The organism is Colwellia sp. MB3u-4 (assembly GCF_014077065.1).
In the GTDB taxonomy this organism is placed as follows: domain Bacteria; phylum Pseudomonadota; class Gammaproteobacteria; order Enterobacterales; family Alteromonadaceae; genus Cognaticolwellia.
The window spans coordinates 1-57,671 of sequence record NZ_JACGVE010000090.1 but is presented as its reverse complement, the minus strand read 5'-3'; the positions used below and the strand labels follow the sequence as shown (position 1 = coordinate 57,671).

52 protein-coding genes (1 of these 52 running past the window's edge) are annotated in these 57,671 nt (G+C 38.9%); 34 read left to right on the top strand and 18 right to left on the bottom strand.

Going from position 1 to position 57,671, the window contains the following annotated elements; genetic code table 11:
* Nucleotides 1-354: the 5' end (the start) of a LysM peptidoglycan-binding domain-containing protein gene (locus H4J61_RS17695; protein ID WP_182186664.1), read on the bottom strand. It extends 735 nt beyond the left edge of the window; the window shows 354 of its 1,089 coding nt (coding positions 1-354); its start codon is at nucleotides 352-354; its stop codon lies beyond the left edge, outside the window.
* A gap of 116 nt (nucleotides 355-470) precedes the next feature.
* On the opposite strand from H4J61_RS17695, the gene def reads away from it, so the two are divergent.
* From def to trkA, 4 genes are all read left to right on the top strand, one after another.
* Complete coding sequence (gene def, locus H4J61_RS17690) at nucleotides 471-986, top strand: peptide deformylase (protein WP_182136195.1); 516 nt, start codon at nucleotides 471-473, stop codon at nucleotides 984-986.
* Between the two features lie 81 nt (nucleotides 987-1,067).
* Nucleotides 1,068-2,081, top strand: a complete 1,014-nt coding sequence (gene fmt, locus H4J61_RS17685) for a methionyl-tRNA formyltransferase (RefSeq protein WP_259363444.1) — start codon at nucleotides 1,068-1,070, stop codon at nucleotides 2,079-2,081.
* 2 nt (nucleotides 2,082-2,083) lie between these two features.
* Nucleotides 2,084-3,400 (top strand): 16S rRNA (cytosine(967)-C(5))-methyltransferase RsmB, encoded by a 1,317-nt coding sequence (gene rsmB, locus H4J61_RS17680; protein ID WP_182186662.1) that lies wholly within the window; start codon nucleotides 2,084-2,086, stop codon nucleotides 3,398-3,400.
* 24 nt (nucleotides 3,401-3,424) lie between these two features.
* Nucleotides 3,425-4,804 carry a Trk system potassium transporter TrkA gene (gene trkA, locus H4J61_RS17675; protein ID WP_182136197.1) on the top strand — a complete coding sequence of 460 codons (1,380 nt, stop codon included), beginning with the start codon at nucleotides 3,425-3,427 and terminating at the stop codon, nucleotides 4,802-4,804.
* Between the two features lie 48 nt (nucleotides 4,805-4,852).
* On the opposite strand, the gene H4J61_RS17670 is transcribed toward trkA, so the two are convergent.
* From H4J61_RS17670 to H4J61_RS17655, 4 genes are all read right to left on the bottom strand, one after another.
* On the bottom strand, nucleotides 4,853-6,319 hold the full coding sequence (locus H4J61_RS17670; protein ID WP_182186659.1) for a TrkH family potassium uptake protein: 1,467 nt from the start codon (nucleotides 6,317-6,319) through the stop codon (nucleotides 4,853-4,855).
* Between the two features lie 9 nt (nucleotides 6,320-6,328).
* A complete protein-coding gene (locus H4J61_RS17665) occupies nucleotides 6,329-6,952 on the bottom strand; it encodes a YigZ family protein (protein ID WP_310650075.1) in 624 nt (207 codons plus the stop codon).
* Between the two features lie 12 nt (nucleotides 6,953-6,964).
* Nucleotides 6,965-8,284 carry a Xaa-Pro dipeptidase gene (gene pepQ, locus H4J61_RS17660; protein ID WP_182186656.1) on the bottom strand — a complete coding sequence of 440 codons (1,320 nt, stop codon included), beginning with the start codon at nucleotides 8,282-8,284 and terminating at the stop codon, nucleotides 6,965-6,967.
* A 72-nt stretch (nucleotides 8,285-8,356) separates the two neighbouring features.
* Complete coding sequence (locus tag H4J61_RS17655; RefSeq protein ID WP_182186654.1) at nucleotides 8,357-10,276, bottom strand: transglycosylase SLT domain-containing protein; 1,920 nt, start codon at nucleotides 10,274-10,276, stop codon at nucleotides 8,357-8,359.
* Between the two features lie 225 nt (nucleotides 10,277-10,501).
* On the opposite strand from H4J61_RS17655, the gene tusA reads away from it, so the two are divergent.
* The gene (gene tusA, locus H4J61_RS17650; RefSeq protein WP_182136202.1) at nucleotides 10,502-10,750 is read left to right on the top strand and encodes a sulfurtransferase TusA; all 249 of its coding nucleotides are present in this window, start codon (nucleotides 10,502-10,504) and stop codon (nucleotides 10,748-10,750) included.
* 127 nt (nucleotides 10,751-10,877) lie between these two features.
* Here the strand turns inward: tusA and H4J61_RS17645 are convergent, their stop codons facing one another.
* The 7 genes from H4J61_RS17645 to dnaA form a co-directional block, all read right to left on the bottom strand.
* A complete protein-coding gene (locus tag H4J61_RS17645; protein WP_182186651.1) occupies nucleotides 10,878-12,314 on the bottom strand; it encodes a M28 family peptidase in 1,437 nt (478 codons plus the stop codon).
* Between the two features lie 636 nt (nucleotides 12,315-12,950).
* Nucleotides 12,951-15,017 (bottom strand): glycine--tRNA ligase subunit beta, encoded by a 2,067-nt coding sequence (glyS, locus tag H4J61_RS17640; protein WP_182186649.1) that lies wholly within the window; start codon nucleotides 15,015-15,017, stop codon nucleotides 12,951-12,953.
* The gene (gene glyQ, locus H4J61_RS17635) at nucleotides 15,017-15,967 is read right to left on the bottom strand and encodes a glycine--tRNA ligase subunit alpha (RefSeq protein ID WP_182186647.1); all 951 of its coding nucleotides are present in this window, start codon (nucleotides 15,965-15,967) and stop codon (nucleotides 15,017-15,019) included. Before glyQ ends, glyS begins: the two co-directional genes overlap by 1 nt.
* A gap of 327 nt (nucleotides 15,968-16,294) precedes the next feature.
* Nucleotides 16,295-18,739, bottom strand: coding sequence for a DNA topoisomerase (ATP-hydrolyzing) subunit B (gyrB, locus tag H4J61_RS17630; RefSeq protein ID WP_220460986.1), 2,445 nt, complete (start codon nucleotides 18,737-18,739; stop codon nucleotides 16,295-16,297).
* A gap of 10 nt (nucleotides 18,740-18,749) precedes the next feature.
* Nucleotides 18,750-19,847: a DNA replication/repair protein RecF gene (gene recF, locus H4J61_RS17625; protein WP_182136206.1), complete on the bottom strand. Its 1,098-nt coding sequence runs from the start codon at nucleotides 19,845-19,847 to the stop codon at nucleotides 18,750-18,752.
* Nucleotides 19,848-19,862: 15 nt separating this feature from the next.
* Nucleotides 19,863-20,966: a DNA polymerase III subunit beta gene (dnaN, locus tag H4J61_RS17620; RefSeq protein ID WP_182136207.1), complete on the bottom strand. Its 1,104-nt coding sequence runs from the start codon at nucleotides 20,964-20,966 to the stop codon at nucleotides 19,863-19,865.
* A gap of 28 nt (nucleotides 20,967-20,994) precedes the next feature.
* Entirely contained in the window at nucleotides 20,995-22,356 is a 1,362-nt protein-coding gene (dnaA, locus tag H4J61_RS17615; protein WP_182136208.1) for a chromosomal replication initiator protein DnaA, read from the bottom strand.
* 480 nt (nucleotides 22,357-22,836) lie between these two features.
* Between dnaA and rpmH the strand changes: the two genes are divergently transcribed.
* From rpmH to H4J61_RS17585, 6 genes are all read left to right on the top strand, one after another.
* A complete protein-coding gene (gene rpmH, locus H4J61_RS17610) occupies nucleotides 22,837-22,971 on the top strand; it encodes a 50S ribosomal protein L34 (RefSeq protein ID WP_070375296.1) in 135 nt (44 codons plus the stop codon).
* Between the two features lie 74 nt (nucleotides 22,972-23,045).
* Nucleotides 23,046-23,369, top strand: coding sequence for a ribonuclease P protein component (gene rnpA / locus H4J61_RS17605; RefSeq protein ID WP_404842458.1), 324 nt, complete (start codon nucleotides 23,046-23,048; stop codon nucleotides 23,367-23,369).
* The gene (gene yidD / locus H4J61_RS17600) at nucleotides 23,336-23,584 is read left to right on the top strand and encodes a membrane protein insertion efficiency factor YidD (protein WP_182186645.1); all 249 of its coding nucleotides are present in this window, start codon (nucleotides 23,336-23,338) and stop codon (nucleotides 23,582-23,584) included. Before rnpA ends, yidD begins: the two co-directional genes overlap by 34 nt.
* A 6-nt stretch (nucleotides 23,585-23,590) precedes the next feature.
* A complete protein-coding gene (gene yidC, locus H4J61_RS17595) occupies nucleotides 23,591-25,231 on the top strand; it encodes a membrane protein insertase YidC (RefSeq protein ID WP_182186643.1) in 1,641 nt (546 codons plus the stop codon).
* 546 nt (nucleotides 25,232-25,777) lie between these two features.
* Nucleotides 25,778-27,163 (top strand): tRNA uridine-5-carboxymethylaminomethyl(34) synthesis GTPase MnmE, encoded by a 1,386-nt coding sequence (mnmE, locus tag H4J61_RS17590; RefSeq protein ID WP_182186641.1) that lies wholly within the window; start codon nucleotides 25,778-25,780, stop codon nucleotides 27,161-27,163.
* Between the two features lie 121 nt (nucleotides 27,164-27,284).
* Complete coding sequence (locus tag H4J61_RS17585) at nucleotides 27,285-27,785, top strand: hypothetical protein (protein ID WP_182186639.1); 501 nt, start codon at nucleotides 27,285-27,287, stop codon at nucleotides 27,783-27,785.
* Between the two features lie 290 nt (nucleotides 27,786-28,075).
* Here H4J61_RS17585 and H4J61_RS17580 read toward each other — a convergent pair whose 3' ends face one another.
* Complete coding sequence (locus H4J61_RS17580; protein ID WP_182186637.1) at nucleotides 28,076-28,618, bottom strand: sel1 repeat family protein; 543 nt, start codon at nucleotides 28,616-28,618, stop codon at nucleotides 28,076-28,078.
* 160 nt (nucleotides 28,619-28,778) lie between these two features.
* Here H4J61_RS17580 and mioC point away from each other — a divergent pair, with 160 nt between their 5' ends.
* From mioC to H4J61_RS17500, 16 genes are all read left to right on the top strand, one after another.
* Nucleotides 28,779-29,222, top strand: a complete 444-nt coding sequence (gene mioC, locus H4J61_RS17575) for an FMN-binding protein MioC (RefSeq protein WP_182186635.1) — start codon at nucleotides 28,779-28,781, stop codon at nucleotides 29,220-29,222.
* A 410-nt stretch (nucleotides 29,223-29,632) separates the two neighbouring features.
* A complete protein-coding gene (gene mnmG / locus H4J61_RS17570) occupies nucleotides 29,633-31,522 on the top strand; it encodes a tRNA uridine-5-carboxymethylaminomethyl(34) synthesis enzyme MnmG (RefSeq protein WP_182136215.1) in 1,890 nt (629 codons plus the stop codon).
* A gap of 30 nt (nucleotides 31,523-31,552) precedes the next feature.
* Nucleotides 31,553-32,179 carry a 16S rRNA (guanine(527)-N(7))-methyltransferase RsmG gene (rsmG, locus tag H4J61_RS17565; RefSeq protein ID WP_182186633.1) on the top strand — a complete coding sequence of 209 codons (627 nt, stop codon included), beginning with the start codon at nucleotides 31,553-31,555 and terminating at the stop codon, nucleotides 32,177-32,179.
* Between the two features lie 38 nt (nucleotides 32,180-32,217).
* Nucleotides 32,218-33,021: a ParA family protein gene (locus H4J61_RS17560; protein WP_182136217.1), complete on the top strand. Its 804-nt coding sequence runs from the start codon at nucleotides 32,218-32,220 to the stop codon at nucleotides 33,019-33,021.
* A gap of 11 nt (nucleotides 33,022-33,032) precedes the next feature.
* On the top strand, nucleotides 33,033-33,923 hold the full coding sequence (locus H4J61_RS17555; protein WP_182186631.1) for a ParB/RepB/Spo0J family partition protein: 891 nt from the start codon (nucleotides 33,033-33,035) through the stop codon (nucleotides 33,921-33,923).
* Between the two features lie 361 nt (nucleotides 33,924-34,284).
* Nucleotides 34,285-34,677 (top strand): ATP synthase subunit I, encoded by a 393-nt coding sequence (locus H4J61_RS17550; RefSeq protein ID WP_310649896.1) that lies wholly within the window; start codon nucleotides 34,285-34,287, stop codon nucleotides 34,675-34,677.
* 17 nt (nucleotides 34,678-34,694) lie between these two features.
* Entirely contained in the window at nucleotides 34,695-35,465 is a 771-nt protein-coding gene (gene atpB / locus H4J61_RS17545) for a F0F1 ATP synthase subunit A (protein WP_182136219.1), read from the top strand.
* Between the two features lie 86 nt (nucleotides 35,466-35,551).
* Complete coding sequence (gene atpE / locus H4J61_RS17540; RefSeq protein WP_077284459.1) at nucleotides 35,552-35,779, top strand: F0F1 ATP synthase subunit C; 228 nt, start codon at nucleotides 35,552-35,554, stop codon at nucleotides 35,777-35,779.
* A 33-nt stretch (nucleotides 35,780-35,812) separates the two neighbouring features.
* Entirely contained in the window at nucleotides 35,813-36,283 is a 471-nt protein-coding gene (gene atpF / locus H4J61_RS17535; RefSeq protein ID WP_182136220.1) for a F0F1 ATP synthase subunit B, read from the top strand.
* 14 nt (nucleotides 36,284-36,297) lie between these two features.
* Complete coding sequence (gene atpH / locus H4J61_RS17530) at nucleotides 36,298-36,831, top strand: F0F1 ATP synthase subunit delta (protein ID WP_182136221.1); 534 nt, start codon at nucleotides 36,298-36,300, stop codon at nucleotides 36,829-36,831.
* A 13-nt stretch (nucleotides 36,832-36,844) separates the two neighbouring features.
* Nucleotides 36,845-38,386 (top strand): F0F1 ATP synthase subunit alpha, encoded by a 1,542-nt coding sequence (gene atpA / locus H4J61_RS17525; RefSeq protein WP_182136222.1) that lies wholly within the window; start codon nucleotides 36,845-36,847, stop codon nucleotides 38,384-38,386.
* 27 nt (nucleotides 38,387-38,413) lie between these two features.
* Nucleotides 38,414-39,274, top strand: coding sequence for a F0F1 ATP synthase subunit gamma (gene atpG, locus H4J61_RS17520; protein ID WP_182136223.1), 861 nt, complete (start codon nucleotides 38,414-38,416; stop codon nucleotides 39,272-39,274).
* Nucleotides 39,275-39,332: 58 nt separating this feature from the next.
* The gene (atpD, locus tag H4J61_RS17515) at nucleotides 39,333-40,718 is read left to right on the top strand and encodes a F0F1 ATP synthase subunit beta (protein ID WP_182136224.1); all 1,386 of its coding nucleotides are present in this window, start codon (nucleotides 39,333-39,335) and stop codon (nucleotides 40,716-40,718) included.
* Between the two features lie 46 nt (nucleotides 40,719-40,764).
* Entirely contained in the window at nucleotides 40,765-41,184 is a 420-nt protein-coding gene (locus H4J61_RS17510) for a F0F1 ATP synthase subunit epsilon (RefSeq protein ID WP_182136225.1), read from the top strand.
* Between the two features lie 432 nt (nucleotides 41,185-41,616).
* Complete coding sequence (locus tag H4J61_RS17505) at nucleotides 41,617-41,898, top strand: hypothetical protein (RefSeq protein WP_182186690.1); 282 nt, start codon at nucleotides 41,617-41,619, stop codon at nucleotides 41,896-41,898.
* A 52-nt stretch (nucleotides 41,899-41,950) separates the two neighbouring features.
* Entirely contained in the window at nucleotides 41,951-42,697 is a 747-nt protein-coding gene (locus H4J61_RS17500; RefSeq protein ID WP_182186628.1) for a complement resistance protein TraT, read from the top strand.
* Nucleotides 42,698-42,816: 119 nt separating this feature from the next.
* Here the strand turns inward: H4J61_RS17500 and H4J61_RS17495 are convergent, their stop codons facing one another.
* Together H4J61_RS17495 and H4J61_RS17490 are read right to left on the bottom strand one after the other, a co-directional pair.
* On the bottom strand, nucleotides 42,817-43,065 hold the full coding sequence (locus tag H4J61_RS17495; RefSeq protein ID WP_182136227.1) for a YdcH family protein: 249 nt from the start codon (nucleotides 43,063-43,065) through the stop codon (nucleotides 42,817-42,819).
* Nucleotides 43,066-43,076: 11 nt separating this feature from the next.
* Nucleotides 43,077-43,388: a TraR/DksA C4-type zinc finger protein gene (locus H4J61_RS17490; RefSeq protein ID WP_182186625.1), complete on the bottom strand. Its 312-nt coding sequence runs from the start codon at nucleotides 43,386-43,388 to the stop codon at nucleotides 43,077-43,079.
* Between the two features lie 211 nt (nucleotides 43,389-43,599).
* Between H4J61_RS17490 and H4J61_RS17485 the strand changes: the two genes are divergently transcribed.
* Together H4J61_RS17485 and H4J61_RS17480 are read left to right on the top strand one after the other, a co-directional pair.
* Complete coding sequence (locus H4J61_RS17485) at nucleotides 43,600-44,169, top strand: cytochrome b (RefSeq protein ID WP_220461311.1); 570 nt, start codon at nucleotides 43,600-43,602, stop codon at nucleotides 44,167-44,169.
* 14 nt (nucleotides 44,170-44,183) lie between these two features.
* Nucleotides 44,184-44,744, top strand: a complete 561-nt coding sequence (locus tag H4J61_RS17480; RefSeq protein ID WP_182136229.1) for a YceI family protein — start codon at nucleotides 44,184-44,186, stop codon at nucleotides 44,742-44,744.
* A gap of 180 nt (nucleotides 44,745-44,924) precedes the next feature.
* Here H4J61_RS17480 and H4J61_RS17475 read toward each other — a convergent pair whose 3' ends face one another.
* Entirely contained in the window at nucleotides 44,925-47,210 is a 2,286-nt protein-coding gene (locus H4J61_RS17475; RefSeq protein WP_182186623.1) for a DPP IV N-terminal domain-containing protein, read from the bottom strand.
* 287 nt (nucleotides 47,211-47,497) lie between these two features.
* Here H4J61_RS17475 and H4J61_RS17470 point away from each other — a divergent pair, with 287 nt between their 5' ends.
* Together H4J61_RS17470 and H4J61_RS17465 are read left to right on the top strand one after the other, a co-directional pair.
* Nucleotides 47,498-47,995, top strand: a complete 498-nt coding sequence (locus H4J61_RS17470; protein ID WP_182136231.1) for an acyl-CoA synthetase — start codon at nucleotides 47,498-47,500, stop codon at nucleotides 47,993-47,995.
* 140 nt (nucleotides 47,996-48,135) lie between these two features.
* Nucleotides 48,136-49,170: a DcaP family trimeric outer membrane transporter gene (locus tag H4J61_RS17465; protein WP_182186620.1), complete on the top strand. Its 1,035-nt coding sequence runs from the start codon at nucleotides 48,136-48,138 to the stop codon at nucleotides 49,168-49,170.
* 494 nt (nucleotides 49,171-49,664) lie between these two features.
* Here H4J61_RS17465 and H4J61_RS17460 read toward each other — a convergent pair whose 3' ends face one another.
* Entirely contained in the window at nucleotides 49,665-52,007 is a 2,343-nt protein-coding gene (locus tag H4J61_RS17460) for a Tex family protein (protein ID WP_182186618.1), read from the bottom strand.
* A 272-nt stretch (nucleotides 52,008-52,279) separates the two neighbouring features.
* Between H4J61_RS17460 and glmU the strand changes: the two genes are divergently transcribed.
* The 3 genes from glmU (at nucleotide 52,280) to glmS (ending at nucleotide 56,689) form a co-directional block, all read left to right on the top strand.
* A complete protein-coding gene (gene glmU / locus H4J61_RS17455) occupies nucleotides 52,280-53,641 on the top strand; it encodes a bifunctional UDP-N-acetylglucosamine diphosphorylase/glucosamine-1-phosphate N-acetyltransferase GlmU (protein ID WP_182186616.1) in 1,362 nt (453 codons plus the stop codon).
* 439 nt (nucleotides 53,642-54,080) lie between these two features.
* Nucleotides 54,081-54,842, top strand: coding sequence for a DeoR/GlpR family DNA-binding transcription regulator (locus H4J61_RS17450; RefSeq protein ID WP_182136235.1), 762 nt, complete (start codon nucleotides 54,081-54,083; stop codon nucleotides 54,840-54,842).
* Between the two features lie 14 nt (nucleotides 54,843-54,856).
* Entirely contained in the window at nucleotides 54,857-56,689 is a 1,833-nt protein-coding gene (glmS, locus tag H4J61_RS17445; protein ID WP_182186614.1) for a glutamine--fructose-6-phosphate transaminase (isomerizing), read from the top strand.
* Nucleotides 56,690-57,433: 744 nt separating this feature from the next.
* Here the strand turns inward: glmS and H4J61_RS17780 are convergent.
* Nucleotides 57,434-57,671: hypothetical protein (locus H4J61_RS17780; RefSeq protein ID WP_220461309.1), on the bottom strand; the 238-nt coding region annotated here is incomplete at its 5' end.

Sequence of the window (57,671 nt, the reverse complement as noted above, 5' to 3'; positions counted from 1 at the left end):
ATGCAAAGGTAGTGTACTAACGGGTTTTTGGTCTTTTAATTGTTTACGTACTTTAGGTGACCATTTAAGTTCAGGCTTGCCTTTAACCAGCATGGGTTGGCCTTGGGCATCAAATACTAGCCGCAACTCATCCCCGGGGTAAATTAAATGTGGGTTATTAATATCAGGATTAAGACGCCATAACTTAGGCCACAACCAAGGTTGATTGAGAAATATACCTGATATATCCCACAAGGTATCGCCTTTCTTAACGATATAAGATTTTGGAGCATCTGGCTTTAATGCTAGCTCATTGGCCATTAAAGAAACTGACAGAGCAATGCCAAATAGTAAGGATAAAACTCTTATTAGCATGTTAATTTCCCTATTATTAGAGGTTTTATCCTAAACCACTATGATTAACTATAATTAATGGCTAAAATTGAAACATAACACTCTATGCGACATTTCGCGAACTCTTTTGATAAATTATGGCTATTTTACCTGTATTACGATTTCCTGATGAGAGATTAAGAACAAAAGCGCAACCTGTAACTGAAGTTAACGATGAAATTCGTACTATTATCAGTAACATGTTTGAAACCATGTATGATGAAAATGGTGTTGGTTTAGCGGCAACTCAAGTTGATATTCACCAACGAATTGTCGTTATTGATGTTTCAGAAAATAAAGAACACCCTTACGTGTTAATAAATCCTGAAATCACTCGCAAAAGTGATGACACCATTATTAATGAAGAAGGTTGTTTATCGGTACCTGGCTGTTATGCCAAAGTTGACCGTAGTATTGATGTCACAGTTACCGCCCTTGATGAAAATGGCAAAGCCTTTACTTTAGATGGTGAAGAGCTATTAGCTATTTGTATTCAGCATGAACTGGATCATCTTAATGGCATCTTATTTGTTGACTATTTGTCACCACTTAAGCGCCAGCGATTCAAAAAGAAATTAGAAAAAGAAGCGCGTTTGGATAATGCCAACGCTTAAGTGTCATCGCTCTTTTATAACTCATACCAATTAAATTAAGTAAATGAGCGATTATTTATTTCAATTGGTATCAATTGCATTTTGGAAACTCCTTTGCCCAATGCCGTAACTACACCATTAAATATCATTTTTGCTGGTACCCCTGACTTTGCCGCGCAACATTTAGCGGCGCTAATTCACTCAGAGCATAACATTGTTGCGGTTTATTGCCCGCCCGATAAACCGGCTGGCCGCGGTAAAAAGCTTACGGCTTGTGCAACTAAACTATTAGCCCTAGCGCACGACATTCCAGTTCAACAGCCGGTGAACTTTAAAGCGGAACAAACACAGTTAACGCTGGCAAATTACCAAGCAGATGTCATGGTCGTGGTGGCTTATGGTTTATTATTGCCGACGGTGATTTTACAAACACCCAGATTAGGCTGTATTAATGTTCATGGTTCTATTTTGCCTAAATGGCGTGGTGCTGCACCGATTCAACGTGCTTTAGAAGCGGGTGACTCACAAACTGGCGTGACCATAATGCAAATGGATAAAGGCCTAGACACAGGTGATATGATATTAACCGCAACGTGTGACATTACCCTAAAAGACACGAGCGCAAGTTTATACGACAAGTTAGCTGAACTAGGTCCAAAAGCATTATTAAACACCTTAGCCTTGATGGCTTTAGGCAAACATCAACGCCAAGCACAAAATAATCTACAAGCCACTCATGCGGCCAAACTTGATAAAGCAGATGCTGAGTTAGACTGGCAACAACCCGCAAGCATACTTGATCGAAAAATCAGAGCCTACATTCCATGGCCAGTGGCGCAATTTACCTTTGATGACAACAGTCAACAACACCGTATTCGGGTTTGGCAAGCTAGCGTTATTGAACTTGAGCATCAGCACCTGCCTGGCACTATTATAAGCTGCGATAAACAAGGTATTGTGGTCGCCACAACAGCCAATGCTTTACGACTTGAGATATTACAACTGCCAGGCAAAAAAGCCTTAGCTGTGGCTGACATACTCAATGGCAAAGCAGATTGGTTTACCCAAGGCCAATCAATCAATCGGCTAATACAGCCTCAACAAGAGTTAACTTAATTATGGCCGCTAATCTTAGAGCACTGGCTGCTCGTTGTACCTTTGCCGTTGTTGATAAAGGCCGTAGTTTGTCAGACGAGCTACCACAACAAATCGCAAAAATAGATATTAAAGATAAAGGGCTATTACAAGAGCTTTGCTATGGTGTATTAAGACATTTACCTGAACTTGAACATGATGTTCGTGACTTCATTAAAAAACCCTTTAGCGGTAAACAACGCGTTGGTCACTTTTTATTACTGGTTGGGATTTATCAAATAAAGTATACCCGCATACCAGATCACGCCGCATTTAATGAAACCGTTTCCGCCTGTAAAGCCTTAAAATGCGACCATTTAAAAGGTGTGATTAATGGCGTATTAAGAAATTTCCAACGCCAGCAAACACAATTAGCAGATAAAAGCCTAGCCGCTGAACCTAGCAAGCTACCGGAAGCGATCGCCTTTAACCACCCCTCTTGGTTTATTAAAAAACTACAAAGTGGTTACCCTGATAGTTGGCAAGATATTCTCAAAGCGAATATGCAAAGACCGCCGATGTGGTTGCGAGTTAATGTCCTACACCATAGTATTGATGAATATCTAGCTTTATTAGTGGCTGAAAACATTGATTATGCCTATGTCGATGAAAAGTCATCTGCGATACGTTTAACTGACGCCATCGATGTCAATAAGTTGCCTGGATTTCAGCTAGGTTGGGTATCAATTCAAGACGGCGCCGCACAACAAGCTGCACTTTTACTTGATTGCCAGCCAGATGACAATGTACTTGATTGTTGTGCCGCGCCAGGTGGCAAAACCTGTCATATACTTGAATATAGTCCAAAAATAAAAGCGCTAACCGCCATTGATATTGAAGAGTCGCGCTTGCTGAGAGTGCATGAAAACCTACAACGTCTGAACCTACAAGCAAAGGTGATTACCGCTGATGCCGCGACACCAGACAAGTGGTGGAATGGAGAACTATTTGACCGCATTTTACTTGACGCTCCGTGTTCGGGTACTGGTGTCATCCGCAGACACCCTGATATTAAATGGTTACGTAAAAGCCAAGACATTGCGGTATTAACTGATTTACAACAAGATATATTAAAAAATGTATGGTCTTTATTAAAACCCGGTGGTACTTTGCTGTATGCAACATGCAGTGTATTACCAGAAGAAAATAGTCAGCAAGTTCAACGTTTTGTTGCTGAAAATTCAGATGTGGAGCATATCGCGATAACCAATAATGCACATGATATTGGTTGGCAGATACTGTCTAACGACAATTCGATGGACGGTTTTTACTACGCCAAACTCATTAAAAAATCACAGTAAAAACAACAATAAAAGCAATCTTAAATGAAAATTATAATTATTGGTGCTGGGCAAGTTGGTGGAACATTAGCAGAAAATCTTGTTGGCGAAAAAAACGAAATTACGCTAATAGACACCAACAGTGAAACCTTGCGTGAGTTACAAGACAAAATGGATTTACGCGTTGTTGTGGGTCACGGCTCTCATCCTGATGTGCTAAAACAAGCTGGCGCAGAAGATGCTGAACTCGTTGTTGCAGTAACCAACGACGATGCTACCAACATGATTGCTTGCCAAATTTGTTATTCGCTCTTTAATACCGCCAATAAAATTGCCCGAATTCGCTCTAGTCAAATTCTCAAATATCAAAAAGAACTCTTTCAAAATAAAAATATTCCAGTAGATCATATTATTGCACCAGAGCAATTGGTGACCCGAGATATTGCCCGACTTATTGATTACCCAGGTGCACTACAAGTATTAGAATTTGCTGAAGGTAAGGTCAGTTTAGTTGCCGTTAAAGCTTATTATGGGGGCTTATTGGTGGGTCATGCCCTATCTACTTTGCGCGAACATATTCCGAATATTGATACCCGGGTGGCGGCTATTTATCGTAATGGTAAACCTATTCGACCTTTGGGCACTACCGTTATTGAAGCTGATGACGAAGTATTCTTTATTGCCGCTTCAATTCATATTCGCGCGGTGATGAACGAACTGCAAAAATTGGAAGCGCCTTATAAAAAAATCATGATCGCCGGTGGTGGTAATATCGGCTCAGGGTTAGCGCGCTTGTTAGAGAAAAATCACCAAGTAAAATTAATCGAGCATTCGGCTAAACGCGCAGCCTATTTAGCGTCTGAGCTAAACGACACCTTAGTGTTTACCGGTGATTCTTCTGATCAAGAGTTACTGTTAGAAGAACACATTGATCAGTTTGACGTTTTTATTGCTGTCACCAACGATGACGAAGCCAACATTATGTCATCGTTATTAGCAAAACGCTTAGGGGTACGCAAAGCTATGGTATTAATCCAGCGCAGTGCTTACATTGATTTAGTCCATGGTAGTGATATAGATATTGCCGTTTCACCGCAACACGCCACTATTTCCGCCTTATTAACCCACGTGCGCCGTGGTAATATTAATAATGTTTATAGCTTGCGTGGTGGCGCAGCAGAAGCAATAGAAATTGTCGCTAAGGGTGATGAAAAATCATCTAAAGTGGTGGGTAAAACTATACAACAGATCAGGTTACCACCCGGCACAACTATTGGTGCAATCGTGCGTGGCGAAGAAGTCTTAATTGCCCATTCAGATACTCGAATTCAAGCAGAAGACCATGTGGTGTTATTTTTAGTTAACAAACGCTATATCAGTGATGTTGAAGCTTTATTCCAACTGGATGCCATAGCGTTTTTCTAAGCGACTTGTTCTAAGCAATAATGTGTTAAGTACTATCAGAAAAATATATTAGGTTCGCCAAAATGCTGGTGTCATTAGTACCAGCAAGGTAAATATCTCTAAACGGCCAAACAGCATGGCAACAACCAAAACCCATTTACTAAAATCATTTATTTCTGCGTAGTTGGACGCAACCTGTCCCAAACCTGGGCCCAAATTATTCAAACAGGCAGCCACGGCAGTAAAGGCTGAAATATCATCCATTCCGCCCGCTAATAACAACAACATACAAACAACAAACACAGCCGCATAAGCAGAGAAAAAACCCCATATGGCTTCTACCACACGATTTGGTAGCGCTTTTTTACCTAACTTAATCGTAAAAACGGCTTTAGGATGTACTAATCTATTTAATTCTCGCACGCCTTGTAAATAAAGCAGTAATACCCGAATGACTTTCATGCCACCACCGGTACTGCCCGCGCAACCACCAATAAAACTAGCAAGTATTAATAAAATGGGCAGCAGCGTTGGCCAGTTAGCAAAAGCGATTTCGCCGGAAGATGTTGTTGAAAATCCGGCCGTCGTACTAATTGAAACGGCATGAAACATCGCTTGTTCAAAGTTTTCAAAACCTGACTGGTAAACATTAAAACTCGTTAGCACAATAAAACACACTAAGATCAAAACGGCTTGAATACCCAAAAATACTTTAAATTCTGAATCATAAAAATAACTACGTAATGATCGGCTGTTCACTACCGCGAAATGCAAAGCAAAGTTCACCCCGGCAACCAGTAAGAAAAATACACAGATAAAATTGATTAGCGGACTATTAAAATAGCCCATACTTAAGTCGTGAGTCGAGAAGCCACCAATCGCAATAGTAGAGAAAGAGTGGCAAATAGCGTCAAATAAATTCATCCCCGCTGCCCAATAACTCATGGCACAGGCAAGGGTTAAGGTGACATAGATTAACCACAAATGCTTAGCCGTATCGGCAATGCGCGGGGTCATTTTTGAATCTTTCACCGGCCCTGGAGTTTCAGCGCGATATAACTGCATACCACCTATGCCTAGCATAGGTAAAATAGCCACGGCTAACACAATGATCCCCATACCACCCAACCACTGTAGTTGTTGTCGATACCAAAGCACCGCGTGTGGTAGTCCGTCAATCTTCGTTAATATGGTTGCGCCTGTCGTAGTAAGACCCGAAAAAGACTCAAAAAATGCATCGGCAACGCTAAGGTTAGGTTGATCTAATAATAATAAAGGCACCGCTGAGAAACTCGCCAAAACGGTCCAAAACAACACCACAATTAAAAAGCCTTCTCGTGCCCTTAAATCGCTTTTTTCGTCTCGATAAGGATACCAAGATAAAAGCCCCGCGATTAAACAAAAAAGAAATGACATTAAGAAAGAAACACCACCGCCATCTCGATAAACCAGAGAAATAAAAGCAGGCGGCAGCATAGTTACGCTCAGTAAGGCGACTAATAACCCTAATATTCGGATGATATTTTTAAATTGCACGGTAGTTTATTATTGCTTTTTAGTTATAGGTTGAAGTGTTAACTGTCCCGCAGACATGGTTTGCAATTGCTGTTGGAAAAGCTCAAGTTTTTCATCAGGTAATGCGAGTATCAGAACAACATTCTCATGGTAGTCTTGCTGGATAATTTCGCCACCCATTTGCTCAACAAAATGCAAAACATCATTTACTTGTGCATATTGACACGCTAGTGTTTTGCGTACCATAGGAATTTTCAATTTTGTCGGTAAATTCGCCAGTGCTTGCTTAACGCTGCCGCCATATGCGCGTTGTAAACCACCAGGTCCAAGCTTAGTACCACCAAAATATCGTACAACAACAGCACAAAGCTCACCAAGATTACTGCCCATTAACATATTAAGCATAGGTTTACCGGCAGTGCCTGACGGCTCCCCGTCGTCAGAAAAGCCATATAATTGGCTATTTTCAGGCCGACCAGCAATAAAAGCATAACAGTGATGATTAGCTTGTGGATGTAATACTTGTAAGCTTTTAATAAACGCTTTGGCATCAGCAGCACTGGTGCAAGGTTTAAGGTAACAAATAAAGCGGCTGCGCGTGACTATGGTTTCATCAATAATCGCTTTGGCCGCTATTTCATATGGTGTAGACACAAATAGTTTCGCTTAGTTTAAGTCAGCATCTCGTGTCATATTTTCATTATGCGACTGGTGAACAATGACATTATCTTCTATTCTGATACCACCAAATGGCCGCATAGCATCAACCTCTGACCAATTAACCATTTTACCATGGGCAGATTTTTTTAAATCCGCTAGCAGAGAATTGATAAAATATAAGCCAGGTTCAATGGTAAAAACTTGATTGCTTTCTATCACGCGCGACGTTCGTAAAAAAGCATGTTGCTCTGGAGTATTAACGTGAGTTCCACGTTCGTCAGCCATAAAACCGCCAACATCGTGCACTTGTAAACCTAAGTGATGACCTAAGCCATGGGGGAAAAAGGTAGAAATAATACCACTTTCAACCGCCGTATCGACATCAACATTAATAAAGTTAAACTCTCGTAATACCTTACCTATTTCGCGATAAGTGGCAATATGTAGATCAACATAACTCAGCCCTGGTTTTAAAGCGTCAACCGCATTCAACATTAAAATATCCATGCGCGCAATTAGCTCAGCAAAACGATCGCGCTTAAAAGAGTAAGTGCGAGTAATATCAGCGGCATAACCATTAAAATTAGCGCCGGCATCCAGTAAAAAAGAACGATGGGCTTGTGGTACACCGCGATCTAAAGCGGTGTAATGCAAAATAGAGGTATTTTCATTTAACGCAACAATATTGCCATAAGGTGTTTCACTTTCAACATGTTGTGTGGCTTTAAGAAAAGCATGTTGGATATCATACTCTGAGGCACCATCGAAAAAAGCGGCTTTGGCTGCTTTATGGCCCTTAACCGCAATCTCATTTGAACGGCGCAAACACGTTTGTTCGTAAGAGGTTTTATAAGCACGGTGAAAATGAAAATAGTTAATCAATGGCTCGGGATTGATATGCTCAAAGCCTAACGCTTTCGCCACTTCAATATGAGCACCAATATAAGCAAAAGATTTTTTATCATAAGGCAGTAACTTGTCGACATCACTGGCTTTAGCTAAAATTTTTATATCAAAAAATTCATGCCAATAATCATCCGCTAAACCGATGACTTTATGCCAAAAATCAACTGGTTGGTAATAAATCAGTGTAGGTTTATCTGTACCGTTAACCAATAACCAACAGTTAGCAACATCAACTAAAGGTAACCAGGCTTTAAAGTGTGGGTTAACGCGAAATGGATAGCTGTTATCGTCTAAGAAGGCTTTAATTTCTTGACCAGAGTGAATGACTAAACCTTCAAGATTTTCTCTTGCTAATACGGTTTTAGTTCGTTTTTGTAACTCAGCTACATGAGCTGGGTATTGGCTAGCTAGTGTATTCATCTGGCAACTCTCTCAATTTCTTTGGTGTTAATTGTACCTTGTTTAGCCCGATATTATAATGCAAGCGTGCTGCTATTCGTTTATATTCATTGCAATGATCTGGTCAAACAAAGAGGCCGCTTGTCCTACTTTGTGTTGATATATTTGCTGATAAGCTAAAACACTTTTAACATATTCTCGGGTTTCTTTGAACGGAATGGTTTCAATCCAAACATCGGCAGGTAATGACTCAGCGTTTTTTAACCAGCTTCTTACGCGATAAGGGCCGGCATTATAAGCCGCGGTAGCCAGTACCTGATTGCCATCATGGCGGTCGAGTAAATCACGTAAATATTTTGTGCCTAATTTAATATTATTTTTAGCTTTGAATAAATATTGAGTAGAAACTTTTTTGCGCGCCAGCTGTTTTGCTGTACCCGGCATAATTTGCATTAAACCTTTAGCGCCGGCTGGAGAATTAGCATCAGACATAAATGAGCTTTCACGACGCGTTATAGCAAACGCCCAAGCTGGATTAATGTTTTGCTGGCCCGCATAGTGGTTAATTTCACTTTCAAAGCCCAGTGGAAAACGCAAACCTACATCGTTAAGATACCCCACTTTAGCTAAGGTAAATATCGCCCTGTCATACCATTGCATTTCATTGGCAACTTTAGAGGCAACTAACTTGTCGCGCTTACTGAGTTTAGACAACCAATAATTCCATTCCTTACGGGCGTGATAAAACCGACCAATGGCAAATAGCTCAATGGCTCTTTTTGCTTCAGGACTTTTAGTCACTAAGGCTCTTTCATCTGCGCTAACAACGAGCGGTATATTCTGAAAATTAGCCGGTTTATTTAAATAACTCGCGGCTAAAAAACCATAATAATGTCGGCTTAACGCCAGCTTATTTAAGCGTAAATTCCCTGCCACTAACTCATTAGTGGCCAACAAGCTTCTGCCATACCAGTACTGCCACTGCAGGCTGTTTTGTGCTATTTCAGGTAATTTTAACAGCTTAGTTTTGATATTTCGCCAATTTTGATCACGCAGCGCGTCGGTTATATACCACTGGGTTAAGTTACTCGTAAATAAGTTTTCATCGACTTTCGCTAACCATGTCGCCGCATCAAGATGATTTTTACTGGCTAACGCTAGGGCAAATTTTAACGTAATTTGTTGCTGTTGCTGCACAGAAAAAGGTAACAACAACTGGGCTAATTGATAGGTATCAAGTGCTTGCTTTGGATCGCGCCATATTAGGCGCTTTAAACCATAAGCGACTATTTCCGCCTCTCTCTGGGTTTTATTTTTAAATTTTGATAAGTGTGTAGTGTATGACGGGTCGCGACGTACTTGATGCCAAAGCTGAGCTAAATATTGCTCATTCTCTGGTAATAACCGAGTTAAATACGGTATTAAAGTATGTTTACCACCATCCGCTGATAATACGATACGTTGCCATATTAGCTCATTGGTTCGATACCCTGCTTGCTGCCACTGCTTAAACAAAGGGTCACAAACTTTAGGCTGCGACTTACCTACTAGCCAAAGCGAGCTTACTTTTGGCAATACTTTCGTGGGTGACACACCAGATTGCAGCTGAAATCGATAATGCTGACAGGTTAGCTCAACGTCACTAGTGGCTTCGAAAAAGTTTTGAAAAAGTACCCGCTGCTTACGTTTGGCTAAATAAGTTAGCCATTTATTTCTTAAAGGCCAATCCAGTGGTGTGCCTTTATACTTTGCTAAAAAGTCCCTTATCTCTGGCGCTGATGACAACTTCATGTTGGTCATTAAGCGTTTCTGATCCAAATAAGGTTGCAGCGGATAATAATGTAGTTGGTTATACAGATTTTGATAACTAGCAGAGTTGTGATTCCAAGTTTGCTTTTCGGCTTGCAAGAAATTTTTTCGCTGCTGGCTTTCATCATTAGCGAAAGTTGCTGCACTCACTAATAGCGCACTTAAGATGACGGTTTTAAAAAATCGGAAACTAGCTAGCGGCATAAGAAGACCTTGGAGAAATAAGCATGGATCAATTATTCACCTCTATCGTGACAAAGCAAGCTTATTACAGACAATTATTAGCTTAATTATCAATATTGGCTCTTAAAGTCAGTTTTAGATACTTAAAAATCCATTGAAAAAAACAATCAAGGTAAGTTTATTGTTGCGTCATGGTAAATAGGCTTTAAAATTAGCGCCAAACCCTATTCCCTAGCAAGGTAAAGCATGACCGATTGCCCTTTTTCAGCTCCAGACCACCAATTAGATGCCATTGGGCTTCGCTGCCCCGAGCCGGTAATGATGCTTCGGCTAAAAATACGAAAAATGGCCGAAGGTGAAACCCTACTCGTGAGCGCTGATGACCCGTCAACGGCAAGAGATATCCCAAGCTTTTGTCGATTTATGGATCATCAACTTATTAGTCAACAAGTAAAAAAAATACCTTTTCAATACGTTATTAAGAAAGGGTTATGACATTAAATTACTGATCAGTGCATAATAGTTGAAGCCAGATAATTTTTTTGAGCTATTTTTAACAAAAAAATTATACCGCTTGGTTACTCAGCCATAAAATCAACTTGATATCATAGTTTTTAAACTGTTATTGATAACCCCCGAAAGAACCCGCAGGACCCGGAAAGACCACTGGGCTTTCAAAACCATCTTTTGCAACACTGCTAACACCAAAAAAATAGTTATCGATTACAATATTTTTTAACTCAAATTCAGTGACATCACCTACATACTGACTATTTGTCCATGTTGGCTCTGTGGTCAATCGCCAATGAACACGGTAACCCGCTAAGTTATTTGCCATAGTCCCTGCTGGACGCTGCCACTTTAAACTTGTTGAGGCTTTAACTGCCCCTGAAATTTCAGTATTGGCTGGCGGTGGTGGTGCCCAAGCCATAGCGGCCATAGTAACGGCGTTTAACGAGGTTAATTTCGCAGTAAAATCAAAATCTACACCCGAAATAACATCACCGAACGCTCGACCATTTTCGCTTCTAAGGTCTTGATGCTGACGATCGTAGTGCTCATTAGTTTCCATAATACGTACGGCAGGATAACCAACGGCATTAAAGGGTCTATGATGTCCGCCTCGACCAAATCTGTCCAATCTATATATCATCATAACGTCTAAGTTAGGTATGTATTGGTCAGCAATTTGATCAATATAGCGAGCTACATTTCGTGAAGGCGAATCTACTTCACCACCGGTAAATCTGCGTTTTTTAGCTTCTGCCGGTGTTTCAACATAGCGAACGCCTTCGGAAAAAACCCTTGCGGTTGTATTGTTGATAATGCCATTGATACCTGAAATATTACCAATCATGTCGTTATTAATAACCGCTTCCACACGCCAAGCTTCTTTCTTGGCAATACCCGCCATTATTTTTCCACCAAACAATCCCTGTTCTTCTCCTGATAATGCAGCATAAACTACAGTACCGGCAAATTTATGTTGGGACAGCACTCTAGCGGCTTCGATAACTCCGGCAACACCTGAAGCATTATCATTGGCTCCTGGAGAGGCACTGGTGTAATCAAGCGGGTCTGACACACGTGAGTCTATATCACCAGACATCACGATATAGCGATTGGGATCGAGTTGGCCGCGCTGAATAGCGATAACATTGATCACTTCAGTCGGTTCAGGAATTCGCTTTTCTCCTGAAAAGGTCTGTTTTTGATAAACAACTTCTAAACAGCCTCCACATTGTGCTGAAATTTCATCAAATTCTGACTTAATCCAACGACGTGCAGCGCCAATACCTTGGCTATCTGATTTTGTCTCTGACAAGGTATGCCTAGTGCCAAAGCCAACTAATGTAGTGACATCTTTTTTCAATCTCTCTGCACTTACTTCTTGCTGTATCTCACGCAATACCAACTGCTCATTCGGCGGCACCACTGTAGCAGCGTAAACAGGTATAGCCGTAGCAAACGCACATAACACCCCAAAAGTTTTTCGAGAAAAAGCATTAAACGATGCAGTAAGCGAGATACTCTTCACTTGAGAAAAATGTATAAACATAACGACGACCTAATATTATTGTGATTATTACTTTGGTAAAAGATTAGCACATTTAATAAGCTTAACGGGTTCATCCATCCTATTAATAATTCAATTCAACGCACGGTTAAATTCACTATCGAACTCACTATTGAACTCACAATTAAATGATCAATTGCTCAGAGTTAGACGGGTCACAAAACTATATCAAGCTAAAATAACAGCTTAAAATACGGTCAAGCTTGCCACACTTAACTCTGCTGGTTAACATTAGCTAGGCTTATAAGACTAGGTTTAAGTTTAGATTTTACTTTAGCAAACGCTGAAAGTGTTGTGCTAGACGCTTTGCAAACTCAAGAGCAGAAAAACACTTACACAGTTCGAAAAATGTCTATTTTGTTCTTAAAACAGCTTGTTGATATATTATTTTATATTAAAAAATACGCTTCTGAACGGCGTAAGTAGTTACCATTTTCCAGTTGAGTTAACTGAATCGACTTAATCAACAGAATCACCATTGAGGAAGAATCGGAATTTTTTATTGTTCGAGCTAAATACCTCTTGGCAAAATTAATCTCGGTATAAGCAAGATTTAATGATAAAAAAAAGGAATGCCTTAGCATTCCTTTTAGTTTTTAATACGCTACAACCAAAATATTACTGCAATAAAGAAATATCAGCTATCGCAAGAAAACTATTACGAATTTCGTTTAGTAAGGTCAAGCGATTGGTTTTAACTTGTTCATCATCAGCCATCACCATGACATGATCAAAAAAGTTATCAATGGGCTGCTTTAACGCCGCTAATTCGGTTAATGCGCTTTGATAATCTTTTGTCGCCATTAATGGTGCTATTTTAGTATTAACCACTGAAAAAGCTGAGGCCAACTCTGTTTCAGCAGCTTCTGTCGCTAAATCAGCTTTAAAAGTGTTAAAAAGCTCACCTTTAAATTTAACTAAAATATTGCCCACACGCTTATTAGCGGCGGCTAACGTAGCCGCTTCACCTAAGGTTTTAAAATGTGTGACCGCATGAATACGCTTGTCAAAGTCCAATGGTGAAGACGGAGCGTTAGCTAGCACAGCTTGTATGACATCAACCGTAATATTTTGATCTTGATAATAAGCACGGTAGCGACCAAAAACAAATTCAAGTACTTGTTGAGTCACGTCTTGATTGCTTAATTTATCTTGATAAAGCTCAACACTTTTTGCTAATAAATCTGCAATATCTAAATTAAGATCTTTCTCAATGATGATACGGATCAAACCAATAGCCGCACGGCGCAAAGCAAACGGGTCTTTATCCCCCTTAGGCGCTTGGTTAATGCCAAAGATACCGACTAAGGTATCGACTTTATCAGCAATAGCAACAGCGCAACCTATGGTTTGTTCAGGTAATACATCACCCGCGAAACGAGGTCGATATTGATCTTCTAAAGCCTGTGCAACAGCTGCCGGTTCACCATCATGCTGAGCATAATACTTACCCATGGTGCCTTGAACTTGTGGAAATTCAAGCACCATATCTGACATTAAATCTGTTTTGCTCAGTAAACCTGCGCGATAGGCTATAGCGGTATCATCGCCAGTTTTATCCGCAACGAATGCACTTAAACTAGCAATACGTTCAGACTTAGCTTTCACTGTGCCTAATTGCTTTTGAAACAACATCGACTCTAAACCTTGTAGTCTTGACTCAAGTGATTGTTTTTTATCTGTTTTAAAGAAAAACTCAGCATCAGCTAAACGGGGTCGAATAACCTTCTCATTACCTTTAATAACCTGACTTGGATCTTTGCTATCAATATTTGATACAAAGATGAATTTATTCAATAAGTTACCTTCACTATCAGTGACAGGAAAGTATTTTTGATGATCTTTCATCGAATAAATTAAGGGTTCAGCAGGTACATTCAAAAACTCTTTGTCGAAGCTACCTGTTAATACTACTGGCCATTCAACTAATGAAGTCACTTCTTCTAGTAACTCGTCATCCGGTAAAACGAAACCACCAATGGCTATCGCCGCGGCATTAATTTGCTGTTGAATAGTGTCTTTACGTGCTTGATAGTCAACCACCACATGCGCTGCTTTTAGTGCGCTTTCATAGTCATTGGCATGTGCTAACGCGACTAAGCCGTGATGATGAAAGCGGTGACCGGTCACTAAGTTATTAGAGCGAATGTTTAACGATTCACCGGCAATAACACTTGCGCCATAAAGTAGTGTTAGCGTATGCACAGGACGAATAAATTGTGTTCTACCTGAGCCCCAACGCATAGGTTTAGGCACAGGTAACTTTGCAATAGCTTGGTTAACCATGTCAGGAATTAACTGCTCAACATGTTTGCCTTGCTCAATGGTTTTGTAAAGTAACCATTCACCTTTATCTGTTACCAAACGCTCTGCTTGAGCAACAGTGATGCCATTTGAGCGCGCCCAACCTTCGGCAGCTTTACTTGCTTTACCTTCAGCATCAAAGGCTACGCTAACAGCAGGACCACGTTTTTCAATGGCTTTATCAGCTTGGTTAGCGACTAAGTTGTCAACCTTTACCGCTAAACGTCTTGGCGTCGCATACCAATAAATATCAGAATAAGAAAGTTTTGCTTCATCTAATTGTAATTTAATTTGCTCAAAGAACGTTGTAGCTAAGGTTCTCAACGACTTTGGTGGCAACTCTTCAGTACCGAGTTCAATCAATAGTGTTTCTGTTGTCATTATGACTGTCCCTTAGTTGAGTTATTATTGCTTGAGTTATCATTGGCTGCATTATTTTTACAAAGCGGAAAACCAAGCTCTTCACGTTTTGCGTAATAAGCTTGTGCACAAGCTTTTGATAAAGCTCTCACTCTCAATATGTACCGTTGGCGTTCTGTTACCGATATGGCGTGTCGAGCATCCAGTAAGTTAAAGGCATGAGAAGCTTTCATCACTTGTTCGTACGCCGGTAAGGCTAAACCTGCTTGGATCAGTTTTTCACTGTCTTTTTCACATTGATCAAAGGTGTTAAATAAGGCATCAACGTCAGCATATTCAAAGTTATAAGTGGATTGTTCAACTTCATTTTGATGAAAGACATCGCCATAAAGTACTTTACCCATAGGACCATCAGTCCAAACCAGATCATAAATACTGTCTACGTTTTGAATATACATGGCTAAGCGTTCTAAGCCATAGGTTATTTCACCCGTAACAGGTGCACACTCTATACCGCCAACTTGTTGAAAGTAAGTGAACTGCGTAACTTCCATACCATTTAGCCAGATTTCCCAACCTAAACCCCAGGCGCCTAAGGTGGGTGATTCCCAGTTGTCTTCTACAAAGCGAATATCGTGCACGAGTGGATCAATACCCATCTCTTTTAACGAGTCAAGGTAAAGCTCTTGAATATTATCTGGAGAAGGCTTTAACATGACTTGAAATTGATAGTAGTGTTGTAGGCGATTTGGATTTTCACCGTAGCGACCATCGGTTGGACGTCGACATGGTTGCACATAAGCACTACTCATTGGCTCAGGACCAATAGAACGTAAAAATGTCATTGGGTGAAATGTGCCGGCCCCAACTTCTAAATCTAATGGCTGAACTATTACACAGCCTTGGCGTGACCAATAATCTTGCAACTGCAATATTAGTCCTTGAAAGGTCTTTATATTAAACGTACTCATAACATTCCGAATCTATAGTTATATGGGATTAAATAAGGCTAATTATACCGTTTGTCGCTTTATTAGCCTAGTGTGCTTATCGCAATTTAATTAATTAAGTGATCTAAGTTTTCATCAAGAAAAATGGCTAAAGACAAGGTATAAAATTTATCAGTCATTAACTGATAAATTTACAACACTGTATTTTTTATTTTAAGCATTAAGGATCAGCAGATAATTAGTCAATGGTATTACTAAATGTTAGCTATTTTTTATCTATAAATACCTGCTTAGAAACAAAAATGCCCGATCATCAAATCGGGCATTATTATCTCTACAGTTTAAAGGCTAAACATCTAGGTTAGCTACTTTAAGCGCGTTCTCTTCAATGAAGTGTCTACGCGGTTCAACATGATCACCCATCAGGGTGGTAAACAATTGATCAGCTGCAATAGCGTCTTCAATAGTTACCTGTAACATTCTGCGTGAATCTGGATCCATGGTAGTTTCCCATAATTGATTGGGATTCATTTCACCTAGACCTTTATAACGTTGAATATATTGGCCACGTTTAGATTCAGCCATTAACCAATTTAATGCTTCATCAAACTCAGTTATTTGCTTAATTTTTTCGCCACGTTTAACGTAAGCACCTTCTTCCATTAAGCCATTCACTGCTTTATTTAGACTTTGAATTGAGGCAAATTCTTTTGAGTCAAAAAATTCATAGTCACAATCATAAACCGTATCAATACCATGTTTACGGACATTAAAGCTTGGGTAATAAACATGGCGTTCTTGATCATGCTTAACTTCAACAGTATAGATAGAGCCATTACCATCTTGCTCAGAAAGCTGTTTTAGTAGATCAGCGGTCCAAGATTCAACGTTGGCTTTAGTTTTGAATTCTTCAGTGGTAATTAATTCACCGTAGATCATCTTTTCTAGAATATCAGCAGGAATTAAACGCGATACGCGCTTAATAGTTTCGTGAGTTTTACGGAACTGTTTTACTAAATTTTCTAATGATAAGCCTGATAAGGCCGGTGCAGATTCATTAACATGAATTTCTGCATTCTCTAATGCCAGTGATGTTAAATACTCAACTAAGCCATTTTCATCTTTTATGTAACGTTCTTGCTTACCTTTTTTCACTTTATAAAGTGGCGGTTGAGCAATATAAATATAGCCACGTTCCATTATTTCAGGCATTTGACGATAGAAAAATGTCAGTAATAATGTTCGTATGTGTGAACCATCGACATCAGCATCGGTCATAATGATAATACTGTGATAACGCAGTTTTTCTGGGTTATATTCATCGCGACCAATACCACAACCTAACGCTGTGATTAACGTGCCAACTTCTTGAGAAGATATCATTTTATCAAAACGCGCTTTTTCTACGTTAAGAATTTTACCTTTCAATGGCAATATAGCCTGATTTTTGCGATTTCTTCCCTGCTTAGCAGAGCCGCCAGCAGAGTCCCCTTCCACAATATAGAGTTCAGATAGCGCTGGATCTTTTTCCTGACAATCAGCTAACTTGCCCGGTAAACCTGCAATATCTAACACCCCTTTACGGCGAGTCATTTCTCTTGCTTTACGCGCTGCTTCACGAGCACGAGCTGCATCAACAATTTTCATTATGATAGTGCGAGCAACCGAAGGCTTTTCTAATAGGTATTCACCTAATTTTTCGCCCATAGCTTGTTCTACTGCAGTTTTAACTTCAGATGAAACAAGCTTATCTTTTGTTTGAGAAGAGAATTTAGGATCAGGTACTTTAACTGAAATTACCGCAGTTAAGCCTTCACGAGCGTCGTCACCAGAGGCACTGGTTTCAGTACTGCCACCTTTTTTAGTTTTATTTAAACCTTCTTTAACCATGTAGCTATTAAGCGTACGGGTTAATGCGGTACGAAAACCACTTAAGTGAGTACCACCGTCGCGTTGTGGAATGTTATTAGTGAAACAATGAATGCTTTCTTGGAAGCCATCGTTCCACTGCATTGCCACTTCAACTACAATGCCATCTTCTCGTTCTAAATCGAAGTAGAAAATCTCTTCATTAACCGGCGTTTTATTGGTATTTAAATAATCAACAAAAGCTTGAATACCACCATCAAATTGAAAGTGATCTGACTTACCTTCTTCACGTTCATCAATAAGTCTAATTGATACACCTGAATTCAAAAATGATAATTCACGAATTCTTTTTACCAGTAGGTCATAGTGAAATAGCACATCGGTGAAGGTCTCTTCACTTGGCCAAAATCTGACTTCTGTCCCGGTTTTATCACTTTCGCCAACCTGTTTCATTGGCTCTTGTGGTATGCCGTGGTGATAAAATTGTTCGAATAATTTACCCGCTCGGCGAATATTTAGTTTCAATTTACTACTGAGGGCATTTACTACTGAAATACCAACACCGTGTAAACCACCCGAAACTTTATAACCTGAGTCTTCACCACCGAACTTACCACCAGCATGCAATACTGTCATGATAACTTCAGCGGCAGAAATACCCTCTTCTGGATGAATTTCTGTTGGAATTCCACGACCGTCATCCTTTACAGATACCGAGCCGTCTATGTGAATTTTAACAATAATATCAGTACAGTGACCTGCAAGAGCTTCATCAATTGAGTTATCCAACACCTCAAATACCATGTGATGAAGGCCTGTGCCATCATCGGTATCACCTATATACATCCCTGGTCTTTTACGAACTGCATCTAAGCCTTTTAGTACTTTTATACTAGCCGAGTCATATTCATTTTCTATTGTCATAGCTTGTAGCCTACTCACTCATTACTGATAGTTTGCCATGTTTCACGTGAAACATTTTATAGTTTTCTTTCTGTGGAACGAGTTGTTCCACTGCTGTTTTATCTATTGCGGTTACAATTACCTGACATTCAATTCCTGCTATTGCATTATTTAATAACGCTCTAGAGTGAATGTCTAATTCTGCACCTACATCATCAATTAATAAAATTGGTTTTACTAGATTAACTCTTTCGATTAGTTTTGCTTGAGCAAAAGTTAACGCCAGTAAAAACAACTTCTGTTGTCCACGTGACAATTGGTTATCGACTGATGCACCTCTTAATAAAAAACGGACATCAAATTTTTGTGCGCCAAATAAGCTATAACCATAAGCTAATTCTTTTTCTTTATATTGTTGTAAAACATCGTACAAATTTTTCTTACTATTCCAGCCTTGTAAATATTGAATAACAATATCGTCTGACACTGAAGGTAACATTATTTTCAACCAATAACTTAATTCTTTAGTCAGCTCCTCAACATAACTGGCTCGTAGATTAGCTATTATTTGCGAGCTATCAATAAAGACATCTGTCCAATAGCTTAACGTGCTACCCGAAGTTTTACTGCGTAAACAGGCATTACGCTGTTTAAGGATTCGTGAAAATTCTCTCCAATGATCTGAAAATGAATGTTTCACGTGAAACAATCCTAAATCAACAAACCTTCTTCTCTGCTTTGGGCCACCAAAAAATATTTTAAAACTTTCTGGCGTGATCACTTGCACAGCGATATTTTTTGCCAGCACAGAAAACTTTGTTTCTTTTTGACCATTTATACGTATTTCAGTATTCGCTGTACTTTGTCCATTAAAGAGTTTTCGTACACCCATCTGGCAATCTTTATGAGTTTTAGCGCTGACGGTAAAACTAGGCTTAGTATGCTGAAGTAAGTTTTCCACTTTTGAGCTACGAAATGACTTGCCGTGCCCCAAATAGAAAATAGCCTCTAATACACTACTTTTACCGCTACCATTATCACCAATAATAAAATTGAGATCTGGATGTAATTCAACCGATACACTTTCAATATTTCGTAAATCTTGAATAATTAATTTACCAATACTCATTATAATAGGTCGTTGTTATAAACGCATTGGCATAACAACATACAAAGCTTCTCCAGATTCTCCACCTTCAATAACCACACTACTGTTAGCATCAGCTAAGGTAAATTTAACATCATTTTCTTTAATAGCATTCAGTACGTCTAAAACATAGCTAACGTTAAAACCGATTTCAACTTCCTCATAAGGAAAGTCAATTTCAATCACCTCTTCAGCTTGTTCTTGCTCAGGGTTGTTCGCGGTTATCTTTAATTCGGTACGGCCAAAGTTAAGACGAACGCCTTTGAATTTTTCGTTAGATAAAATCGAAGCACGAGACAATACCTGTCTAAGTACGTCTTTGTTGGCATTAAGAATTTTATCGCCGTTACGTGGTAATACCCGACGGTAATCAGGAAAACGACCATCAACCAGTTTACTGGTAAATGAAAATTCGCTATCAATAATGCGTATGTGATTAGAGCCTAGAAAAACCTGCACACCTTCATCAACTGGGTCGAGTAAACGAATAATCTCTAAAATACCTTTGCGCGGTACAATCACTTGTCGAGCAGGGAGTTCAAGCGCTTGATTAGATATTTTGCAGATAGCTAAACGGTGTCCGTCGGTAGCAACAGAGCGTATTTCGTGACCTTCTGTTTCTATCGACATCCCATTGAGATAATAGCGCACGTCTTGGTTTGCCATTGAAAAATGGGTGCTTTCAATTAAGCGTAATAATTCAGACTTTAATAAACTAAATTCTACGTCACCTTGCCATTGTTCAATATTAGGAAAATCAGTGGCTGGTAAGGTTGAAAGTGAATACTTACTACGACCTGTGCTAATTTTTATCACATCGTTATCAGATTCAAAGGTCAGCATAGAATCATCGGGTAAGCTTTTACAAATATCAAGTAACTTACGAGCAGGAATGGTGACTTTTCCATCCTCTGCGTGATTATCTACACTGGCATAAGCTACCATCTCCAGCTCTAAATCAGTAGCTGTTAATGTAAGTGACTGCCCACTTACATCAAAAAGTATATTACCTAAAATAGGTAGTGTACTTTTTCGCTCTACAGCACCAGAAACCAATAACAAAGGTTTCAGCAGTAATTCCCTACTCAATGAAAATTTCATTTCTGACTCACTTGTAACTTACTTATTATTATGATGACAATGTTCTGGTTAAATTTGAATAGTCTTCTTTAATATCGTGAGACTCTTCACGTAAAGATTTTACCTTACGACAGGCATGTAATACAGTCGTATGGTCCCGACCACCGAAAGCATCACCAATTTCAGGTAAACTATGGTTAGTTAACTCTTTAGATAATGCCATGGCAATTTGACGCGGTCTAGCTACTGAGCGATTTCTGCGTTTAGACAGTAAATCTGCCACCTTAATCTTATAATATTCTGCAACCGTGCGCTGGATGTTATCAATAGTGACTAGCTTGTCTTGTAAAGCTAATAAGTCGCGCAAAGCTTCTCTAACAAAATCAATCGTGATGGCTCGGCCCGTAAAGTTAGCGTTTGCTATTACCCTATTCAAAGCGCCTTCTAATTCACGAACATTTGAGCGCAAGCGTTTAGCAATAAAGAAAGCAACTTCGTCAGCTAAATTGATATGACTTTCTTGTGCTTTGCGTTTTAATATGGCGACACGAGTTTCTAATTCTGGCGGTTCAATGGCGATGGTTAATCCCCAACCAAAGCGAGATTTTAAACGATCTTCAACATCTACTTCTTTTGGATAGCGATCACTGGTCAAAATGATTTGTTGATTACCTTCAAGTAAAGCATTAAAAGTATGAAAAAACTCTTCTTGCGTACGATCTTTACCGGCAAAGAATTGAATATCATCAATAAGCAAGGCATCAACTGAACGGTAATATTGTTTAAATTTTTCCATCGCGTTGTTTTGTAACGCTCGCACCATATCTTGCACAAACCGCTCTGAATGCATGTAGGCAATTTTTGCATTGGGTTTATTAAGTAAAATACCATTACCGACTGCATGTAATAAATGTGTTTTACCTAGGCCAGTACCACCATAAATAAATAAAGGGTTGTAAGCCGCGCCTGGATTATCAGCCACTTGTGACGCCGCAGCGCGGGCCAATTGATTTGACTTACCTTCAACAAAATTATCAAAGGTGTATTTAACTCTGATATTGGTTGTTTTTGGTAAATTACTTTCTGGTGGTGGAGTATCTCGATTTGGCGTTCTAATATTGGGTTGCAATTGGTTAATACTATTTGGAATATTAGTCTTTTGTGCTGGGATACTACCCACATCAAAACGCAATAATGGTGGGTTTGCACTGTCTTGCATCCCCACAAGTTCATTAATGCGATTAACATACTTGTCTCTAACCCAGTCCAAAACAAATCGATTTGGCGCATATAACGTCATAATATTGTCTGTGATCACGCACTGTAGTGGACGTATCCACATACTAAATTGTTGTGCGGGCAATTCTTCTTGAAGAACAGACAAACATTTTTGCCAAAGTGTATGATCCAACAACCGACTCCTGATAAATACTATTCGCCCTGCGTTTAATAACCAATAAAAATGGCCGATAAAAATACAGAAAAGTAAAAAAAATTAATTTTTATAATTAGCCTATTATCTCTATAGTTATCCACAACATCAATATTGACTTTTCAATAAATGGCTTTTATTTTCAGTTATTTTTAGTAAACTCAGTTAAATTAGGCTCCCTGCCTATTTTTAATCGCAAATTAGTGTTAAAAAATATTTCAATATACTATTTAATTATTACTGAATATGGCCGAGTTACTTGCAACGAAAAAGCTAAATTGTGATAAAACTGTGGATATATTTGTGATCCGGACGATCCATAGACGATCATTTGAAAATAGCTAGTGAATAAGCATTGACAAAGTATAGTTCTCTATATAGAATTTCGCTTCATTTTTAGACCCAGTGTGCTCATGAAGGCTGTTTTGCCAGGGCAACAACAACAGACGGATTAGCGTAATGAAAAGAACATTTCAACCTAGTGTATTAAAACGTAAGCGCAACCATGGCTTCCGTGCTCGTATGGCTACGAAAAACGGACGTGCTGTAATTTCACGTCGTCGTGCTAAAGGCCGTAAAAGCCTTAGTGCTTAATCTTCTAACTTGAAACTTAAGTTAAAAGAACAGTGACCGCTATGGTTACTTATGAATTTAATCGGGAGTCACGTTTGTTGACTCCCGGTCATTTTCAAGCTGTATTCGCAAAACCTCTTCGTTTTGGCTCTAGCCACATCACCATACTCGTCACTCCAAATTCTGATAATAATAACCGTCTCGGTCTAGCCATTGCTAAAAAGCGGGTGAAACTAGCTGTTCAACGAAATCGTATCAAACGACAAATTCGCGAGAGCTTCCGTTTAAATCAACATAACCTTCCCTTTGTTGATATAGTCGTTATGGTAAAATCTGGCACTGACAAGCTCGAAAATAAAGAAATTAATCAGCAATTGGAAAAAATATGGCGAAAAATAATTCAACGCCACAAAAAGTAGCTATTACACTAGTAAAAGCCTACCAGCGCTGGCTTAGCCCATTGCTTGGACCCCATTGTAGATTTAATCCAACATGCTCTTTTTACGCGATAGAAGCAATTAATCGCTTTGGTGTGATAAAAGGTTGTTGGTTAGCAGGCAAACGTATACTAAGATGCCACCCACTCAATGCGGGAGGACTTGATCCCGTGCCACTATCAAAAAAAGAGAAATAAGACATTATGGAATCCCAACGCAGTTTTCTTTTTATTGCGCTTATGGTTGTTACCTATTTGCTATTTAACCAATGGCAAACAGACAAAGCTCCAATTCTTGAGCAACCAGCAGTAACTCAACAAACAACGCCAAGTACTAGTAACGGCGAATTTGTTCCTGAGTCATCAGCTACAGCAACGTCTATCAGCAATGAAACAAAAGTAGTTAGTGCTACGCTAATTACAGTAAAAAATGATGTTTTATCACTAAAAATTGATACTAACGGCGGCGACATTGTTGAAGCTAAATTACTTAAGTTCGATACCGAACAAGGTAATGGCATACCCTTTACTATATTGCGCAACGACCGTGACCGTTATGTAGCGCAAAGTGGCTTAACTGGCGCACAAGGTTTAGACCGTGTTATTCCTGGTCGACCTATTTATCAAACATCAGCGACTTCTTATCAAGCAAACGCTGGTGAGCCGCTAGTCATTGATTTGAATTATCTTGATGACGCAGGTTTGTCTGTTACTAAGCGTTTTACGCTCAATTACGACAGCTATGCCATTAATGTTGAATATATCATTGCCAATAACGCGACAAGCCCTGCAAGCGTACAAATGTATGCACAACTAAAGCAAACCACTTTAATTGATAGCTCAAGCGGTTTAATTCCGACTTATGTCGGTGCGGCCTATTCAACAACTGAAGATATATACGAAAAATATGACTTTGATGATATCGCTGAAGCCAACCTGAGTGTTACAACTCAAGGTGGTTGGGTTGCTATGTTGCAACACTATTTTGTATCATCTTGGGTACCAGAAAAAACTTCAGATAATCAATTATATACTAGATACTCTAGTAACAAAGACGCAGTGATCGGCTTTAAAGCTCCGGCAATAACGATTGAGCCTAACAGCACAGCAACCACATCAGCGACTTTTTATGTCGGTCCAAAAGACCAAGATGTATTAGAAAGTATTGAACAAAACCTTGATCTAACAATTGATTACGGATTTTTATTCATGATCAGCCAGCCATTATTCTGGTTGCTTATCAAAATTCAATCTATTGTAACTAACTGGGGTGTAGCGATTATTATCATTACCCTTATCGTTAAAGGTGGTATGTATCCATTAACGAAAGCGCAATATACCTCAATGGCTAAGATGCGGGCACTACAACCTAAAATGGCGCAGCTAAAAGAGCGTTTAGGTGATGATAAACAAAAAATGTCACAAGCCATGATGGAACTTTATCGTAAAGAAAAAGTAAATCCTGCTGGTGGTTGTTTACCCTTAATTATTCAAATGCCTATTTTCCTAGCACTATACTGGGTATTTTTGGAAAGTGTTGAATTACGTCATGCACCCTTTATGTTGTGGATACAGGATCTATCAGCACAAGACCCGTTTTACATTTTGCCGGTATTAATGGGTGTCAGTATGTTCATTATGCAAAAAATGCAGCCAATGACAGTGCAAGATCCTATGCAACAAAAAATAATGCAGTATATGCCAGTGATGTTTACGGTATTCTTTTTCTGGTTCCCATCTGGCTTAGTACTTTACTGGTTGGTCAGTAACCTTATTTCAATTGCACAAATGAAGATAATATTCTCGGGCATCGAAAAGGCCAAAGAGAAAGAAAAAGCCAAATAAGGTTATTTTTTATCGACTAAAAAGGTAGCTCAGGCTACCTTTTTTTATAACTTAAATTTGAGGTTATTAAACTTTGCTTGAATATTTTGCAAAAAAATAATCAACGAGGATATAGTTAAGGCAGTTTCATTCATTATCTAATCTACTTTAAAGCTAAGTAAAACAGCCAAATACAAGAGGTTTTGTGATATTCAGCTTTTTTATCAAAAAATAAAGTATCTATGAATGACAGCGCTCAAAATGGCTTTAGTTTTCCTTACATTTAACCTTAAAATAGTGAGCTTAGTTATCCCTGCTTCTTCTCTCATTGGTTCCTGCCTGTAAAAATAAACACCGAAAACACTAATGCCGACTGTAGTAAACAAGATACGACAAAGATAACTATCATTAACTAGCGACTATTCACCAAAACCAAGACTCATATCAAGCGCTTATACCATTCAAAGCAGAATAAATTACACAATAGCTCAGAGTACATTTGCAGCCGGTAATTAAGGCTTTATAATATCGCCCATTAAAGCCTAAACCGTTAACTGAGAAACTAACATGACCGACCTAGCTTTTACATCAGGCCAAAAAGAAACCATAGCAGCACAAGCTACAGCTCCAGGCAGAGGTGGTGTTGGTATCATCAGGGTTTCAGGGCCTGAAGTTAAAAATGTCGCTCAAGCCATATTAGGTAAAGTGCCTGAATTGCGCAAAGCCGAATATTTAACCTTTAAAGATCATAAAGGCCGAGCACTAGACCAAGGCATAGCACTCTATTTTAAAGGCCCTAATTCCTTTACCGGTGAAGATATTTTAGAACTACAGGGCCACGGAGGTCCGGTTATTTTAGATATGTTGCTCAAAGAGATTTTAACGCTACCTAAGGTACGCATGGCCGGCCCTGGTGAGTTTAGTGAACAGGCGTTTCTTAATGATAAACTTGATTTAACCCAAGCAGAAGCTATAGCCGATTTAATTAACTCAAGCTCAGAACAAGCGGCCCGCTGTGCTTTACATTCGTTACAAGGCGATTTTTCTAAACTGGTCCATCAAATGGTAAACGACACTATACATTTACGCATGTATGTGGAAGCCGCGATCGACTTTCCAGAAGAAGAAATAGATTTTCTTGCCGACGTGAAAGTGCTCAACGACTTAAAGGCCATCATTAGCCAAGTCGCAGAAGTAAAGAATAAAGCCCAACAAGGCAGTATTATTCGTGAAGGCATGCGGGTGGTTATTGCCGGTCGACCTAACGCCGGTAAGTCAAGCTTACTTAATGCCCTTAGTGGTAAAGAAAGCGCCATAGTCACTGACATTGAAGGCACCACGCGTGATGTATTATCTGAGCAAATCCACATTGATGGTATGCCACTGCATATTATTGATACTGCAGGGTTAAGAGAAAGTGTCGATGAGGTAGAGAAAATAGGTATAGAAAGGGCTTGGCAGGAGATCAAACAAGCAGACCGTGTCTTACTAATGATTGACTCTGCACAGGATGAAACCGAGGATCCAAAAGCAGCTTGGCCAGAATTTTTTGAAAAGTTACCCATTAATATCGGCTTAACTATTATTAGAAACAAAGCTGATATTAGCCAAGCAAAAACCGGTTACAGTGAACTCAATGCCACACCGACAATAACCTTGTCAGCTAAAACAGGTGCAGGCGTTACAGAGCTAACTGAGCACCTAAAACATATCATGGGTTACCAAGGTAGCACCGAAGGAGGTTTTATGGCCAGACGACGTCACTTGGTCGCTCTTGAACAAGCCCACCAACACTTAATTATTGGCTTAGAGCAACTTGAATCCTATGTCGCTGGTGAAATTCTGGCTGAAGAACTACGTTTTTGTCAGCAAGAACTCAATAAAATCACCGGTGAATTTACCAATGACGATTTATTAAGTGAAATATTTTCATCCTTTTGTATTGGTAAATAAAAAAAAATAATATGGTACTAACTTAAAACGAATTTATTTAGCACTATATTTGAATACCAACTTTATATTCACTAATTTTTTTAACAAAACTTAAACACTTTTTATAACAAGGAAAGGAAAAATGAAATTTATAAAAATAATTATTTTAGTTGCTACCATTTGGGCCAGCAGTAATGCTGTCACAGCCGCTAATTTAACGCATGATTTAGTGCAATGTGCCAATATAAAAAGTGAAAAACAAAGACTTCAATGTTTTGATGATTACATTAATAAATATTCAACAGAAATAGCGGGTGATATCACTATAGTAAGCGAACCAAAAGCGACAGAAATTGAAGATAAAGCCGAATTAGTATCATCCTTCGGTCAGGCTCATCGATATTCAAACCAAGAGCGTGAGTTTGATGAAATGACATCAACAGTAAAATTTGCAAGAAAAAATTTACACAAAAAATGGGAAATTGAATTAGAGAATGGTCAAGTTTGGGTAGAAAAAGGAGGCGATAAACGAGCTAAGTTTTCTGAGGGAGATCCTATAGTAATAACAAGAGGGATCATGAATAGTTTTAAGCTTAAGAAAGTTGGTACTAAACGCAGAATTAGAGTAAATCGCACTTTATAAATCAAATAACGATCCCGGTAATAATATCGATATAACTGCCTATCATTAATTCCCGTATAGGGTTTAGGATAGGCCGACTATAAACCAGCAGACAAAGCGCTTAAATCATAGTAACGCTGAACAAGCTGTTTCAAGCTAATAACTAAGGTAACCCTTAAGGCCAAGTTAAACGCCAAAATTGAAGAGCATCTTAACTATATACTTTATCAGCTATTGAACAGCAATAACGCCAAAAATAGGAAAATTAAACTGAAAAAAATCATGTTGGAGGGTGAAATATTAAACCGTAGTTAATCAATCGCCACTATATTTAAATCATCAACAAAATAATAGCCATTAACAATCTCAATTTTATTACACCTATGCGATGGTTGCTTAGAGCCTAATGTTTTTACATTTTTACATTTTAAGCGCTGACTTTTAGCACCATATAACTTTATATATTTTTCTCCCTCTAACGCTAATATTTCTAAATACTCGACAGGTAGTTTATCGTCCAGCATTTTTAGTGGCAATGCCCATGCTTGAGTTCTTTGTTCGTTGGCAACAGTAAGCCACCCGTAACTTTTAGTTAAATCTTGTTTTGTACCTTGTGCATTTAAATACATAGTACCAACAATATACTGCGCAGTTTTATCGCCTCTTTTAGCAAATATTTCAAGCTTAAGTAAAGCTTCATTATAATCGTTGACTTGATATAACCTGATAGCCGTTTTCAATTCTTTGTTATAACTAATAATATCAAGTACCTTCTCTGAGGAGAAAGCATGACTGAAAAATGAGATAGAGAGTATGATTGTGGTAATAATTAAATAACTAATAGGTCTATTCATCTTAATTCCAAAGCAAATTTTGTATTGAATTAAGAATAACTATTTTGATATTTCAATGTTTTTTCAATTGTAATAATGTGTTACTTGTAACTTTATAATATAAAAAACATATAAAAAATTTAATCTAAAACAAGATAAAATACTTAAATAGGAAGAGTAAATGAGCTCATTTCAAGTCATCGTTGGTAGTATGTTAGGCGGCTCAGAATATGTCGCAGAGGCCTGTGAAGAAACATTAACTGCGCTTGGTCATCAAGTTGAACTACATTTTCAACCAGATTTTGCGCAAATATTAAGCGAAAAACAAACTTGGTTAATTTGTACCTCAACACATGGTGCTGGCGACTATCCCGATAATATTCAAGCATTCGTGACAGATCTTGAAAATAGCGATCAAGATCTATCCTCAGTTAAATTTCTAACGATCGGTCTGGGTGATTCAAATTATGATACCTTTTGCTACGCAGCAAAAAATATCAATAAACTCCTATTATCAATAGGTTGCAATGAAATACTACCTTTGATCACATTAGATATGAGTCAAGATATAGATCCAGAAGAACGATCTCAAACTTGGTTATTTGAAAACAAAGATCATTTATAACCAACTTACCCATAAGTTATTAACAATTATAGCCCTACAAAAACACCATTGTGGATAACTCTGGGTAAAAGCTATTAATTTTCTATTATTATTCAGTGTATAGAAATGAAATTAAATCACCCTGTGGATAAGTAGCTGTTTTGATCAGAGCTTATAACTGACTTGATCAAAGCTTGATCACAAGAATACATGGGTATTAATATATTGTTTTATATGAAAAAAAATGACTTATCAACAGAAAATGGCGACCTTAATAAGTAATAATAATAAGATCTTTAAAGAGATCTTTATATATTACTTAAGGATCAAGCTTAGATCTTTTCCTAAATTAGATCATTCCCCTGAAGCGAAAAAGGCGCTAAAATATCGCTCTTAAAAAATAAATAGCAAAAAACTAAGGTCAGTAATTTATGTGGTATCAAGAGTCTTATGACGTAATTGTTGTTGGTGGTGGTCATGCTGGAACAGAAGCGTCACTCGCAGCAGCTCGCATGGGCTGTAAAACATTATTGTTAACCCACAACATTGACACCCTTGGTCAAATGTCGTGCAACCCAGCGATAGGCGGCATTGGCAAAGGTCATTTGGTTAAAGAAATTGACGCCCTCGGTGGCATAATGGCAACTGCAGCTGACCATGCTGCAATACAATTTAGAACCTTAAATGCCAGCAAAGGCCCTGCTGTTCGCGCTACTCGGATACAAGCTGATAGAAATTTATATCGAAACTTTGTCCGAAACTATCTAGAAAACCAAGAAAATTTAACTATATTTCAACAACCCTGTGACGATCTTATTCTAGAAAATAATAAGATCGTAGGTGTTTCTACTCAAATGGGTTTGAAATTTAAAGCTAAAAGCGTTGTGCTAACCGTAGGTACTTTTCTAGCAGGCCAGATCCATATTGGTTTAAATAATTACCAAGGCGGAAGAGCCGGTGATCCCGCCAGTGTAAACCTTGCGGATCGTTTACGTGATATGCCCTTTAGAATTGATCGCTTAAAAACGGGAACACCGCCACGCTTAGACGGCAGAACTCTTGATTTTTCTGTTATGGCAGAACAACCAGGTGATGATCCTAGACCGGTATTTTCTTACATGGGCTCAGGAGAGGATCATCCAAGACAAGTTTCATGTTTTATTACCCATACTAATCAAAAAACCCATGATATTATTAGATCAGGTTTAGACCGCTCACCCATGTATACCGGTGTTATTGAAGGCGTAGGACCACGTTATTGCCCATCAATTGAAGACAAAATACACCGTTTTGCTGATAAAGACAGCCATCAAATATTTGTCGAGCCTGAAGGCTTAAACACCCATGAAATTTATCCCAATGGTATTTCTACTAGCTTGCCATTTGATGTGCAAATGGATCTTGTTAGATCGATCAAAGGTTTTGAAAACGCCCATATCACCCGACCAGGTTATGCGATCGAATATGATTTTTTCGATCCTCGTGATTTAAAGCAAACGCTAGAAAGTAAATTTGTTGAAAACCTTTATTTTGCTGGCCAAATTAATGGCACTACCGGTTATGAAGAAGCCGGGGCTCAAGGGCTAGTTGCAGCAACTAATGCCGCGGCGAGAGTGCAAGGCAAAGAAGAACTCGTATTAACCCGAGATCAAGCCTACATGGGCGTGCTAATTGATGACCTAGCCACCTTAGGCACCAAAGAACCTTATCGTATGTTCACCTCACGAGCTGAGTATCGCTTATTGTTACGCGAAGATAACGCTGATATACGCTTAACAGAAAAAGGTCGTGCTTTAGGTTTGGTTGACGATCAACGTTGGCAGCGATTTAATGAGAAAATGGAAAATGTTGAGCTTGAACGCCAACGTTTACGTTCAACTTGGTTACAAAAGGATCATCCAGCCGTTGATCAAGTAAATAGCTTGTTGAAGACGCCTTTAAGTCGTGAAAATAGTTTAGAGGATCTGCTTCGACGTCCAGAAGTTCGCTATGACGATCTAGTCGCTATTGAAGGTTTAGGACCTAAACTCGCAGACAAACAAGCTGCAGAGCAAATTGAAATTCAAATAAAGTATGCCGGTTATATTGACCGACAACTGGATGAAATAGCGAAAAAGAAACGCCATGAAAACACGTTAATCCCAAGAGACTACGATTTTAGCCAAATATCAGGCTTGTCAAATGAGGTTGTTGCTAAGCTTTCAGACGCGCGCCCTGAAACTATTGGTAAAGCATCGCGTATTTCTGGTATTACTCCAGCAGCAATTTCGTTATTATTGGTTTATCTGAAAAAACATGGCTTATTACGCAAAAGTGCTTAAATAGTCAGCATAAACGAAAGATTCAACCTTATGACATTATCTGACCAACTTGTTGCTCTGATCAAGGAAACCTCACTTGAGGTTTCAACAGAGCAAATTTCTTTACTTATCCAGTACGTTGAATTATTAAACAAATGGAATAAAGCCTACAATCTAACCTCAGTACGTGATCCTAAAGATATGATGATAAAACATATCATGGATAGTTTAATGGTGGGTCCGCACCTTAAAGGTCAGTCATTTATTGATGTTGGCACTGGACCAGGTTTACCCGGTATTCCGCTTGCTATCTTGTATCCTGAGCGTAATTTTGTATTATTAGACAGTTTAGGCAAAAGAATTACCTTTTTAAGGCAAGTCGTTTTCCAATTAAAGCTTAATAATGTCACACCGGTTAAATCACGTGTTGAACAATATCATCCAGAGCAACCTTTTGATGGCGTATTAAGTCGAGCATTTTCATCATTAAACGATATGGTAACTTGGTGTGAACATTTAGTCAGTGTTGATCACGGGCGATTCTTAGCATTGAAAGGTATTTATCCTAGTGATGAAATAGCGGCTTTACCAAGTAATATAGCGGTTGCTAATAGTTATGCTATTGCCGTTCCTCAATTAGACGGCGAACGCCATTTGATTGAATTAGTTAAATCATAATTCATAATAAACTTGAGCAGAAAAGTATTGAGGAACCTGTGGGAAAAATAATTGCGGTTGCAAATCAAAAAGGTGGTGTTGGTAAAACGACAACCTCGGTCAATCTTGCTGCTTCACTGGCGGCAACTAAACGTAAAGTTTTACTGGTCGATCTTGATCCCCAAGGTAACGCTACTATGGGTAGCGGTATAGATAAATATGAAGTTCCAGCAACATGCTACGAATTACTGATCGAAGAGCGTCCATTTGAAGACGTCGTTTGTAGAAATACAGCGGGTATTTATGATCTTATTGCCGCAAATAGTGATGTAACTGCGGCTGAAATTAGATTAATGGAGGTTTATTCTCGAGAGCATCGTCTGAAAAATGCTTTATCAAAAGTAAGTCAAGACTACGATTATATTATTATTGACTGTCCACCGTCATTAAATATGTTGACGGTTAACGCCATGACCGCTGCAGACTCAGTGTTAGTGCCGATGCAATGTGAGTATTACGCTTTAGAAGGTTTAACCGCTTTAATGGATACCATTTCACAACTAACGTCAGTGGTTAATAGTAAACTCCATATTGAAGGTATTTTACGTACTATGTACGACCCTCGTAACCGTTTAGCGAATGATGTTTCTGAGCAATTAAAGCGCCATTTCGGTGATAAAGTTTATCGTACCGTTATTCCACGTAATGTGCGCCTAGCAGAAGCACCCAGTTTTGGTGCTCCAGTGATGTACTACGATAAATCATCTACAGGTGCAAAAGCTTATCTTGCCTTGGCGGGTGAAATACTACGTCGTGCAGAACCGAAAAAAACCTCTACACCGCAAGTCACTACAGAAGAATAATAAGGAATATTATGAGTCAAACTAAACGCAGAGGTCTAGGTCGCGGTCTTGATGCCTTATTAACAAAACCATCAGCAGATTTAACCGGTAATCTAGGTGATAAAACAGATACGCCCAGTAAAAATGCGGAATTACATAATTTACCAATAGAACAATTGCATCCTGGCAAGTATCAACCGCGCAAAGATATGTCGGCAGAAGCCTTAGATGACTTGGCAAACTCCATTAAATCGCAAGGTATTATTCAGCCTATTATTGTCCGGCCAGTCAGCGAGCACAGTTATGAAATTATAGCCGGTGAACGTCGTTGGCGTGCCGCTCAAATAGCAGCATTAGATACCGTGCCTTGTTTAATAAAACATGTGCCCGATGAAGCGGCAGTGGCGATTGCTTTAATAGAAAATATTCAACGTGAAGACTTAAATGCGATGGAAGAAGCTATCGCATTAGAACGATTGCTGATTGAATTTGAATTGACCCATCAAGAAGTTGCCGATGCGGTTGGCAAGTCAAGAACGGCGGTAAGTAACTTATTACGCTTAAATAATCTTAACAGTGAAGTTAAAACCTTGCTTGAGCATGGCGATATCGAGATGGGCCATGCCAGAGCACTATTAGCGTTAGATAATGACATTCAAACGAATACGGCACGTATTGTAGTAGCAAAAGAGTTAAACGTGCGCGAAACAGAAGCATTAATTAAAAAATTACAACAACCGGCGAAAGAAATAGTCACCAAGTCGGTAGATCCTAATACTAAGGCATTAGAGCAAAACTTATCTGAAAAATTGGGCTCGCAGGTTGCAATAAATCACAATAAACAAGGCAAAGGAAAGTTAGTGATATCTTACAGTGACCTATCAGAACTTGATGGTATTGTCTCACGCTTTAATTCTTTCTAGCACGACCTGAAAATAAGCCGCTAAAATCGACAAGGTTTACTAACCTAGATTCAAATAATAAAAACCGTTAAATAGCCATTTTTGAGCAACTGGAAAATGGCTATTTATTTGCTGTTTGTCATTTTGCTTTTATAATTCATTAATAATGTTTTAATCTCGGATTATACCTTAGTAGTATTGGGATTATACCTTAGTCGTAATTTATTCATTTAGTGGCAAATTTTGCAGAAAATGTTACCAATGAGCGGCCTCTCTTGTTGCATTAGTGCTGTAATTCAGTATACTTGCGACGGCTTTTTAGAGATGGAAAATTATCTTTAAAAAACTGTAAGCATTACGAAAAATGTCGTAGGAGTTTCTGGTGAGTTTGTTTATTCACAATGAGTTAGCTAGGCCAGGAAGAGAATTTGCTTTTAAGCAAATATTAGTCTCGATAATCATTGTTTTGCTTTGCAGTGTAGCAACATATTTTATTTGGGGATTATCGTTTGCACACTCGGTATTAAGTGGTGGCGCAATCAGTATAATCCCTAATTTTGTCTTTGCTCATAAAGCATTTAAATATGCCGGAGCAAGATCGTCAGAAAAGGTCTTAGATGCCTTTTATAGTGGCGAAAAATTGAAAATAGTATTAACGGCCTTTTTGTTTGCGCTAGCCTTTAAATTTTTAGCGATAGAGCCCATAGCTTTTTTCAGCAGTTATTGTTTAGTAGTGGCTTTGCCGTTATTAACACCATTTTTATTTAAACTTTAATCATTGGGATCATTAATATGTCTTCAGGTGCGGAAATTACCAGCCAAGAATATATTAAACACCATCTAACCAATTTGTCTGTCGGTGAGGGTTTTATGACCGTTCACATAGATACGCTTGGTTGGTCGGTGTTTTTAGGTTTGGTATTTATCATGTTGTTTCGTTCAGTTGCCAAAAAAGCAAGTACCGGTGTACCCGGTAGATTGCAATGTGCAGTTGAAATGGTCGTTGAATTTGTTGATGACAGTGTTAAAAGTACCTTTCACGGTAAAAATCCGGTTATCGCGCCATTGGCCTTAACTATTTTTGTTTGGGTTTTATTAATGAACGCCATGGACTGGGTACCGGTGGATTTAATACCGCGTATCTTTGAGTTGTTTGGTGTTAATTACATGAAAGCCGTACCAACAACAGATCCAAACATGACCTTTGCTTTAGCGTTAGGTGTTTTTGTTCTTATCCTTTATTACTCAATTAAAGTAAAAGGTATCGGTGGATTTATTAAAGAGCTAACGACCCAGCCATTTGGTCATTGGTCACTCTACCCGGTTAACTTTATTTTAGAGATGGTTACCTTACTGGCTCGCCCGTTATCACTCGCACTTCGTTTGTTTGGTAATATGTACGCCGGTGAATTGATCTTCTTATTGATTGCGACAATTGGTGTATTCCAATTGCCAGTACACTTCTTATGGGCTGCTTTTCACTTGTTAATCATCCCATTACAAGCGTTTATTTTCATGATGCTAACGATTTTATACTTGAGTCTAGCGCACGAAGATCATTAAATTTCTTACCCCTTCGGGGGTATGAATAACAGTTTCAACCTTAGTTTTTAAACTTTATAACTTTACTTAAATAATCGGAGATAAATATGTTATATATCGCTGTTGCTTTATTAATCGGTCTAGGTGCTCTTGGTACTGCGATTGGTTTTGGTTTACTTGGTGGCAAATTTTTAGAGTCTGCTGCACGTCAACCTGAATTAGCACCTCAACTTCAAGTTAAAATGTTCATCGTTGCAGGTCTTATCGATGCTATTGCTATGATCGGTGTTGCTATCGGCTTATACCTATTATTCGCAGTTGGTGTTCCAGCTTAATTTATAACGCGAATTTTAATAGGAGATACATAAATGAATCTTAATATGACCTTAGTTGGTGAATTAATCGCATTTATCGTATTCGTAATTTTTTGTATGAAGTATGTATGGCCACCAATTATTGGTGCCATCGAAGCACGCCAAGCAATTATTGCTGATGGGCTTGCTGCTTCTGACCGTGCGGCTAAAGATCTTGAGCTTGCTCAAGAGAAAGCTACAGCACAATTAAAAGAAGCTAAAGCGCAAGCGGCAGGTATTGTAGAAGCTGCTAAAAAGCGTGAAGTTCAGATAATTGAAGAAGCTGCAGTTAAAGCACATGCTGAGAAAGATAAAATCTTAGCGTCAGGTCATGCAGAAATTGATACTGAACGTAACCAAGCAAAAGAAGAACTACGTCAACAAGTTGCTATTTTAGCAGTTGCTGGTGCAGAGAAAATTCTTGAGCGTTCAATCGATGCCGCTGTACATAGCGACATTTTAGATAAACTTGTAGCTGAACTTTAGAGGGAAATGAGCTTATGTCTGAATTGACAACCATCGCTCGTCCCTACGCTAAAGCGGCGTTTGATTTTGCTATCGAAGCGAATACAGTCGAAAACTGGTTAGAAATGCTAGTTTTCGCTGCACAAGTTGCTGACGACACTACTATAAAGAATTATCTTTCTGGTGGCGCGTCAGTAGAACAAGCACAAGACATTTTTTTGAAAGTCTGTGATGTTCAACTTGATAGCAATGGCCAAAACTTAATTAAAGTGATGGCTGAAAATCAACGTTTATTGGTGCTACCACAAGTTGTTACTCAGTTTCGTGAATTAAAAGCGGAACATGAGAAAACAGTTTCTGTGGATGTAACGTCTGCTGTTGAATTAACAGCAGAACAAGAAACTACATTATGCGCTGCGCTTGAAAAGCGTTTGGCTCGAAAAGTAAAACTTAATTGTAACATTGATGCAAACGTAGTCTCTGGCTTAGTAATAAAAGCTGGTGACATGGTAATAGATGGTTCAGTACGAGGTAAATTGAACCGCTTAGCAACAATAATGCAATCCTAACGGGGAACAGAGTATGCAACTGAATTCCACTGAAATCGCTGAACTGATCAAGAGTCGTATTGAACAGTTTGACGTAGTTAGTGAAGCTCGTAATGAAGGTACTATCGTTTCTGTAACTGACGGTATCATTCGTATTCATGGTCTTGCAGACGTAATGCAAGGTGAGATGATTGAACTTCCTGGCAATCGCTTTGCTATCGCTTTAAACCTTGACCGTGATTCGGTCGGTGCGGTAGTTATGGGTCCTTATGCGGATCTAGCTGAAGGCGTTAAAGTAAAATGTACTGGTCGTATTTTAGAAGTACCAGTAGGACGTGGCTTATTAGGTCGCGTTGTTAACACACTTGGCGAGCCAATTGACGGTAAAGGACCTATCGAAAACGATGGTTTTGCACCAGTTGAAATGGTAGCACCAGGTGTAATCGATCGTAAGTCTGTTGATCAACCTGTACAAACAGGTATTAAATCAATCGATTCAATGATTCCAATTGGACGTGGCCAACGTGAACTTATCATTGGTGACCGTCAAATTGGTAAATCTGCAATCGCATTAGATGCAATTATCAATCAGAAAGACACAGGTATTAAGTGTGTATACGTAGCTATTGGCCAAAAAGCCTCTACGGTTGCTAACTTAGTTCGCTCATTAGAAGAACACGGCGCGTTAGATAATACTATCGTTGTTGTCGCTGGCGCTTCTGAAGCAGCCGCACTTCAGTACTTGTCAGCATATTCTGGCTGTACTATGGGTGAATACTTCCGAGATCGTGGTGAAGATGCACTAATCGTATATGATGATTTGTCTAAGCAAGCAGTTGCTTACCGTCAAATTTCATTACTTTTACGTCGTCCGCCAGGCCGTGAAGCTTACCCAGGTGACGTTTTCTATCTTCACAGTCGTTTACTTGAACGTGCTGCTCGTGTAAACGAAGCATACGTTGAACGTTTCACAAAAGGCGCAGTTAAAGGCAAAACAGGTTCTTTAACAGCATTACCTATCATTGAAACGCAAGCGGGTGATGTATCTGCATTCGTACCTACTAACGTAATCTCAATTACCGATGGTCAGATTTTCTTAGAATCTAACCTATTTAACTCAGGTATTCGTCCTGCGGTTAACGCTGGTATTTCTGTATCACGTGTTGGTGGTGCTGCTCAAACTAAAATCATCAAGAAATTAGGTGGTGGTATTCGTTTAGCATTAGCACAATATGCCGAATTAGCAGCCTTTGCTCAATTTGCCTCAGATTTAGATGACGCTACACGTGCTCAATTAGAGCATGGTCAACGCGTTACTGAATTGATGAAGCAAAAGCAATACAGCCCATTGTCAATTGCTGAAACAGCTGTATCTTTATTTGCCGCAGAAAAAGGCTTTTTAAATGATATCGCTATCAACAAAGTTGTTGATTTTGAAGATGCATTACGTTCATACGTAAACAATGACCACGCTGAGTTGATGGCTACTATCAATGAAAAAGGCGACTATAACAAAGATATCGAGTCTGGTTTAGCGAAAGCGATTGAAGCTTTCAAAGCTACTCAAACTTGGTAATTTAGTTAACCTTTTCGGAGAATAGTCATGGCCGGTGGTAAAGAGATAAAATCGAAGATCGGAAGTGTAAAAAATACACAGAAGATCACCAGCGCAATGGAAATGGTTGCAGCAAGCAAAATGCGTAAAGCGCAAGAAAGCATGGCTGCCTCTCGTCCATACGCTGAAAATATGCGAAATGTGATCGGTCACATCGCGCTTGGTAATTTAGAATTTCGTCATCCATATATGGTTGAACGTGAAGCTAAGCGCGTAGGTTATATCGTTGTCTCAACAGACCGTGGTTTGTGTGGTGGTTTAAATATTAATTTATTTAAACAAGTACTTGCTGATGCAGGTAAACACCAAACAGCTGGTGCCGAAGTTGAATTTGCCGTAGTGGGTTCTAAAGCTACGTCATTTTTCAACAATATGGGTGCTAAAGTTGTTTCACAAATTTCAGGATTAGGTGATAGCCCATCGCTAACCGATTTAATCGGTAGTGTGAAGGTTATGCTAAATGCCTATGATAATGGTGAGATAGACAGATTGTTCATTGTATATAACAAGTTTGTTAATACCATGACGCAAAAGCCGACAATCGATCAACTTTTACCTTTGCCTAAGTCAGATGATGACGCTATTAAGCATCGCTGGGATTATATATACGAACCTGATGCTCAAGCAATACTTGAACATTTATTGGTACGTTATACAGAATCTCAAGTATATCAAGGTGTGGTTGAAAACCTAGCCTGTGAACAAGCCGCTCGTATGGTTGCAATGAAATCTGCAACTGATAATGCGGGTGACTTAATTGATGATTTACAATTGGTATACAACAAAGCGCGTCAAGCAAGTATTACTCAAGAGTTGGGTGAAATTTGTGCTGGTGCAGCAGCGGTATAAGCAAAGGTTCTTTGTTTATTTTATTAGTAAATAAGAGCACAAGATTAGAGGATTAAACATGAGTACAGGTAAAGTCGTCCAAATCATTGGCGCAGTTGTGGATGTAGAATTTCCACAAGATGCTGTACCTCAGGTATATGACGCGTTAAATGTAACTGAAGGTGACCTTTCAGGCTTAGTACTAGAAGTACAACAGCAATTAGGTGGTGGTGTAGTTCGTACTATCGCCATGGGTTCATCAGATGGTTTGCGTCGTGGTCTGAACGTAGAAAACACAGGTAGTAACATCCAAGTACCAGTAGGTGTATGTACATTGGGTCGCATTATGAACGTATTGGGTGAGCCTATCGATGAAGCTGGCCCAATCGGTGAAGAAGAAAAGTGGTCAATTCACCGTCAAGCGCCAGCATATGCTGACCAGGCGTTGTCAAATGAACTACTTGAAACTGGTATCAAAGTAATAGATTTAGTTTGTCCATTCGCTAAGGGTGGTAAAGTAGGTTTATTCGGTGGTGCTGGTGTTGGTAAAACCGTTAACATGATGGAACTTATTCGTAACATTGCGATCGAGCATAGCGGCTACTCAGTATTTGCTGGTGTAGGTGAGCGTACTCGTGAAGGTAACGATTTCTATCATGAAATGAACGATTCAAATGTACTTGATAAAGTATCACTTGTTTACGGTCAAATGAACGAGCCTCCAGGAAACCGTTTACGTGTTGCCTTTACTGGTTTGACAATGGCTGAAAAATTCCGTGATGAAGGTCGTGACGTATTATTCTTTGTTGATAATATTTACCGTTACACCTTAGCTGGTACTGAAGTATCTGCATTGCTAGGCCGTATGCCATCAGCGGTTGGTTATCAACCAACACTTGCTGAAGAAATGGGCGTATTGCAAGAGCGTATTACTTCAACGAAGAAAGGTTCAATCACTTCAATCCAAGCGGTATACGTACCAGCAGATGATTTGACTGATCCCTCTCCAGCTACTACTTTTGCTCACTTAGATGCAACAGTTGTATTGAGTCGTGATATTGCTTCGCAAGGTATTTACCCTGCAATTGACCCACTAGATTCTACTTCGCGTCAATTAGACCCGTTAGTAGTTGGTGCTGAGCATTATGAAACAGCTCGTGGCGTTCAATCAACATTACAACGTTACAAAGAACTTAAAGATATCATCGCCATATTAGGTATGGATGAGTTATCTGAAGAAGATAAATTATCGGTGAATCGCGCACGTAAGATTCAACGTTTCTTATCTCAACCCTTCTTTGTTGCTGAAGTATTCACCGGATCTCCTGGTAAGTATGTATCACTTAAAGACACAATTAGTGGCTTTAAAGGATTACTTGCAGGCGAGTATGATGATTTACCTGAGCAGGCTTTCTACATGGTTGGTTCTATTGAAGAAGCAGCTGAAAAAGCTAAAAACATGTAATGAAGGCTGGTGATTAACATAAGTTAGTCACCTATTAGGAGGTCAAATGGCATTACTTTCTGTAAATCTGAATGTTGTAAGCGCTGAAGAAAGTTTATTTTCGGGTAGCATTGAATCATTACAGATCACAGGTAGCGAAGGTGAATTAGGCATTATGCCTGGTCACGCACCTTTGCTGACCTCACTAAAACCTGGTATGGCAAGAATCGTTAAAAAAGGTGGTGATGAAGAAATCATTTATCTTTCTGGCGGTATGCTAGAAGTTCAACCAAATAACGTTACTGTATTAGCGGATATCGCGGTACGTGGCGCTGATTTAGATGAACAAGCGGCACTACAGGCTAAAGAACGCGCAGAGAAACACTTGAATGAACATGGTAATGATGTTGATTACGCAGAAGCCGCAGCTGAACTAGCTCGTGCTGTTGCGCAATTACGTGTTATCCAAGCAACAAGTAAAAAATAACCTCCGCGTTTTACATTAAGTTTTAGTGATAAAAAAAAAGCGACTTTTACTTCGGTAAATAGTCGCTTTTTTATTATTTATGATGGCTGAAAAAATGTTTACTCCACTGCTCCACTACTCCACTTAGCCACTTAATTCAGCCAATCCAACGATCATTTTAACCCTACCTCATTGTTTTAAATTAATAACTTCCCGTCAAAGTAAGAAAATAATTATAGACAAATTTAAAGTTAGCTAGAGTCATTAGCAGCGCATTTGACTAGATTTTTTTTGAAAAAAATTGAATTTGTACGAAAAACGTACTATAGAGGTATATAGTAGAACCATAGTGTTGACATTACTTAAGGGGTAAATATGTATCACAAACGTATATTTTCACTTCCGCAGTGTTTTTTTAAGGCCTTGAAATATTTGGTTTTTGTCTTCAGTTTCATGTTTGCTACTAGTGCTAGTGCTAGTGAAGAAGACGATGCTTTAGCAAAAGCACAAGCAGATATGAACGCAGAGGTTTTTTCTAAACCTTTTCTCGCTGAACGACCAGAAGAAGTCAATTCCTATATCAAAAGTATGTTGGAAAAAAATATTAAGCCGCCTGAGTATAGTGGCAACTATTGGCGTCGAGGTTACACATGTCGAGATTTATTACGTCATAACTGGACTCAATATAGAAACTGTCAATATTACTATCGTTATCATGGCCGCTATTATTATTAGAAAAATATTATTTATCACAGGGCTGTAAATCTAACTATATAAAGGAAATATTATGAAAAGATGGAAGATGTTACTCAAATTCAGTTTTGTTGGTTTAATTATTACTACACTGGCGAGTTGCTCGGCAATTCACACCTCAGTGGCTAAAAGGAACTTAGATGTACAAACAAAAATAAGTACATCTATATTTGTTGATCCTGTGCCAGCAAATAAAAGAAAAATTTATTTAGAGGTTAGGAGTGCGGTAATGGAGTTTGATCGTGTTTCATTTAGAAAAGCACTTTCTCACCAATTAGTTAATAGTGGTAATGGCTATACTTTGACAAATGATCCTGAGAAATCTCAGTATAGGATGAGTGTTTTTGTCAGAAACTTAGAAAAAACTACACCTGAAGCGGCAGCATCAGCATTAAGTGCGGGTTTTCAAGGTGCAAGTATAGGTGCGGTAGCATCAGCAGCTACTGGTGGCTCATATCGAGGTGCAGCAGCAGCAGGTCTTGTTGTTGGGTTAGCTTCAACGGTTGCAAACGCTTATGTGCAAGATGTGGTGTATTTACTTGTTGCTGACATACAAATTAAAGAGCGTGCTAAAAAAGGCGTTATTGTTCGTCGTGACTCAAAAGTGAATACTAAAATATCTGATGATGGCGCAAGCACTCAAACTTATTCAGAGGCAACAAGTATGAAAGAGTATAGAACCAGAGTGGTGACTACAGCAAATAAAGCTAATTTAGAACTTGAAGAGGCGCAGCCACTAATGTTCGATAAAACAGCCTATGCAATGTCGGCATTTTTTTAATGGTTGAGCCGATATAAGCTAGTTATGTTGATAAGCCACAATTTTTTTAAGCGTTGTGGCTTTTTATAACCTAACCATAGCTTAGCTATGACTTAACTATGACTTAACTATTACTGACTTTATGCTGACAACTGTGCTTTTTTTAGTAAAGTATATAACTCATCTTTTAAGTGTAAACGGGCTAGTTTTTGTTGTTCTAAATACGTATCTGATGTTGACTCAACACCAACCTCTATACGGTAAATTTCTTTATCTAACTGATGATAATCTTTAAATAAGCGGGCAAAATGTGCATCTTGCACTTTTAAGTGATGGATTTCTTTTTCTAATTCTGGAAATTCATGGTGTAAAGCGTGTTTTTCTATCATTAGGGTTGCTCCTATTTAGCACAATTAATACAAGTATTGATATAAGGTAATATTTTTAAACGCTCTGGATTGATAACTTCAGTGCATTGGCTGCAAAAACCATATTCATTATTTTCAAAACGAGTTAACGCTTGGTTAATTAAGCCTAGTTCAATTTTAGCTTCGTGATGAATTTCATTAAGCACTTCATTATTTTCGTTTTCACAAGTTTGTTCAGAAAAGTCTTGAGAACGACCTTTTTTAAAGTCTGCTTCAATTGCACTAATACGTCTTTGAAGTTCAGATTTTTTTTCTAATAAACTACTTAGAATTTCTTTATTCATTAGCATTCCTCCTTAAGCCTCAATTCATTTTAAGCCTCTAGTTGCTATCTGTTTTGATCTAGCGCAATAATTTGCTCAAGTTTTTACATTATTTAAGGGTTAAAACTTAGTCAGCGAATGGCGACCAAAGGTATTATTTTTCGTCTAAATAACTGGGTTTTTTGTTAGTGAGTAGCTAAACTAAATAGCCCAGTCATCATCAAGAAAGAAAATGGTTCACAATAAAGTGTCGTGGAAAAACAGTCAGCAAGAATACGGCTTGCTGAGTAAATTACTACACTGGCTCTCGGCCTTAACGGTTTTTTCGTTATTTGCCTTAGGGTTTTGGATGGTCGAGTTAAACTACTCAAGTCAATGGTATCAACTAGCCCCGCACTGGCATGAAAGTGTTGGGATACTTTTATTCATGGTCACTATATTTAGATTGTTGTGGCGTCGTATTGCCGGCTCTCCCGGTGCAATAACTAGTCATAGTGCTTTTGAGAAAAAAGCTTCAGCTTTAATGATATTTATTTTGTATATCACGCTGTTTACTGTTTTAATTTCTGGTTACTTGATCACCAGTGCTAATGATAAAGCCATTGCTGTTTTTGATTGGTTTAAGGTTATACCATGGGTACTGGGGATAAAAAACCAGGAAGATATTGCAGGTGTGGTACATTATTACGTAGCATACGGCATAATAATTTTCGCGTTATTGCATGCATTAGCTGCCTTAAAACATCATTTTATTGACCAAGACGTCACGCTAAAACGTATGACTAAAACCACAGATAAATAATTAAAGGAACTGATATGAAAAAAAAATTACTTGCTAGCGCTCTATTAACCTCGAGTGTACTAATACCAGCTTTAGCCGCTGATTATGTTATTGATACTGAAGGGGCTCACGCCTCGATTAATTTTGCTGCGAGCCATCTGGGTTTTAGTGTACTTGCTGGTCGATTCAACGACTTTTCAGGTAACTTCTCTTATGACAAAGATAATGTTTCTGCAGCTAAAATTGAGGTAATTGTAGATACCTCAAGTTTTGATTCAAATCATGCTAAACGTGACAAACATGTACGTTCAGATGATTTTTTAGATGTTAGCAAATATGCACAAGCGACATTTACTAGCAGCAAAGTTGAAGATAAAGGTGATGGTAAACTTGCCATAATAGGAAGTTTTACCATGCACGGTATTACTCACCCATTAACCATTGACGCCGTTAAAGTCGGTGAAGGTGATGATCCTTGGGGTGGTTACCGTGCCGGCTTTAGCGGTACGGCCACTATTGCTATGGCAGACTTTGGTTTTAAAAAAGATTATGGCAAAGTAGATCTGACTTTACATATTGAAGGTATTCGCCAGTAATAAATAAAGTTGATTGAAAAAGGGCCATGTGCCCTTTTTTTTCGCTTAAATTTTATAACCCAATTAGGTTAATTTCATCAACCTAATTGGGTTGTTAACGAGATAAGATTAACGCGAGTTAAAAGCCGATATTTTTACGCTATCGGCTGCTATTAATACCGCTATATTGGGCTTATATAATTACTCGCTAAAGGTAAACTCTTTTGGTGGTGTTAATGCCAGTAAATGCTGTACAAAGTAATCCCAGCGTTTACGCATCATATACGGCTTTCTGGCAAAGCCATGACCACGGTTCGGTAGCATCAGCATATCAAAGTCTTTATTAGCTGCAATTAACGCTTCTACAACAATTAGAGTGTTATAGGGTGGTACATTGGTATCAGTTGTACCATGGGCAATAAGTAGCTTACCTTTTAGGTTTTCAACGATTAATTGATTTGCTTGGCTGTCGTAGTTGCTGGTGCCATCTTCATTTTTTACTAACATACCATGATACTTTTCACCCCACTCATCCGCATAGTTTCTATTGTCATGATTACCGGCTTGTGAAACAGCCACTGAATAAAAGTCTGGATAAGTTAACAAAGCGCGTGTTGAAGCAAATCCACCACCTGAATGGCCCCAAATGCCAACACGGGTACTATCAATCCAGTGATGTTTTTTTGCGAGTTGTTTAATGGCTGACACTTGGTCTGGAATGCCGCTATCACCCATGTTTTGATAATAAAATTCATGGAAGCTTTTTGACCGACCAGGTGTACCTAAGGCGTCAATTTCGATAACAATAAAGCCAAGTTCAGCAATTGCTTGGTTATCACCTCTAGCGCTTCTAAAATGACGACCACGAATACTGCCGACTTGCGGACCAGGGTATAAATAATTGACCACAGGATAAGACTTACTGGCGTCAAAATCGCTAGGCTTATACATTAGTCCATAGATGTCATGCTCGTTATTACGGTCTTTAACAATAAATGGCGTAGGCGCTTGCCAACCGGTATCGGTAAGCTTGGTAATGTCCATTTGTTCGATGATAAAACCTGATTTACTGTTAGTGCTGCGAATAAAACTGGTTTCTGCTTGGTTTGGTGTTGAGACTCGGTCTAAGAAATATTCAGCATTGGTGCTCAAGGTAATACGGTGATGCTTTTGCTCAGGGCTTAATAAGGTAAAATTTGAGCTATCTTTGTTAATACTATAAAGATAATGAAAATAGGGATCTCCAGCTTCTTTACCCGCAGCAGAAAAAATAAGTTTCCCCGTTTTTTCATCAACATTGAGTAATTCTAAAACGGTCCAATCGCCCTGGGTTATTTGATTTTTAATTTTACCCGTTATGGCATCAACTAAATATAAATGCCCCCAATTTGAGCGTTGAGAAAACCAAATAAACTCATTACTTTGATCAAGGTATTGCCAACTAATGCCACTAACACCTGACTCGAAAAAGCTCTCGGCAGTTTCAGTTAATACTGTACGCACTTTACCGCTTACAGCATCTGCTATTTTTAAGCTTGCAGTTTTGTGATCGCGTGTTGATGAGACAAAGGCAAAATGACTGCTGTCGCTCGACCAGTCAACGTCTAACAAACTACCATCACTACCAGCAACATGGTCTGTTATGGTTGATCTGTGATCATCGGCAGGCATATCTAGCACTACTACATTCGCTTGCTCAATATCAATCACTACACGGTGAATTTTGAAGATGTTTTTATCACCCGGTAATGGATATTTCCAAACATCAATTTCAGGGTGACCAACCGCGGTAGACACGATAGCCATTTCGCCAACGTTTCGGCTGTCATGTTTAAAGGTGGTGAGTTTTTTCGAATCGGGTGACCATTTTACTACCGGCTTATCACCGCGAACCCAGCCTGCATTATTGGTGGCGTAACCAAAGTTTTCTATCCCATCAGTGGTTAATTGTTTCTCGCTATTATCATTAAGGTTACGCAGCCATAAGTTGTGCGCTTTAATATAAACTGCCAGCTTGCCATTAGGCGAAACTAACTCACTGTCTTTAATCGCAATTGCACTCAGTTGACATAAGTAATTATCAATATTACATTGGTATAATTTATCATCTAAAGTTAGCGAAATTATTTTTTCACTTATCAGTTCAAAGCGATTAAAAGGTAAATTTTCTGGTTTTATTTCTTGTTCAGTAAGGCGAGCTAATGCGCGGGTAAGTTTTTGATGATCGAAGGCCAATTTCTTTTCTTTTGTGACTGCGTCAAAGATAAAAAATTGTTTGCCTTGCTGGGTCTGGCTGCTATAAATCAGCTTATTGTTTTCAGTCCAGCTTGGATATTCTACTGTGCCAACAACTAATTTTTCGGTGTGTTTGCTCAGTTGACGCTCAGCTTGTTGGTATTTTTCAATGTTGAGTGATTCAGCATTAACACTAAAAGCTAGGCATGCTAAAACTGTGCTTGATGATATAGATTTTATTTTTGAAACCATGAATAACCTTGATTTTATCAGTTATAAAAATAGGATTTTTAAGATGTTATCATTTCTGATAACGGTACTGTGGAGATTTTCGACCAGATGAATATTGATTGCGATAGCTAACCATTCACTTGCCGTTAATTCGTTGATTTTTACTTTATCTAGACTAAAGTCTAGGTTATTTTTTGTCAATTTTAGACTTAGGTCTAATTTATAAACTAACGCTAACTCTCTACTGTTACTAACATAATAAATAGCTTTGATTAAAATTCGATCAAAGTGATGAAATAGAGAGTAATATGCCGAACTTGTTTAATCATAGTGATCAGAGTGGTCAACAAGCACAATTGTCTTGGTTGCAGTCGAGCAATGGTGAATGGTTTTATTTCAGTGACAAAAATTTTATTAATGAAGATACGTTATTAGCTCGCGAGCAAGATTATATCTGGTTAGTGTCACAAGCTACTGCTGCTGATAAAGTCAGTGGTTATCGTGTTGCTAACCAAACAATAGAAGAGTTTATTGAGCAATTAGCCGATGTTAATCAGGTCGTTGTGTTTGGCGTTCCTCACGAGAAAAAAGGCAATGCGATTCATGTCTATGTTGAGTTAAATAACCCAGCGACTGAATTATCAACACTATCAAACACTATTAATGCAAAACTTGTTGGCTGTTTGGGTGACTTTGCTCAGGCTGATACCATCAAATTTGTTGATCAATTACCGATTGCTCAAAACAAAAATGTTTCTAGAAAAATATTAAAGTCTCAAAATATAACCATGAATTATGCAGCATAAAAATTATAAAAAAAACGATAACGGTTTTTAATTTTAATTAAAAATACGCTATCAAAAATTAAAACGATAAAAACGATAAAAACACGACCAGAGCATATCTTTTGTTGCTCTAAGATCAATAACAGACGGGGAAAGTAAAAATGTTTAAGATGAAAAAGCTTTTATTAGCAACAGGTCTTTTGGCTATGGCCGGCAGTGCAACTGCTGGTTATGAAATTAAATTGTCAGACAAAGATACCATTACTTTTGGTGGTTATGTCAAATTAGACGCACGATATGTTGACGGTAACATTAACAGTATCGTTAATGATTATTGGGTCGGTGCAGGTAACGTTGGCGATATTTCTCGCACTAGCTTTCGTGCAACAGAGACGCGCATTAATACTAAATATGTTCATGGTGATGTAACTGGCTTTATTGAGTTTGATCTTCATGGCGGCGGTGGTAATGAAATTGTTTCAAACTCATCAAATCCAAGATTACGTCACGCATTTATCAAATATAAAAATATTCTAGTTGGTCAAACTTGGTCAACATTTGTCAATACCAGTGCTTTAGTTGATGGCGTTGATTTTGGTGGCCCGCTTAATGCCTCTGCGTTTATTAGACAAGGGCAAGTACGTTATACCCAAGGTAACTTTCAAGTTGCCTTAGAAAACCCTGAATCTGACAAAGGTGATTCAAGTCAAGATTCTATGCCTGACGTTGTTGCTAAGTATACCTTTAATGGTGACTGGGGTAATGTTTCTGTTGCCGGTTTGGCGCGTCAATTAAATACTGTTGGTGGTAATTCTGAGTCAGCATTTGGTTACGGTATTACGGGTAAAATCAACACATATGGTAAAGATGATTTACGTTTTCAAATCCACGGTGGTGAAACCGGACGTTACGTTGGTGTAGTAGCCGCGCGTGATTTAGTGGGCGAAAAAGTAGAAGAGTCAAAATCTTATATGGTTGCTTATCGCCATTTTTGGAGTGATGATATTCGCAGCACTGCATTTTACGGTAAAACATCAACAGAAGTTGCTGATACCGATAGAAGACATTGGGGCGTTAACCTCTTTAAAAGCTACACCAAAGAGCTTTCATTTGGTGTCGAAGTAGGCAACTTTGAATCTGTAGATCAAAATGCTGATTCAGATTACGTACAATTTTCAGCTAAATACGTGCTTTAGTTTAACATCTTACGTTAGTTAACCTCCCAACCGAGGTTGTTTTTGGGGAAGCTTTTTGCTTCCCCTTTTTTATGTTCAGGATGAAGGGTATGTCATGATCATATGGATGTGAAAGAATGACGATGTTCAGGATGAGAAGTCTGTCATGATCACATACTCGCTTCTTGCCATCTCGGTAATTGCGCCTGCATTACTCTAATGACTTACGTCGATGTAAGAACATGGCATTACGACATTAATGCGTCCATGCATGTTGATGTGAAATAATGACGATGTTCAGGCCATCGATAGCTTCACGGCCTTAGTGCATTCTGCATCCCATTCATAGCCATCCGGTAATTGCTCCTTGCATTACTCTAATGACTTACCTCCATGTAAAAATATCCACGTTGATGAATATCCATCTTGATTTAGTGGTTTCTGCTATCTTTATGGCGCTTGCTTTTAACCTATAACTGACCGCTCATAACGGCTAACTTAACCATAAGTTATAGTTATTTTTTTAGGTTGGCAAAAGCGTCAGCAAAGGCATTACCCATAGCGGCATTATTTGAGGCTTTTGGTTGCTGTGTTTTTGCCTTATTTCTGCTCTGTTGTGGTGGTTTAGTACTTTTGTCGTTATCTTGTGCTTTTTGAGACTGTCCTGAAGGCTGACTTTTTGCTTGTGCTATTGTTTCATCTAAACGCATCGTTAAACTGATGCGTTTGCGTTGTGGGTCAACTTCCGTCACTTTAACTTTGACCACTTCACCGGCTTTGACAATTTCATGCGGGTCACTGACAAATTTATCGGTCAGTGAAGAAATATGCACTAAACCGTCTTGATGCACACCCACATCAACAAAAGCGCCAAAATTCGCTACGTTAGAAATAACCCCTTCGAGTATCATGCCCACTTTAAGGTCGTTAATGGTATTAACACCGGCTTGGAAAGTGGCGGTTTTAAATTCCGGACGAGGATCACGACCGGGTTTTTCTAATTCGCTAATAATATCTTTAATGGTTAGCGCACCAAAAGCATCGCTAGTTAAGCTGTCGATATTAATTTTTTCTAGTGTTGATATATTACCCATTACTTGACTGATATCAGTGTCGAGTTGTTGTAATATTTGCTCAACTAAGCGGTAAGTTTCAGGATGAACGCCTGAATAGTCTAGCGGGTTATTACCCTGGCTTATGCGCAAGAAGCCTGCGGCTTGTTCAAAGGCTTTTGGTCCTAAGCGAGCGACTTTTTTTAATTCATTGCGATTGTTAAATCGGCCGTGTTCATCGCGAAAACTAACGACATTATTTGCCATGGTTTTGTTTAAACCTGAAACCCGTGATAACAAAGCGGCAGAAGCACTGTTTAAGTCAACCCCTACTGCGTTAACACAATCTTCAATAACATTGTCTAAGGTTTGGCTGAGTTGACTTTGGCTGACATCATGTTGATATTGACCAACACCAATGGCTTTGGGATCTATTTTCACTAGCTCTGCCAAGGGGTCTTGTAAGCGGCGTGCAATAGATACCGCACCGCGAATTGACACATCTAAATCGGGAAACTCTTTGGCGGCAAATTCTGATGCTGAATAGACTGATGCGCCGGCTTCACTGACAATCACTTTGGTGGGCTTATTAGTTTCTAACTTAGTAATAACATCGGCGATAAGCTGGTCACTTTCACGTGAAGCCGTGCCGTTACCTATCGCGACTAATTCGACTTTATGTTGTTGGCATAAATTAACTAAAGTACGTACTGATTTATCCCAATGATTTTGTGGCGCATGAGGAAATATAGTCGCCGTTTGTAATAATTTACCGGTAGCATCAACAATCGCCAATTTACAGCCGGTTCTAAGACCGGGATCTAAACCTAAGGTTGTTTTGGGTCCTGCTGGCGCCGCCATCATTAAGTCGTTTAAATTACGTGAAAAAACCTTAATCGCTTCAATTTCCGCTTGTTCGCGTAATTGACCTAATAATTCTGTTTCCAAACTTTGGCTTAACTTTATTTTCCAGGTTGTTTGTACCACTTTGGTTAAAAACGTTGCCGCGGCTTGCCCAGTTAAGCGCAAATTGAAATGCTCGGTGATCAGCTGTTGTGCACTTGAAAATGCACCTTCTTGGCCGGGGTCGACATCAATACTTAATGATAATAATTTTTCATTACGACCGCGTAACATAGCAAGCATACGGTGTGATGGCACCGACTTTAATAATTCGGAATGCTGAAAGTAATCACGATATTTTGCTGCGGCTTTATCTTTGCCTTTGATTAATTTACTGCAAAGGTGTGCTTGCTTAAGTAAGTGACGACGTAATTTTTGAATTAAATTAGCGTCTTCGGCAAAGCGCTCCACCAGAATATAGTGCGCACCTTCAAGTACTGAATTTTCATCAAGAAAGCCTTGCTCTTTATTGATGAAGGCTTGTGCTTCCTGTTCAGGGTTAAGTTGCCAATTATTATAAATTTTATTGGCTAAAGGCTCTAAACCCGCAGCAATCGCAATTTGCCCTTTGGTTCTTCTTTTCGGTTTAAAAGGTAAGTAAAGATCTTCTAAACGAGTTTTATTGTCGGCATTATTGAGTTCAGCCGCTAACGCAGGGCTTAATTTACCTTGTTGCTCGATATTGGTCATAATAACTTTTCGACGATCGGCTAAATCTCGCAAATAAACTAAGCGTTGCGCTAAGTAACGCAAATGATTGTCATCAAGCCCTTGAGTGACTTCTTTTCTATAGCGAGCAATAAAAGGAACCGTTGAACCTTCATCTAATAAGTTTATAGCCGCATTTATTTGGCTGGTTTTTACATCAATTTCTTTGGCTATTTGCTCAGCAATGGGGGTCATCTATACGGGATCCTAGTTGAATAAAAGTGGGGTGTTTACCGTCTATTTGTTGTACATAGTATATACCCAAACGCTCGCAAGGTGCGATATACCGGCTAAGATTTTTTCTTGTCAGCGAGAAAAAACTATACAGGTTAAGCGCTTAATATGATTTTAATAGAGAAGCATTTAATTTAACGTTACAATGTTGGCATACGTTAATGCCAAGTTAATCAATTTATGCTTAATGACAACTTGTATTATGTAACTTTATAAAAATAATCGGACAAATTATGGCTCTCTCTGTTGTTATCTTAGCTGCGGGTAAAGGCACTCGCATGCGCTCTGCTTTACCCAAAGTTCTTCATCCCGTTGCTGAAAAGCCGATGGTCTCTCATGTTATTGACGCTGCACGTCAAGTTGATAGCGAAAATATCTACTTGGTTTATGGTTTTGGCGGCGATGTGCTTAAAGCCAAGGTCACGGGTGATGATTTAACCTTTGTGGAACAAAAAGAGCAATTAGGCACAGGTCATGCTGTTGATATGGCATCGCCATTTTTATCTGACGATGAAGATGTATTAGTGCTTTATGGTGATGTTCCTTTAACTAAAGTCAGCACATTACAGCGTTTAATTGCCGCTAAGCCTGATAATGGCATGGCGTTATTAACCGTGCATTTAGCTAACCCAGCTGGCTATGGTCGTATTATGCGCGATAGCTCAGGCACAGTGGTTGGTATTGTTGAACAAAAAGATGCCACTGTTGAGCAACTGTTAGTGAATGAAGCTAACACAGGTATTTTATTGGCCAATGGCGGTGATTTAAAACGCTGGTTAGCCAATTTATCAAGCGATAACGCCCAAGGTGAATATTACTTAACTGACATTATTGCCGCTTGTCATCAAGAAGGTAAGCTTATTGCCACGGCCCACCCTGATAGTGAAATTGAAGTAGAAGGTGCCAACAACCGTGTGCAACTGGCCGGTCTAGAACGCGCGTATCAAATAAGAAAAGCAGAAGCCTTGATGATAGCTGGCGCGAGTTTACGTGATCCTAACCGTATTGATATTCGTGGCCATGTTAGCGTGGGTCAAGAAGTGGTGATTGACGTGAACTGTATTTTTGAAGGCAATGTTGATATTGCCGATAACGCGACCATTGGCGCTAATTGTATTTTAAAAAATTGTACTATCGGCAAAGGTGCTGACATTAAACCTAATACCATGATCGAAGGTGCCATTATTGGTGAGCTAGCCTCAGTAGGTCCGTTTGCTCGTATTCGCCCCGGCACAGAATTAAAACGTGATGCTCATGTGGGTAATTTTGTTGAAATGAAAAAAACATGCTTAGGCGAAGGTGCAAAAGCGGGCCATTTAAGTTATTTAGGTGATGCAGAAATAGGCGCTAACGCTAACATTGGTGCTGGCACTATTACGTGTAACTATGATGGTGTAAATAAAGCTAAAACAATTATCGGCGCGGGGGCTTTTATCGGTTCAAATGCCTCATTAGTAGCACCTGTTGTTATTGGTGAAATGGCCACAACTGGCGCCGGTTCAGTTATTGTTAAAAATGTTGATGATCATGAATTAAGTGTGGCGCGTGGTAAACAGCGTAATATTGTTGGTTGGAAACGCCCAAGTAAAAAATAACCTTATATCCTTGGTATCAGCCTATTAAAAGTTATCATGAGAAAAATGCACGAGTCTAACAAGGCGTGCATTTTATTTTTTACCATAACTTATACCCATAACACTCACTTTGTGAGTATTTCGACTCGTTAAAATAATCAACAACGACATTATTTATTTCATATTTAGAACAACTAGTTATTAAATAAATAGCTTATATTGAGCCATTTTATCTAGCTATAAAATAGCTCAGCCAACCAATATAATTTTTATTATCAATAAACTAACGGTCAACGGATAATGAGCTCAAAAATACTCATTTACGCTGAAAACCCGATGAGAGTTAATCAATAGTTAACTAAATTGATGCCCGATTTTTAGATAAATATTGTTTTTATTTTCAGCTTTTGTTTTAATAGCTAAGTTTTAAACCGAAACTTTTAAGAGTAAAACGAAAGCAATGTCAAAACGAAATACTCAGCAACGTCGTCACACCATTATTGCCGAGCTAAGCAACCTAGGTGAAGTAAGTGTTGATAGGCTTGCAAAAATGTTTGATACCTCAGAAGTTACTATCCGTAAGGACTTGGCGGTATTAGAAAATAGTGGTTTACTGCTGCGCAGATATGGTGGCGCAGTACCTTTACCTCATGAAATTATCGCGCCGAAAACAGATAAAGTTTCGAAACGAAAGATAATGATCGCAAAAACAGCGGCATCGCTGATCAGAGACCATAATCGTATTATTTTAGACAGTGGCAGCACAACATCAGCGTTAGTGCGGGAGTTGAATGTGAAACAAGGCCTAGTGGTGATGACTAATTCACTTGCTATAGCGTCTGATTTACATGCGCTAGAAAATGAACCCACATTATTGATGACCGGTGGTACTTGGGACCCGCATTCGGAGTCATTTCAAGGGCAAGTGGCAGAAAGTGTTTTACGCTCTTATGATTTTGATCAGCTATTTATTGGTGCCGATGGCATTGATTTAGCTCGCGGTACAACAACATTTAATGAACTGCTAGGCTTAAGCCGAGTTATGGCGGAAGTATCTCGTGAAGTTATCGTGATGTTAGATTCAGAAAAACTTAATCGTAAAATACCTAATTTAGAATTACCTTGGGGTAAGATTCACACGTTGATCACAGATGCAGATATGCCTGAAAACGTACGAAGTGAAATTATCAAACAAGGCGTTAACCTCGTTATAGCAAGTTAAAAAGGATAGAGAATATGTGTGGAATTGTTGGTGCTGTCGCACAGCGCGATGTAGCAGACATTTTAGTAGAAGGTTTAAAGCGATTAGAATATCGTGGTTATGACTCTGCTGGTGTTGCAATTGTTGATAATAATAACCAACTTAATCGCGCCCGTCGTTTAGGTAAGGTGCAAGAGCTTGCTGATGCATTACATGCTAACCCAATAGCGGGTGGTACGGGTATTGCGCATACACGTTGGGCAACACATGGTGCACCAAGTGAAGCTAATGCACATCCGCATATTTCGTCAGAAACCATTGCGGTTGTGCACAATGGTATTATTGAAAATCATGAAGCTTTACGCACTCGTTTGCAAGGTTTAGGCTATAGCTTTACCTCTGAAACTGACACAGAAGTTATCGCTCACTTAGTGCATCATGAATTAAAATCCACCAATAGTTTGTTAAGTGCTGTTCAAGCGACTGTAAAACAATTAACCGGGGCTTATGGCACTGTTGTACTTGATACTCGCGACAAAGACCGTGTGGTGGTTGCACGTTCTGGTAGCCCATTAGTGATTGGCTACGGTGTTGGTGAAAATTTTATTGCCTCAGATATGTTGGCACTATTACCCGTGACGCGTAAATTTGCCTTCTTAGAAGAAGGTGATGTTGCCGAAGTTACGCGTTTTGAAGTGAACGTTTTTGATACTAACGGCAAGCCTGTAACACGCGAAGCGAAAGAGTCTGCGGTTAGCCATGATGTTGGCGATAAAGGTGAATATCGTCACTACATGCTAAAAGAAACCTTTGAGCAACCTACCGCCATTCGTAATACTTTGGAAGGTCGCTTATTGGGTAACGTTTTAGACATCAATACCTTTGGTGAAGGCGCTGATGATATTTTTCAAAAAATTGAACATGTGCAAATTATTGCCTGTGGTACCAGTTACCATTCAGGTATGGTGGCACGCTATTGGTTAGAAGCCTTAGCTGGCGTGTCATGTAATATAGAAATTGCCAGTGAATTTAGATACCGCCAGTCGCATGTACCTAAAAATGCCTTGTTAGTGACTATTTCACAATCAGGCGAAACTGCTGATACTTTAGCCGCCTTGCGTTTAGCTAAACAAATAGGCTATCAAGCTAGTTTAACGATATGTAATGTTGACGGTTCCTCATTAGTACGTGAATCTGACTTAGCCTTTATGACTAAAGCGGGTGCTGAAATAGGCGTTGCTTCAACAAAAGCCTTTACCACTCAACTGGTGGGCTTATTAATGATGACCTTAGCAATTGGTCAGCATCACGGTATGTCAAAAGACAAGCAAACCGAAATTGCGCAATCATTAATGACCTTACCGAGTAAGCTAGAAGAAGTGTTAGCACTTGCGGGCTCAATTGAAGACTTAGCAGAAGATTTTGCTGACAAACATCATGCGTTATTTTTAGGACGTGGTGATCAGTACCCTATCGCGATGGAGGGGGCATTAAAGCTGAAAGAAATTTCATACATTCATGCTGAAGCCTATGCTGCCGGCGAACTTAAACATGGGCCACTGGCGTTAATTGACGCCGAAATGCCCGTTATCGTTGTAGCACCTCAAAACGATTTAATTGAAAAGTTAAAATCCAATGTTGAGGAAGTACGTGCTCGTGGTGGTTTAATGTATGTATTTGCTGATTCAGACGCTAACTTCAGCAGCGATGACACCATGAAAGTGATTAATGTGCCTGTATGTGATGACTTAATTGCCCCTATCGTTTACACCTTGCCGCTACAATTACTGTCTTACTATGTTGCCATTATCAAAGGTACCGATGTTGACCAACCGCGTAACTTAGCCAAGTCGGTGACGGTTGAATAATTTGCTGTTATGGGTTTAAAAACTCTAGCAGTTAAATAACATTGTAAACTGAAAAGTAGATAAGAACATTTTAAAGCAGCCTTAATATCAGGCTGCTTTTTTGTTGCTGGGGTTGAGATAAGCAAAATAAATACATTAACAAACATCATTAATGTATTTATTTTAAGGCAAAGAATACGGTTATATTTGACAAAAAAAACATACAGTTCATTGAGCTAAATATTCAGACAATGTCATAAAAATTTAGCATTATGCAGGATTATTTTCTGCTATTGCTAGTGCCCACCGTCAGACCAGATAAGGCTCTGTAAATATTGATTCCAGCTAACTAAATGCATAGCATTAGCGGATTTATTGAACCATCACGACAACACTTTAATCATTTTTTACTAACTGTGATGCGCCCATGCATCAGAACTTGCAGTAACTGGCATGATTGATTTTTATTTTGATTTCGAAGGTAGACGTTAGCTATATTCATTATTTATTAAGATAAGCTTACTTTTGGCGCAGTTTTTCTATTGTTGATACTTTTTACATCAGTAAAATCTTACCTAATTTGTTAGTGATAAATTAGGTTTAGTGAGTATATTTCAGTGCCTAATAATATTTGTGTTGACGGTGAATGAACAATGTTTTGTAACGGCTAATTAAGATGCTTAAGTTGCTGTACTTATTTAAAGCGCAGTAGCGCCAGAAAGTCTCTTTTTGGCGGATAAAATTAGTAGCATAAATAAAGTGAACTTATGCGATGAGTTGTGCTATCTTTACGATTAATGGCATGGAAAAGAAAAAATCCTGCTTGAAGTTAAGGGAGTAAACCATTAGTAGCGCATCCAGGGACGATAGGTTGGAAGCACTCTTAATGGTTTTTTTGTGCCCAAAATTACTGATTTGCTTTGTTTTACGAAAATGGGGAGTGAAAAAGACCAAGAGCAAAAAAACAAAAACAAAAACAAAAACAAAAAAATAGAAAAATAAA

What these genes read in the sequence shown, in the direction of transcription:
- atpA (WP_182136222.1), top strand. Translation starts at nt 36,845, where the DNA reads ATGCAACTGAATTCCACTGAAATCGCTGAACTGATCAAGAGTCGTATT.
- glmU (WP_182186616.1), top strand. Translation starts at nt 52,280, where the DNA reads ATGGCTCTCTCTGTTGTTATCTTAGCTGCGGGTAAAGGCACTCGCATG.
- H4J61_RS17480 (WP_182136229.1), top strand. Translation starts at nt 44,184, where the DNA reads ATGAAAAAAAAATTACTTGCTAGCGCTCTATTAACCTCGAGTGTACTA.
- H4J61_RS17470 (WP_182136231.1), top strand. Translation starts at nt 47,498, where the DNA reads ATGCCGAACTTGTTTAATCATAGTGATCAGAGTGGTCAACAAGCACAA.
- glmS (WP_182186614.1), top strand. Translation starts at nt 54,857, where the DNA reads ATGTGTGGAATTGTTGGTGCTGTCGCACAGCGCGATGTAGCAGACATT.
- H4J61_RS17505 (WP_182186690.1), top strand. Translation starts at nt 41,617, where the DNA reads ATGTTTGCTACTAGTGCTAGTGCTAGTGAAGAAGACGATGCTTTAGCA.
- gyrB (WP_220460986.1), bottom strand. Translation starts at nt 18,739, where the DNA reads ATGACAATAGAAAATGAATATGACTCGGCTAGTATAAAAGTACTAAAA.
- yidD (WP_182186645.1), top strand. Translation starts at nt 23,336, where the DNA reads ATGGCGAAAAATAATTCAACGCCACAAAAAGTAGCTATTACACTAGTA.
- tusA (WP_182136202.1), top strand. Translation starts at nt 10,502, where the DNA reads ATGACCGATTGCCCTTTTTCAGCTCCAGACCACCAATTAGATGCCATT.
- mnmE (WP_182186641.1), top strand. Translation starts at nt 25,778, where the DNA reads ATGACCGACCTAGCTTTTACATCAGGCCAAAAAGAAACCATAGCAGCA.
- H4J61_RS17465 (WP_182186620.1), top strand. Translation starts at nt 48,136, where the DNA reads ATGTTTAAGATGAAAAAGCTTTTATTAGCAACAGGTCTTTTGGCTATG.
- mioC (WP_182186635.1), top strand. Translation starts at nt 28,779, where the DNA reads ATGAGCTCATTTCAAGTCATCGTTGGTAGTATGTTAGGCGGCTCAGAA.
- H4J61_RS17655 (WP_182186654.1), bottom strand. Translation starts at nt 10,276, where the DNA reads ATGCCGCTAGCTAGTTTCCGATTTTTTAAAACCGTCATCTTAAGTGCG.
- atpG (WP_182136223.1), top strand. Translation starts at nt 38,414, where the DNA reads ATGGCCGGTGGTAAAGAGATAAAATCGAAGATCGGAAGTGTAAAAAAT.
- atpE (WP_077284459.1), top strand. Translation starts at nt 35,552, where the DNA reads ATGTTATATATCGCTGTTGCTTTATTAATCGGTCTAGGTGCTCTTGGT.
- H4J61_RS17510 (WP_182136225.1), top strand. Translation starts at nt 40,765, where the DNA reads ATGGCATTACTTTCTGTAAATCTGAATGTTGTAAGCGCTGAAGAAAGT.
- H4J61_RS17585 (WP_182186639.1), top strand. Translation starts at nt 27,285, where the DNA reads ATGAAATTTATAAAAATAATTATTTTAGTTGCTACCATTTGGGCCAGC.
- H4J61_RS17500 (WP_182186628.1), top strand. Translation starts at nt 41,951, where the DNA reads ATGAAAAGATGGAAGATGTTACTCAAATTCAGTTTTGTTGGTTTAATT.
- H4J61_RS17490 (WP_182186625.1), bottom strand. Translation starts at nt 43,388, where the DNA reads ATGAATAAAGAAATTCTAAGTAGTTTATTAGAAAAAAAATCTGAACTT.
- atpB (WP_182136219.1), top strand. Translation starts at nt 34,695, where the DNA reads ATGTCTTCAGGTGCGGAAATTACCAGCCAAGAATATATTAAACACCAT.
- yidC (WP_182186643.1), top strand. Translation starts at nt 23,591, where the DNA reads ATGGAATCCCAACGCAGTTTTCTTTTTATTGCGCTTATGGTTGTTACC.
- def (WP_182136195.1), top strand. Translation starts at nt 471, where the DNA reads ATGGCTATTTTACCTGTATTACGATTTCCTGATGAGAGATTAAGAACA.
- mnmG (WP_182136215.1), top strand. Translation starts at nt 29,633, where the DNA reads ATGTGGTATCAAGAGTCTTATGACGTAATTGTTGTTGGTGGTGGTCAT.
- H4J61_RS17580 (WP_182186637.1), bottom strand. Translation starts at nt 28,618, where the DNA reads ATGAATAGACCTATTAGTTATTTAATTATTACCACAATCATACTCTCT.
- trkA (WP_182136197.1), top strand. Translation starts at nt 3,425, where the DNA reads ATGAAAATTATAATTATTGGTGCTGGGCAAGTTGGTGGAACATTAGCA.
- rsmG (WP_182186633.1), top strand. Translation starts at nt 31,553, where the DNA reads ATGACATTATCTGACCAACTTGTTGCTCTGATCAAGGAAACCTCACTT.
- dnaN (WP_182136207.1), bottom strand. Translation starts at nt 20,966, where the DNA reads ATGAAATTTTCATTGAGTAGGGAATTACTGCTGAAACCTTTGTTATTG.
- recF (WP_182136206.1), bottom strand. Translation starts at nt 19,847, where the DNA reads ATGAGTATTGGTAAATTAATTATTCAAGATTTACGAAATATTGAAAGT.
- atpF (WP_182136220.1), top strand. Translation starts at nt 35,813, where the DNA reads ATGAATCTTAATATGACCTTAGTTGGTGAATTAATCGCATTTATCGTA.
- glyQ (WP_182186647.1), bottom strand. Translation starts at nt 15,967, where the DNA reads ATGAGTACGTTTAATATAAAGACCTTTCAAGGACTAATATTGCAGTTG.
- glyS (WP_182186649.1), bottom strand. Translation starts at nt 15,017, where the DNA reads ATGACAACAGAAACACTATTGATTGAACTCGGTACTGAAGAGTTGCCA.
- H4J61_RS17460 (WP_182186618.1), bottom strand. Translation starts at nt 52,007, where the DNA reads ATGACCCCCATTGCTGAGCAAATAGCCAAAGAAATTGATGTAAAAACC.
- atpH (WP_182136221.1), top strand. Translation starts at nt 36,298, where the DNA reads ATGTCTGAATTGACAACCATCGCTCGTCCCTACGCTAAAGCGGCGTTT.
- H4J61_RS17645 (WP_182186651.1), bottom strand. Translation starts at nt 12,314, where the DNA reads ATGTTTATACATTTTTCTCAAGTGAAGAGTATCTCGCTTACTGCATCG.
- pepQ (WP_182186656.1), bottom strand. Translation starts at nt 8,284, where the DNA reads ATGAATACACTAGCTAGCCAATACCCAGCTCATGTAGCTGAGTTACAA.
- H4J61_RS17485 (WP_220461311.1), top strand. Translation starts at nt 43,600, where the DNA reads ATGGTTCACAATAAAGTGTCGTGGAAAAACAGTCAGCAAGAATACGGC.
- H4J61_RS17555 (WP_182186631.1), top strand. Translation starts at nt 33,033, where the DNA reads ATGAGTCAAACTAAACGCAGAGGTCTAGGTCGCGGTCTTGATGCCTTA.
- atpD (WP_182136224.1), top strand. Translation starts at nt 39,333, where the DNA reads ATGAGTACAGGTAAAGTCGTCCAAATCATTGGCGCAGTTGTGGATGTA.
- H4J61_RS17495 (WP_182136227.1), bottom strand. Translation starts at nt 43,065, where the DNA reads ATGATAGAAAAACACGCTTTACACCATGAATTTCCAGAATTAGAAAAA.
- H4J61_RS17450 (WP_182136235.1), top strand. Translation starts at nt 54,081, where the DNA reads ATGTCAAAACGAAATACTCAGCAACGTCGTCACACCATTATTGCCGAG.
- H4J61_RS17475 (WP_182186623.1), bottom strand. Translation starts at nt 47,210, where the DNA reads ATGGTTTCAAAAATAAAATCTATATCATCAAGCACAGTTTTAGCATGC.
- rsmB (WP_182186662.1), top strand. Translation starts at nt 2,084, where the DNA reads ATGGCCGCTAATCTTAGAGCACTGGCTGCTCGTTGTACCTTTGCCGTT.
- rpmH (WP_070375296.1), top strand. Translation starts at nt 22,837, where the DNA reads ATGAAAAGAACATTTCAACCTAGTGTATTAAAACGTAAGCGCAACCAT.